A 57,671-nucleotide genomic window follows, 5' to 3' on the forward strand; every position below is an offset into this window, starting at 1 on the left:
GTGCGTCTCCTCCAGATAGGGGGACAGCTCCAGGCCGCAGCGGGAGCAGCAAGCCAGCGAATAGGATTGGTCATCCTCACCAAAGTACCGGTTCAACTCGCGGCGCAAACAGCCGCTCCCCTCCAGCCAGCGCAGCATGTCCGACAGCTTTTGCCGCTTTTGCCGCCTGCTCCATTCCGTGGCCTGCCAAACCCGCTGCACGTGGTTTTGGAGCGCTTCACCGTCCGACGGCACATCGGACAAGGTGTAGTGGTACTGTTCGCGCGTGACCGCCACTTCCCTCAACAGGCCGCTCTGTTCAGCGTAAAAGAACAGCAGCCGGGCCATGTCTGCGTCGATCTCCGCCGCGGTGAGCACCTCTGCAGGCAGTGAACCCTCCCTGTTCAGCAGGCGAAGAAAGCGGGCCACCTCTTCTGCAGTCGGGTACTCGTTTTCCAGCATGTGCGCGTGAATGTGCAAATCATCCGCCACGTAATACAGCGCAGCATAACCGGGTGCCCCGTCCCTGCCGATCCGTCCGATTTCCTGGGCGTAGGCTTCCAGGCTGGCGGGAAAGTGGTAGTGAATCACGTAGCGGATGTCGGCCTTGTCGATTCCCATGCCAAATGCGTTGGTCGCCACGATCACTTCCAGCTCTCCGCGCAAAAACTGCGTCTGTACCAGCATCCGTTCCATGCTGTTCATGCCGCCGTGATATGCGTGAACCCGTTTTTTTCCGTCCAACTGGTAAGCGGCGACGAGCGTCTCCACAGCCTGCCGTGTGCTGCAGTAGACAATCCCCGGCCCGCGCAGGCGGTCCATCGCGGCCATCACCTGTTCCCGGCGCTCGGCTTCGCTGGCTGCGGCGATCACGTCGATCGCGATATTGGCTCGATTGAGCGGAAGCGCCACCACGTCCTCCGGTTCAATCTTCAACAAGCGGCATATCTCTTCTCTCACCGCTGTCGTGGCGGTGGCGGTTACAGCCAGTACCGGCGGACCGCCGAGCTTCTCTATCACGTCCGGCAGCCGCAGATAGTCCGTGCGGAAATCATGCCCCCACTGGGAGATGCAGTGGGCTTCGTCGACGGCAACCATCGAAACACCTGCGCTGCGCAGCGTCTCCTGCACGATCGGCTGCTGCAGCTTTTCCGGAGATACATAGAGCAGTTTGCAGGCGCCGCTTCTGATGTCGCGCATGATTTGCCGGGAATCTGCCGGGTCCAGGGTGCTGTTCAGGTAGGCAGCGGGAATTTTCCGCCTGGCGCGAAGCTGCTGCACCTGGTCCACCATCAAGGAAATCAACGGAGAGACCACGACGACCACTCCTGGCAAGAGAAGCGCGGGCAGTTGGTACGTCAGCGACTTTCCGCCGCCGGTCGCCAACAGGCCGAGCACGTTTTTTCCCTGCAGCAGGCGAGAAATAATCTCCTGCTGGCCGGGACGAAACGTTTCATAGCCAAAGTGACGGCGCAGCGCTTGGGTCAGCAGATCACCGTTTATCACGTCGTCGTCCCTCCCTTCCGCCGCGCCAGCGCCAAACGGATTTGCAGATAGGATACGTCTGGCCCCAGGTGGTCCTTCACGACGCGCAGCCGGTTCGTGCCCAACTGTTCACTAGCCTGCACGATCCTCTCCGCCAACGCGGGCGAGAGAAAGCGCGAACAGTCCCACTCCGGGCAGCGCAGGGCGATTTCCGCCAGGTGATCCTCCACCGTGCTGGGTTTGATTCTTCGTCTCTGGGCGATCTCCGCGACCGAGAAGCCTTGTCGCAGGAGCGCGTACGTCTGCTCGGCGCTATCGCTCAGCCGCCGTTCCCCGCTGCCGGACGGACCGGCTAGCTCGGCCAGCAGCGGAAACCGTCCGCTCTCGCTTCGCAGCGCATCCAACGCCCGCGCCAGCCCGTATCGAAATTGCAGCTGTATGTACGAAGGGGCTTCCCGCCTGTCCAGCGCCAGTTGGGTCAAGGTTTGCCCCGATTGGGCCGCACCGGAAAAGCGGGCGACGACCACTTCCTGAACAGAGGCGGGAAGCGGTTCCAGCAGGCGGTACAGCTCGTCCGCCAGATGTTCCTGCCAGCGTTCCCGCTGCTCCGGTCTTCCCAGACGCTGCTTCACCCACTGCTGCACCTGCTTGTCCTGTACGACAGGCTGAAAGGACAAGTCGTTTGCCAGCAGGTGGGAGACGGTCTGGACGAGCAGGTGCAGGCGGCGCCAAAAGAGGTCCAGCGGCTCAGCCACCTCGGTCCCGGCAAACGGCTGGAACCAGAATCCCAGCTGATACCTCTCCCGTCCGGCTGCGGCGCAGGTCTCCCCCGCTTCCGTCAGTTCATAGGACGGCTTGCGTCCTTCCCCCGGCGGGCTCACCAGGCGGATCAATCCCTGCTGCATGAGTGCGTCGACAATTTTCTCCCAATCCTCTTTCAAAAGGCGGGGAATCATCCGATAATACGGATAAAGGGCGAACAAATGCACATCCTGCAGCGTCTGGTTGGTCTTGCGGCCGCGCAGAATGTAATACAGCGCCTGGATGGTCCGTTCTCCCGCCAGCGGACTCAATCCGTTGAGGGTGACAGCCTGCATGAAATCATGCTCCAGTTCGGCTAAGGTAGGACTGCTCATGGGTACTCGATTTTTCACTCCCCACATACTACACACTTACTATCGTACAAAAGGATACTGGAGGATCGTATGAACAAACGTTTAACCAAATCTGAATTTCTCGTTGCGTACATGATCATCATAACACTTGCCTGCTTTGTTGGCGGATTTTTTTTCGGCGCCCGGTACATGAAAGCTGCGATGGAGGAACAGCAAGCGGCAGCTTCCCAGACAGAGAAGCAAATGCTGGAGCAGGAAAAGCTGCTGCGGGAACAAAAACTGTACAGTGAACAGGACTTTATCCGTTTTCATTACGCCGTGTACGCTCCGCTGCTGGAACTGAAGCAAGCCCACTTTGACAAGATGGCAGACTGGAGCCGCATGGACACACAGCAGCGGACCGATTCGCTCAACCAACTGGTGAAGGCAGCCAAAGAGACGATCAAGCAATTGGAGAAACCGGCGGCACTCACCACCGCTCCCCTGCTGAACCAGTCCCAAAGCATCTTCCTGGACAGCGTCCGGGCTTATTTGGATAGTATCGAGCAGTTGCTCTCCGATCAGAATAGTAATATACTCGAACCCGAGGAGATTGCCTCTCGCCTCACGTTGTCCCAGAACAGTTGGCTGAAGGGACAGGAACTGCTCTACCAGGCGCTGGCCTTGTGGGAGTCATCGTATGTCACCAAACAGCCAATGCCGAAAGAAACGCCGAAGACACTCAGCATTGCCCAGTGGAAACAGTACCCGTTTCACTATCGCACATACCTGGCCGCAACCGCGCTGACCCATCACAAACAATGGACGGCGTACAATCCGGAAGATCTGACGGCGCGGCTGGACATGCTGATGTCGTCCAACGAATGGCAGAGCCTCGGACTTCAAGACGTGAATGCAGCCCTCCGGCTGTTAACGACCGCCGACATGGTGAAAGTTGGCGATTTCAAGCAGCTTCAGCTCAAACTGTACCCGGCCGTGAAGACGCCGGAACTTCCCATATTCCGATAGGGGTCTATTTTTAGATGTGATTCATTCTTGAAATCTTTTCATACAACGAATAAAATGAGTTATGACAGTGGACGTACCATCGGGTATGGGAGGTGAAACCACGATGACCACATGGGTAGACAAAGAAACCTGTATTGCTTGCGGTGCTTGTGGCGCTACTGCTCCTGACGTCTTCGATTACGATGACGAGGGTCTGGCTTACAACAAGCTGGATGACAACACAAACACCGCTGAAATCCCGGACATCCTGCAGGACGACGTTCGCGACGCTGCAGAAGGATGCCCGACCGATTCCATTAAGGTGGAAGAATAATTTACCCACAAACAAAAAAACCGCTCATGCCTCTCGAGACATGGGGGGTTTTTTCATTTCTTTCTTTTGCTGCCGGTTCCTGCTATAATGTGGACAGTCCGTACATAATCATCTTTTTGTGAGGAGGAGCAAAGATGTCTTTCGAAAACAAAGTCGTTGACGCGTTTATCGAAATCCCCGCGGGCAGCCAAAACAAATACGAGTATGACAAGGAAGCCGGCGTATTCCGCCTGGACCGCGTCCTCTACTCGCCGATGCACTATCCGACCGAATACGGATACCTGGACAAAACGCTGGCGCTGGACGGCGATCCGCTGGATATCCTCGTGCTGACCACGTTCCCGACCTTCCCGGGCTGCGTGATCAAATCCCGCGTAATCGGTGTGCTGATCATGTCTGACGACAAAGGGCAGGACGAAAAACTGCTCGGCGTTCCGGTGGACGATCCGCGCTTCGACCATGTGAAGTCCCTGGACGACGTGCCGCCGCATGTGCTGAAGGAGATCTCCCACTTCTTCGAGCGCTACAAAGACCTGGAGAACAAAACCACCAAGATCGAGGGTTGGGAAGGCCCCGAAAAGGCAGCAGCCCTGATCGACGAGTGCCTGGCTCGCTACGCCGCCAACAACTGATCGCCTGGAGCCGATCTTCGATGAGCCCTGTGTCTTGCACCGAGACACAGGGCTTTTGCATACATCAGCTCCCGCTGCACGGAAAATCCGAACATTCTAGCTGGAAATTTTCCATTTTTTATAAAACCAATTGGATAACGTTCGGTTTTTAACCCAAAAATACACCTTCCATCAGTGAAAACGCTACTATTTTACGAACAAAAAATCTAATTTATTAAGTAATGTTCTTTTTTTGCTTGACGTCTGCAAACCCTCGTGATATTGTAAATTACAAATCTGAAACAGCTTCAATACTTCAACAACGATGACGAAGAGATGCCTGGCACGGGAAACCCTCAGAGAGCCGATGGTCGCTGCGAATCGGTGGTTCCCACCAAGGATGAGCACTTCCGAGTTGTTGCGCTGAACCGATGTCCCGGGCATCCAGTAGGCGCGAACGGTTGATCCGTTATCTCACAGGTCTCGTACCTGGCAAGGTTCTTCTTTGCGAGAAGAAGAACGAATGAGGGTGGCACCGCGAAGCAAGCCTCTCGTCCCTCACTGTTCCGCGAACAGGAGCAGTGTGGGAACGGGAGGTTTTTTATATGCACTTGTCAAGGAGGAGAGAAATCCATGTTTGCAGACAAAATGATCCTGCGCATACCAGGACCTACCCCCATCCCCCCTCGCGTCCAGCAGGCGATGAACCAGCCGATGATCGGCCATCGCAGCGGACAGTTTTCCGAGCTGTTCGCCCGCACTGCCAAACGGTTGAAGCCGTACTTCGGCACGAGCCAGGACGTGTTCATCCTCGCTGGCAGCGGCACCAGCGCATTGGAGATGAGCGTGGTCAACACGCTGCAGCCGGGCGAAGAGGCGGTGATTCTGGTAAGCGGCGCGTTTGGCGAACGGTTTGCCAAAATCTGCGAACGCTACGGCGTCATTGCCCACCGCCTGGAAGTTCCCTGGGGAAAGGCGGTCACTCCGGATCTGCTTCAGGCGTTTCTGTCTGACAAGCCGCAGGTAAAAGCCGTATTCGCCACTTACTGCGAAACGTCGACCGGCGTGCTCAACCCGATTCGCGAACTGGCACAGGTGGTGCGCCAGCATTCGGACGCCCTGTTCATCGTGGATGCGGTAAGCTGTCTGGGCGCGGTCGCCTGCGAAATGGACGCCTGGGGCGTGGACATCGTCGTAACCGGTTCGCAAAAGGCGTTTATGCTTCCGACCGGATTGGCCTTCCTGGCCGCGAGCGAGCGAGCCTGGCAGGTGATTGATCAGAAGAAGCCGCTGGCCTTTTACCTCGACTTGAAGGCCTACCGCAAAAGCCTGGCCGAAAACACGACGCCTTACACGCCGGCCGTGTCGCTGGTATTCGGTCTGGACGAAGTCTGCTCCATGCTGGAGGAAGAGGGACTGCCGGCCATCATCAAGCGGCATGAACTGATGCGCGACATGACCCGCGCCGCAATGCGCGCGCTGAACGTGCCGCTGATGGCCGAGGACGCCTACGCTTCGCCGACGGTCACCTCGTGCGATCCCCAAGGGGCATTCGACGCAGAGGAGCTGCGAAAAGTACTCCGCACCCGCCACAACGTTGTTATCGCCGGCGGCCAGCAGCACCTCAAGGGCAAGATTTTCCGCATCGGCCACATGGGCTACTGCGAACCGCTCGACGTGCTGCAGGTGATTGCCGCCCTCGAACTGTCGCTCCGTCAAATTGGTGCTCCCGTTGAGCTGGGAGCAGGTGTCAAAGCTGCACAGGAGGTGCTTTTTGCTCATGTATAAAATCCTGATTACCGACCCGCTTAGCGAACACGGCATTCAGCAACTGCTTGACGCCCCCGACGTGGAAGTGGTGCGTCAAACCAACCTCTCCCCCACCGATCTGCTTTCCGTAATCGGGGACTATGACGCCCTGCTCGTCCGCAGTCAGACGCAGGTGACCGCTGAGGTGCTGGCTGCCGGCAAGAAACTGAAAGTGGTCGGCCGCGCCGGCGTGGGCGTGGACAACATCGACATCAACGCGGCCACCGAAGCCGGGGTTGTCGTCATCAACGCTCCCGACGGCAACACGATCTCCACGGCGGAGCACTCCTTCGCCATGCTGATGGCCGTCGCCCGAAACATCCCGCAGGCACACAAAAAACTGACGGATGGAACCTGGGACCGAAAAAGCTTTCAGGGCGTAGAGCTGAACAACAAGGTGCTCGGCATCATCGGCCTGGGCCGGATCGGCACAGAGGTGGCCAAGCGAGCCAAGGCGTTCGGCATGACCGTGCTGGCCTACGATCCGTTCCTGACGGAAGAACGGGCGAAAAAACTGGGCGTCACCCACGCCACGATCGACGACATCTGCCGGCAGGCTGATTTCATCACCGTCCATACTCCGCTGACGAAGGAGACGCGCCATATCATCAGCTCCCGCGAGTTTATGAAGATGAAAGACGGCGTTCGCATCATCAACTGTGCCCGCGGCGGCATTATCGACGAAAAGGCGCTGTATGAAGCCATCTTGACCGGGAAAGTGGCAGGGGCTGCCCTGGACGTGTTTGAAATAGAACCGCCGGTAGACAACCCGCTGATCGGCCTGCCGCAGGTCGTGGTCACTCCCCACCTGGGCGCCTCCACACAGGAAGCACAGGAGAACGTGGCGGTTGACGTATCGGCCGAAATTCTCAAGGTGCTGCGCGGCGAGCCGTTCAAAAACGCGGTCAACCTCCCGTCCATTCCGGCGCACGTGATGGAACGCCTGCAGCCGTACTTTACCCTCGGCGAAAAGCTGGGGAACTTCCTGGCACAGGTGACGGTCGGCTCGATTCAGGAAATTGCGATCACGTACAGCGGCGAACTGGCCGATGTGGACACGGCACCGCTGACAAGAACCGTGCTGAGAGGTGTACTCTCCTTCCGCCTGGGCGAAGAAGTGAACTACGTCAATGCGCCGCTTCTGGCCAAAGTGCGCGACATTACGGTCACGGAGAAAAAATCGGCGCACAATCGTGGTTTTACCAACCTGCTGACGGTCACGTTGAAGACCACACAGCAGACGCGCACCGTCGCCGGTACCCGCCTCAACGGTTACGGAGCGCGGATTGTCAAGATCGACGACTTTGCCATCGACGTGGCTCCGGAAGGGTACCTGCTGTACATCCACCACAACGACCGTCCCGGCGTCATCGGCCGCGTCGGATCGATTCTCGGCAACAACGACGTCAATATTGCCACCATGCAGGTGGGACGGCGTGACATCGGCGGCGACGCGATCATGATGCTCTCTGTCGACAAGCCGGTCTCCGCCGAACTGCTGGACAGCATGGGCGAGCTGCCGGAAGTCAAAAGCGTGACGCAGATCGAACTGTAGGCAGAAATGGTTGCCGCATGGTCTTCTGTACACGGCCTGGTCTCATGCACCAGGCCGTTTCTTTACCTATTGAAATGCTACAGGTATAATAGTACGAGACAAGCCACCACATGAGAGGAGATCGATATGGCAAACCAAGCACTAATCGCCATCGGCATTTTTTTGGTAACGTACGCGTTTATTATCAGTGAAAAGATTCACCGCACCATTGTCGCCATGGCCGGCGGCATCCTGATGGTCCTGTTTGGCATTGTCAATCAGGAGCAAGCAATCGAGCACATTGACTTCAACACACTCGGTCTTTTGATCGGGATGATGATTCTCGTCGCAATTACCGCCAAGACGGGCGTCTTCAAGTACATGGCCATCCGCGCCGCCAAGTTGGCCAAGGGCAATCCCGTGCGCATTCTCATCTACCTGAGTCTCGTCACGGCTGTGACCTCCGCTTTACTCGACAACGTCACCACCGTGTTGTTGATCGTGCCGGTGACTTTCAGCATCGCCCGGCAGCTCCAGGTCAACCCGATGCCCTATTTGATCAGCGAAATTATCTCGTCCAATGTGGGCGGCACGGCTACACTGATCGGGGATCCACCCAACATCATGATTGGAAGCGCTGTCCCGGAATTGGACTTCATGTCGTTCCTGGTCAACCTGGCGCCTGTGGTCGTGGTCATTCTGGCAGCCACGATCGGCTGTCTGGTCCTGATCTACCGCAAGCAGCTCGTCACCTCGCCGGAACTGCAAGCTCAGATCATGACCATGAACGAACGCGCCGAAATCACCGATGTCAAGCTGCTGAAAAAGTCGCTGACCGTGCTGACGCTGACGATTATTGGCTTCATACTGCACGGCGTGCTGCATCTGGAATCGGCAACCATCGCCCTGAGCGGGGCGTTCCTGCTGCTGCTGCTCACTGGTGAACACTACCTGGAAGAGGCGCTAGGCCAGGTGGAGTGGACCACCATCTTTTTCTTTGTCGGCCTGTTCGTCCTCGTTTCCGGGCTGGTTCATACCGGCGTAATCGCCAAACTGGCAGAAGAGGCGATCAATCTGACCGGCGGCAATACGCTGCACACCTCCCTGCTGATTCTCTGGCTGAGCGCGATCGCATCCGCGTTTGTCGACAACATCCCGTTCGTTGCCACGATGATCCCGATGATCAAGGAAATGGGCACACTGGGCATCACCAATCTGGAACCGCTGTGGTGGAGCCTGGCACTGGGCGCATGCCTGGGCGGCAACGGCACGCTGATCGGCGCCAGCGCCAACGTGATCGTGGCCGGGCTGGCTGCGAAGGAAGGCCATCACATCAGCTTTCTGGGTTTTCTGAAAGTAGCGTTTCCTCTGATGATCATGTCCATTATCCTTTCACATGTGTACGTCTATCTGCGTTATTTTGTGCTGTAGGAAACAAACTGCATGGACAGGCAGTACAAAAAACGGCTCCCGCGGGAGCCGTTTTTTATTGGAGAGATCCGGCCTGCCTGTCCCCCATGCCGGGGCGGCGAAACCGGTTGATGCGCTATTCGAGGATGGAGAGAACTTCGCGGACATCGTTCAGAATATAATCCGCCTGTTCGTCTTCAAACTTGCGGCGGGCTTCCTGTCCGGTCAAACCGGTCAGTGTAGCTGCAAAGCGGCAGCCGATGGCGCGGGCCGCCATAAGATCGGCCAGCGAATCGCCGACGATCAGCACCTCGTCGCCGTTGGCAATCGGCAGCGATTGGTCAAGCACTTCGCGATTGGGCGTGGACAGACCCAGCAGCCCTTTCAGATAGGAAAACGGATGCGGCTTGGACAGCGGCGCGCTGGCCGGAATCTCCTCTTCCGCTTCCAACACGTGGCTGGCGGTCACCACCCGTTCCGGATCAAAAAATTCCAGCACCTTCAGTTCGCTGAGCGGAACATGCGTCTCAATAGTAGGACGGCCCGTGCCGATGCCAAGCGTATATCCCTTGTCCTTTAACGTGCGAAACAGCTTTTGCAGTTCCTCCGGGCTGACGATCGGGATTTCGTCGGTCAAAAACCCCTTTTTCCCCGGCTGGTGTGTTTCTCGGCCGATGGACGCAGCCACACGTTCATCGCCCAGATACCATTCCTGGAACGTCTCCTGACACAGCCGCCACAAGTCGCTGTTGCGCGAGAACGCATTGGTCACGACGCCGCAGCGCTCAAATGCAATCTGGTTCAGATAGAGCAGCATTTCCGCTTTCTGCGCGGAGCCTCGCGCAAAATCCTTGGTAAACTTGGCGTATTCAATGGAAAAGTCAGGGACGTACGCCTTTGCCCACTCCGACAGGCGGGCAAGCTGGGCGCGGTTCAGCTGGCCAGCCAGCAGATCGGTGGCCTGCTGACCCAGTGCCGGTTTCAGAGCTTCGCACAGCCGGATCACCTGGTAGGCGAAGGTCAGGAACACCATATCCCAGTTGGAGTTGATGCCGCGCGACTTGATAAAGGAGAGCACTTCATCGTCGGCAAAGACCAGCTTGCGGACGCGCCGAATTTCCGCTTCATCCGGACTGGGCGTGAACGTATCCCCGGCTAGGCCGAGATAGCGCGGGCTGTGGAGCATTTCCCAGACAGTCAGGGCGGATGCATCAAAATAGCGCTCTTCACTCAACATGACACCATCGACGTCAAACAGTATCGTCTTGATCATTTCTCTCCACTCCTATTGTGCTATTTGTTCTTGGGTTTGTCCGGCAAAGCGATGGTAAAGGTCGTGCCTTCTCCTAGTTTGCTCTGCACGCTGATCGTTCCGCCGTGGGCTTCCACCAAATTTTTGGCGATGGCCAATCCCAGTCCGGTGCCGCCCGCCTTGCCCCGCGTCCGTGCCTTGTCTGCCTTGTAAAAGCGCTCAAATACGAACGGCAGATCTTCCTGCGGAATGCCGCTGCCCGTGTCACACACCTCGAGCAGAAGCGTTTTGTCTCCCCGAGCGCGAAGGGTCACCGTCCCCTCGTTGGGGGTGTGGCGCAGCGCATTGTCGATCAGGTTGGTCAACACCTGCTCCATCTTGTCGGGATCGACGAGTGCCGTCGTCTGCTTCGTGTCGATTTCGAGCAGCAGATGAATCTCGCGTTCCTTCGCCAAGTTGGAAAATTTCCGTTGAATGCGCTCCAGGTAGGGGCGCAGTTCGATTTGCTCGAGATTCAATTCGACGTGGCCGGCTTCCATCCTGGCGATGCTCAGGAGTTCGTTGACCAGCTTGGTCATGCGGACCGACTCGTCGTAAATGATCCGGGCCAATTCCTTGTGTTCCTCTGGCGAGGCGGCCATATCGTCGACGATCGCTTCACTGTACCCCTGCAGCATGGACAGCGGCGTGCGCAGTTCGTGTGACACGTTGGCCACAAAGTCGCTGCGCATCTTGTCCAGCTTTCGCTCCCGGGTCATGTCGCGCAGCACGGCCACGGCCCCGCGAATCTGCTCCCGGTCGTTCAGCGGCACCATCACCAGCGACCAGATCCGTCCCTGAACGGGAAGATCCTCGGTTACCTCCCGGCCGCTCTGCACCACCTGCTGGTAAAAGGCAAACAGCGGAACCGGTTCATCCGGGTGCTCGTACTCCCAGTCGCGCAAAAAATGTTTGGCCGGCGGGTTGGCGACGGCGATCTTCCCTTGCTCGTCGATCATCACCACGCCGTCCACCATGCTGCGCAGGACGCTGGCCAACTGCTCCTTTTCCTTGGAAAGGGCATCCACCAGTTGGTTCAACCGGCTGGCCATGGTGTTGAACGAAGCTGCCAGCTCGCCAATCTCGTCCGTCGTCCGGATCGGGATTTCGGCATGAAAATCCCCTTCCGCGATCCGGTGTGCCGTCTCTTTCATCTGCCGCAGCGGAGAAGTGATGCGCGAAGACAGGAAAAAGGCGAAAACCGTGGTTAAGATGAACCCGATGACGCCAACGACGAAAATCAGCTTGCGCACTTCCCGCACCGTATCGTCAAAATCTTCAATCGCCTGGTACATGACAATCGCGCCCCGCATGCCCGGAGAAAGCTCGATCGGAACGGCAACGGCCATAATCTGCATGCGCGCGTTCCGGTCTGTGGGATTATTGGTAAAGAGGATGCGTCCCGGCGCGGGGTGTTTGCCGGCCAGTGCCTCGGACAGCTTCAGCTCTGGTGCGGCAAGAAGTTGTTCCACCGGGACCATTGGCTTTCCAATGCCTTCGCTTTTGCCCACAAGCTTGCCCATTTGATCGACCATCACCAGACCGGTGCGGTGAATGGCGCCAAAACTGGAGGCGATGCCGAGCGCTGCCCGTTTGTCCGGATAGGCAGCCAGGCTTTCGGACAGGCCTTCTGCCAATTCCTGCAGGTTTTTCGTCTGCCGGTTAAAATAAAAGGAGTCAAACGACTGAACCAGCATCAGGCTAAACAGTGTCAGCACCAGGGCAAACAGTGCGATGATGGTCATCCACAGCTTGCCGACTACGCTTTTAAAGATGACGTCCACGTTACTTCGGCACCTCAAGCTTGTAGCCTACGCCCCAGACGGTGGCAATCATCTGCGCTGCAGCCGGTGAGACGCGGTTCAATTTTTCCCGCAGCCGTTTGATGTGCGTGTCGACGGTCCGCAGATCGCCGAAAAACTCGTAATGCCACACGTCTTTCAGGAGCTCCTCACGGGTAAAGACCTTGTCAGGCGACAGCGCCAGGTAATGGAGCAGCTCGTATTCCTTGGGCGTCAGGTTTACTTCCTGCCCGCTGGCGATCACCTTGTGAGCGTCGTGATCAATCGTCAGATCAGGGAAAACGAGGACCGAGTGGCTGTTGAAGTTATCCGTCTTGAGGTATGCGGTAGCCGAAGAACGACGCAGAATCGCCTTGACGCGGTATACGACCTCACGCGGGCTGAACGGCTTAACGACGTAATCGTCCACCCCGGCCTCGAAGCCGTGCACGCGGTTGGTCTCTTCCCCTTTGGCGGTCAGCATGATGATCGGCGTCGCTTTGTGCTCGCGGATTTTTTGGCACACCTCAATCCCGTCCATGCCGGGCAGCATCAGGTCGAGCAAAATGATGTCGTAGTCGGTCGCCAGCGCCATCTCCAATGCCTGTTCCCCGTTGTCCGCTTCGTCGATGACAAACGCTTCTCGTTCCAGGTACATTTTCAGCAGACGGCGAATGCGTTCCTCATCATCCACCACTAGAATGCGTGCCGCTTTTTCCATACCATACACCCCTTGGGTCCATGTTTTCAATCAAAATGAATCAGATCGTCCCAAACGCTGGCGGACAGGCCAGCAATTTGCGGCGTCTGCCGGCACTACACCCCTGCGTAGGAATGCAGTCCGGCGATCACCAGGTTGACCACCACCAGCGTAATCAGGATGATGACAAACCCGATGACAGACATCCAGGCCGATTTGGCGCCGATCCAGCCGCGAGACAGGCGCAGGTGGAGATACGCGCTGTAAAACAGCCAGACGATCAGCGCCCACACCTCTTTCGGGTCCCAGCCCCAGAAGCGGCCCCACGCCTCTTCCGCCCAGATCATGGCGAAAATCAGCGCCCCCAGCGTAAACACGGGGTAGCCGATACTAACGGCGCGATAGCTGATCTCATCCAGCAGTTCCGGTTCAATGCTGTTCAACGACGGCTGTATGACGGCTCCCAGCCGTTTGCGGAAAATCAGCCGCAAGCCGACGTACAGGACCAGCCCGGAGATGACGGACCAGATCATCGTGTTCAGCTTCCGGGCCGCATCTTTGCCTTCCATCCAGGCGGGCGCCTCGAACAGCGGCGTTATCGGACCTGCTTGGACTACCGTGGAACCATTCGGCGCAACGATGGCCGGCAGGGTATACTCTATCTTCGTGTTGCCCGCCTGGTTCTGAGTGTTCTCCTGATTTTGGTTCAGCTCAAAGACGGTCTTGGCATCCATGCGGGCGAACGCGGAGTCCATCCCGATGAAGCCGACCAGCATCAGCACCACGGCCAGAACCGTTTCCAGCCAGCGGGTGCTCTTCGTCGCCCTGTCTTGCGGGACGGTCCGCACCAGGTACATCAGCCCGGCGGCAAAACCGACTGCCAAAATCCCCTCGCCCAGAGCAGCCGTGGTGACGTGAATGTGCAGCCAGTAGCTCTGCAGTGCCGGGATCAGCGGCGTAATCTCTTTGGGGAAGACGTACGAGTACGCCAGCATGATGACCCCGAGCGGCAACACGAACATGCCAATTACGGTCAGCTTGTAGATGCGGTAGATGATCAGGTAGGCCAGGATGATACAGTAATCGAGAAACGCGATAAATTCGAACATGTTGCTGGTCGGGCTGTGGCCGCCGGCAATCCATCGCGTCACCACGTAGCCGGTTTGGGCGAGAAAACCGACCACCGCCAGCCAGTAGGCGGTCCGGCCATACTTCAATTCGTGCTGTTTCGGATCGCGTCCCGCCCAGTTTTTCCCCGTCATCGCGACGACGAATACAATCGACGAGAGCACGTACAGCACAAAGGCAATATCCAGTAGCCAATCACTCAGTTGAATGAGCTGCACGTCAATTTACCCTCCTTGGAGCCGCTTACGCTTTCGATCTGTCCTGCAGCGCGATTTGCAGCCCCGTCTGTTCAATTAGCATCTGCATCTCTCTGCGCAACCCGTACCAGTTTTTGTTGGTGTGGCCAGCCAGGAGCAGCCGCCCCTCATGAAACTGCACCCATATCCGGCGGTGCTGCCAGAAAAAGCCCATCACCACGCCGATCATGAAGATGATCGAACCGAAGTAGATCACGGGTACCGCCTTGTCGATGCGCACCATCAGACCCGAAATGTCGATCAGGTCCGGCATCTTGATCTCCAGTGTGTAACGGGAGTCCGCTTTCTGCGTGATGATCGTGCCGCTCACGTACACCAATTTTTCCCGCACGTTGTCTTTTTCCGAGATCACTTCCAATGCGAACATCGGATTTTTCGGCAGGTTGGTCTTTGTCGCCGGTTTGTTGTCTTCTCCCATGACAAAGTCGGGAAAGTAATCCAGTACGCGAACCTTGATCCCGTCGCCCACCTGCAGTTCCGGATTGGGCTCGTAGAGATCCAGCCTGATCGGACCGATCGCTTTGCCGCCAGCCTGCTTGTCGATCAGCTCAAAGTTGAGTGCGCCCAACTGCATCTCCTGCACACCCGACTGGACCAAAGACAGGTCTTCATGGATCAAGGGGTGGTTTACCAGGATCGATCCCCGCTTCACTTCGACCAGTTCCGGCTTGGCGCCGGGCAGATCGGCGTTCTTGTTCAGATAGAGAATCGCGTCCGTCTGGTACTTTTTCGGGATTACGCCCCCGTTCAGATCAAGCGCTTGCGGCATCTCCTCTTCTGACCAGTACTCGGTATGGTACGCCACGTTTTTTATGTAATACGGCGTATCCGGCACCGCCACGGTCTGCCCCTCACGCACCCAGACGAACTGGTCCAGGTAAAAGCCGGGGATATTCCGCATCAGGACGCCAATCAGGAAGATAATCAGCCCAATGTGGTTGACATAGGGACCCCAGCGGCTGAACCGGCCTTTTTCCGCCATCAGCGCATCGCCGTCGCGGAAAATGCGGTAGCCTTTTTTCCGCAGGGCTTCGGCTGCCTTATCGGCAAGCGCACCCGGCTCGGTCTCGGCGGGATGCTCCGCTTCGCCGTACAGTTTTTGCCCTTGCAGGAACGAAACGTGTTGGTTGACGCGCGGTTTGTTCAGCGCCTTGTAGAGCGGGATCACCCTGTCCAGGCTGCAGATGATCAGAGATGTGCCCAAGGCTACCAGCAGCGTGACAAACCACCACGACGAGTACATGTTGTGGAACCCCAACGCGTAGTAGATCTGCCCCAGCGTACCGTACGTCTCGCTGTAAAACCTGGCGACGTCATCCTCCGTCGGAACCGGTACGGGAATGTACTGCTGCTGCGGAAAGATCGTACCGATGGCGGAGGCGATCAAAATCACAAGGATAATGGCAATGGCGACCTTGACGGATGAGAAGAAATTCCACACCCGGTCAATCAGGCTTTTCGTATTGGTCTGCGATCGACGGGCCATCCCTTCGTAACGCATGTCGGGAAAGGCGACCCGTCCATTCTGTGCAGCCTCTCCGGTTTGTGCGGTCAACTCCTGTTCCAGCGGCCTGCCGCACGATTCACACAGCAGCGTGCCAACCGGATTGGCGTGTCCGCATTCACATTTTCGCTGATCCATGTTGCTCCTCTCTTACGGCAAGATTTTGGCCACTTTTTCGGCGATCATGTCCTCGTTTAACGGCCCCAAGAAAATTTCCTTGACTTCTCCGTCCGGATCGATGAAAAACGTCGACGGAATTTTATCAATGCGATACAGTTTGGTGATTTGCGACTCGCGGTCCATCAAGATCGGGAAAGTCACGCCAAACTGCTTCAGAAACGGTTCCACAGCGACCGGTGTTTCGCCGATGTTCACTCCCACAATCACCAGTCCCTTGTCCTTGTACGCTTCGTACTGCTTCTGCAGGGCGGGCATTTCCTGTTTACAAGGGCCGCACCACGTCCCCCAGAAATTGAGCACGACGCCTTTTCCCCTCAAATCAGACAAGGCGATGGACGGGCCGTTCAGCTGTTCCAGGCTGAAATTTGGAGCGTCTCTGCCTACTTTCACCGCGTTGGGGTCCTTTACAAAGCTGGAATAAACGGCGAAGACCAGTGCCGCCAGCAAAACGCCCAGAATCGCCACTCTGATGTATGTACGATTGCTCTTGTTCATGATTGTCCTAACTCCCATCTGTGCCTGTTGCCGGCCTGTTTGCTTCCTTTATTTATTATAACGTTCCTTGATTTTCCGCCAGCGAACAAGATATGAACAGATTTTGAACGCTGATTCAGCGGCGGTGCGGCAAGTGCTTGCGGTCCCGGGTCAGGCCCCGTTTCAACCGCTCCACTTCCGACGTCGTCAGCGGCCGGTACTGTCCCGGCTCCAGTCCTTCCAGCGTGAGAAACCCCAACTTGACGCGCTCCAGACTCAACACCGGATGGCCGATCGCTTCACACATGCGGCGCACCTGGCGATTGCGCCCTTCGTGAATCGTCAGCTCCAGCAGCGCCCGATCACCGGCGGCCGACGTCTTCAGCAGCCTTGCCTGTGCGGGAGCCGTCATGCCGTCCTCCAGCTTGATTCCCCGCTCCAGTCTGTCAACCTTTGCCGGGCTGGGCACTCCTCTTACCCAGGCGCGGTACACCTTATCAATCTCGTAGGAGGGGTGTGTCAGCATGTTGGCCAGTTCCCCGTCGTTCGTCAGCAGCAGCAGACCCGACGTGTCGTAGTCCAGCCGTCCCACTGGATAGACCCGTTCCTTTACACCTTTCAGCAGATCGGTGACGACGCGGCGGCCCTGCGGATCAGAGACACTGGTGATGACACCCGTCGGCTTGTACAGCAGCAGGTAGACGTGCTGTTCCAGTCGAATCGGACGTCCGTCGACGACGATCCGGTCCGTGTCGGGATCGACCCGCGTTCCCAATTCCCGCACCACTTTGCCGTTTACCTGCACCCGCCCCTGCACAATCAATTCTTCGCAGTGGCGGCGTGAGGCGACGCCGGCGTGCGCCAACACTTTTTGCAACCGTTCCATGGATGGTTCACCTCTACAACATCATACCCATTCTTACCAGTGTGGACAAGAACAACAAAAAACTTCCCTCGACCGGGAAGTTTTCCAACCAGCGCATCACGGTTCAGCCAAAGACGTAGGAGACGATCAACAGCGAAAAGATGACGCCCGCCAGATCTGACCACAGCCCAACCCGCAGGGCGTAGGCGGAATTGCGGATGCCGACCGCGCCAAAGTAGACGGTCAGCACGTACAGCGTGGTATCCGTGCTTCCCTGCATCGTGGCGGCCAGCCTGCCGATAAACGAATCGGGTCCGTACTGAGCAATCAGGTCAGTGGCCACCGCCAGCGACCCCGTGCCGGTAAGCGGGCGAAGCAGCGCGAGCGGGACGATCTCTTCCGGCACGTGCAGTACCTCGAGCAGCGGTTTCAGGACGGAGAGCAGCAGTTCCAGCGCTCCGGATTCACGGAACATCGTAACAGCCACCATCATCGCGATCAGATGGGGCAGGATGCGGATGGACGTGGTCAGCCCGCCTTTGGCTCCGTCGACAAACGTCTCGTACACGGGAATCCGCCTGTGCCAGCCGTACACCAGCACGAACGCGATCGTGACCGGAATGGCCCACAACGAAATCAGGGAAACCCATTGGTACATGCCGGCTTCCCTCCTTTATCTCAGCCTGCGGGTGTGACGGTATCGGTGCCAACGATCCAGCAGCAGGGCGACAGCCGTAGCGCCGAACGACGCCAGGAGCGTCGTGCCCACGATTTCGACCGGATTGGCCGAGCCATACTGCATGCGAATCGCAATCATCGTCGTGGGGATCAGGGTAATGCTGGCCGTGTTGATCGCCAACAGTGTGCACATGGCCGGGGTGGCGTGCTGTTTGTCGGGATTCAGTTTTTGCAATTCCTCCATCGCCTTCAGTCCCATCGGCGTGGCCGCATTGCCCAGCCCGAGCAGATTTGCGCTCATATTGGACAAGATGTAGGCCATGGCCGGATGTCCGTTGGGCACGTCGGGAAACAGCCGCTTGATCAGCGGCGCCATCAGCCGGGCGAGCACATCCAGCAGCCCCGCTTTCTCGGCGATGCGCATCAAGCCCATCCAGAAGGCCAGCACGCTTACCAGCCCGAACGCGACGGTCACCCCTGTTTTGGCTCCTTCAAATGCTGCCTGATTAACCGCATCCAGCCGTCCGTTGACGGCGGCCACGACGATGCTGACGACGATCAGGGCGAGCCAGATGACGTTAAGCACTCCACATCCCTCCCGCCATGATCTCCCAGACATGGTCCCAGAACGTCCGCGTCCGCCCGGGCGTCCAGGCCGGTGAGGTATCCTGCACGGTGAGCGGCACCCGGCCGATCAATCGGTCGCCGAGGTACACCTGCAAAAATCCGACGTGACTGCCGATCATGCGCTTCGTCACGGACGGCTGGAGCAGTTCCACTTTCGTGCGGATCTGTTCGGCTTCGCCGTTTTGCAGCGGGTAGGCAAACTCGTTGATCGTCACCAGACGCAGCGATGGATCTTCTGCTGCAACATTTGCCTGAATCGTTTGCCCCTTGGCCACGACTTTGCTCACGGCAAAGTGCTCAAACCCCCAGTCCAACAGCTTCATTGAGTCATTCCAGTCATCCGGCGCATTGAGCGTAATGGCCGCCAGCTGCCGACCGTCCCGCGTAGCGGAGGAAGCCAGACAGCGTTTGGCCAGCTTGGTGTAGCCGGTCTTCACTCCGTCCGCGCCGTTGTACAGATGCAGCAGCTTGTTTTTGTTCTGCAAGCGCCGGTCCCATTTCTCCCCTTCCCACGAAATGGTCTTTACCTTGGTCGAGACGATTTGGCGAAAGATCGGATTGCGCAGCGCGTAGGCGGAAAGCTTGGCCATATCCTCTGCGGTGGAATAGTGCATGTTGCTGTCGTCGAGACCGTGTGGATTGGTGAAGTTGGTGTGGGTCATGCCGATCAGCGCCGCCTTTTCATTCATCAGGTAGACAAAACCGGGCACTGATCCGCCGACGTGATGGGCCACGGCCACGGCAGCGTCGTTGCCGGAGCGGAGCATCAGCCCGTACAGCAATTCTTCCAGCGTCAGCTTTTCGCCCTGCTTGAGGTAGATGGAGGAGCCTTCCACTCCGACCGCTTCCTTCGGCACGGTCACGACGTCCGAAAGCCGGCCCGACTCGATTGCCACAATCGCCGTCATGGTTTTGGTCAGGCTGGCAATCCGCATTTTTTTCGTTCCGTTTTTGGAGTACAGGATGCGCCCGCTGGCCACATCAATCAGGGCGGCCGCTTCCGCGGAGACGTCGGGGAACCCGTTTGCGGCCTCCACCTGCTGCTGCATGAAAAATATCTGCCAAAAAAGAAAAACGACGAGCACGCCGCACAGTTTTTTCCGTACCTTCATAACGTCCTCCCCAACGAATGTAGTACCGGCAGTTTGTACCAGTATATGGGGACGAGTCGTTTGGTAGTACCGAAACTGTCCGATGGCGACTAGCTAGTCGTTTGTCGTCTCTTCCGCTTTTCCGAACAGGGCGGACGCCTCCATCCGGGCTTCCTCGATGTTCAGGTTGACAGGCGGCTCAGGCAGATCACTCAATTCCCGCAGCCCGAAATGTTCCAAAAACTCCTTGGTCGTGGCGTAGAGGATCGGCCGCCCCACGCCTTCCGCCCGGCCCGCTTCACGGATCAGCTGTTTGGAGAGCAGCGTGTTCAGCGCCTTTTCGCACTTCACGCCGCGTATCTCCTCGATTTCCGAGCGGGTGATAGGCTGCTTGTACGCGATGATTGCCAGCGTCTCCAGCGCCGCCTGGGACAATGTGGACTGGCTCGGCGACGAGGCCAGCCGTTCAAAATAGGGGGCGTGTTCCGGCAGGGTGGTCAGTTGGTAGGCGCGGGCCACCTCCACGATCTGAATGCCGCGTCCCGCCCGGCGAAAATCTGCTTTCATGTCCTCGATCAAATCGACGATGGTATCTTCCGGCACTTCGACAATCTCGCTGATTTGCTTGGCGTCAATGCCCTCGTCGCCCGAGATGAACAGCAAGCCCTCGATGACGCCCTTCAGCTTGTCATAGTCCATCAGCTTGGGCTCCTTTCTCCGTATTCTCGCAGATCATGATGTCGTGAAACAGCTTGTGCTGCACGCAGGTAACGTGTTTGGCCTTCATCAGCTCCAACAGGGCGAGAAACGTGGTGACGATCTCCGTACGCGACGCCCCTGGTGAAAAAAGCTGAAAAAAGCGGATCATGCCGCCGCCCACCCGCAAAAGCTGCCGGATGTCCTGCATTCTGTCCTTGATGGAAATTTCATCACGCGACACCTTGGCAATCGGGTCTTTCTCCTTGACCCGTTTCACCAGCTTTTCCAGTGCGCTCAGCAGGTCGTACAGGGTGACGTCCTTGATCGTCTGCTCCTCTTCGCGGACGTAGGGAGACAAGTCTTCCGCCGGACGCGTAAACACCTGGTTGCGCCCTGTCTCCATCTCGCGGAGCTGATCGGCCAACAGCTTGTACCGTTTGTACTCCAGCAGCCGCTGCACCAGCTCTTCCCGCGGGTCTGCCTCTTCCACGTCCATGTCCAACAGCGGTTGAAACACGTGCTCTTCCTTGCGCGGCAGCAGCATTTTGCTTTTGATCGACAACAGTGTGGCCGCCATCACGACGAATTCGCTGGCCACATCCAGCTGAAGCTGCTGCATCGTGTCGATCGTCGCCAGATACTGTTCGGTAATCTCCGCAATCGGGATATCGTAGATGTCTACCTCCGCCTTTTCGATCAGGTGCAGGAGCAGGTCGAGCGGGCCTTCAAAGGAATCTAGTTTGATGCTGTATGACACAAGTAACTCCCTCGTTTCCCACTGGCTAGAACAGCGATAAGATGGCGGTAGCCGCATCTGCCACCAACGAGATGGTCATGCTCAGCGGCGTATTGAGAATCAGGCCCCGCAGCGCCGGCAGGAAGATGAGCAGCAGCAGAAGCCACGGTCCGTATACCTCCAGTTTGTAAAAGAATCCGTCCCAGCGGCGCGGCGATAGAAACCGGACGATTTTGGAGCCGTCCAGGGGATGAATCGGCAGCAGGTTGAACACGAACAGCGCACAGTTGATGAGCACGCAGTTAAACAGCGTTTCATGAATGGCGATAGCAGCCTTTTCGTGCATGCCCATCAACATGTACGACTTCATCACCCAGCCGTAGATCGTCATGAAGAAAACAGCCAGCACGAGGTTGATCAGCGGGCCGGCCGCCGACACGTAGACGATCCCCAGCCGTTTGTTGCCGCGGAATTGCAGTGGATTGATCGGCACGGGCTTGGCCCAGCCAAACGGTCCGAACAAAATCAAAATCAGCCCGAATGGGTCAATGTGGGGAATCGGATTGAGCGTCAGACGCCCTTCCCGCTTGGCCGTGTCATCCCCCAGCTTCCAGGCCACGTAGGCGTGCGCCCACTCGTGCAGCGTAAAGGCGATGACGAACGCAATCAAGCGAAACGGCACCGTTTCCCACTCAAAATGAAACAGATCCGAAAAGTCCATTCCGTTCTCCTCCGAAAAAATCGCTATCTTCTAGCATACCAGCAGACTGGGAGGGATACAACCCCGAGTGCATGGGAGAACGGGGCTCTATCGACAAGCAGCACAAAATCCCCTCCGGCAGACCGGCTTCGCCCTGTACGCACCTGGGCGTTTCCCGCAGTCCACCGCGAGGGGATTTGATGAATGCAACGGATATGCTCCCTTGCCGCTATTCAGCGAACACTTCCACTTTTTCCATTCTGTCGCCTTGCTTGATCGCATCCACGTGCTCCATGCCTTTCGTCACGCGGCCGAAAACGGTATGAACGCCGTCCAGGTGGGGGAAGGAGTCGTAGCAGATGAAGAACTGGCTTCCGCCCGTATCCTTGCCCGCGTGCGCCATCGACAGGGAGCCGCGCAGATGCTTGTGCGGATTGCCTTCGGTCTCGCACTTGATGGTGTAGCCCGGACCGCCGGTTCCTGTGCCGTACGGGCATCCGCCCTGCGCCACGAATCCGGGGATGACGCGGTGGAACGTCAGGCCGTTGTAGAATCCCGAATTTGCCAGTTTTTCAAAATTGGCCACTGTTCCCGGCGCTTCCTGATCGAACAGTTCCAGCTCGATCTGGTTGCCGTTTTCCATGGTGATCAACGCTTTTTTCATTCTATTGCCTCCAGACGTGGGAAGAGTCATAACGCCCCCATTTTACCACGCTGCACTTCCCTCGTCCAATCTCTTCCGCTGCTGTCTTAGCGCAGCACTTCAGCACATGTGGGAAGCAGGTCGTGACGGATCAGATCGGCGAAGCTCTCCCGCTTCACCACCAGCTGCGCTTCGCCGTCCTTGACAAAGACGACCGCAGGGCGCGGAATCCGGTTGTAGTTGTTGGCCATGGCGTAGCCGTAAGCGCCAGTGCTGGTGACAGCCAGGATGTCGCCCGCTTGTGCCGGCGGCAGTGTAACATCCCAGATCAGCATGTCCCCCGTCTCGCAGCATTTGCCCGCAATCGAGACCTGTTCCGTCGCCGGTTCGTTCATGCGGTTGGCGACAGCCGCCTCGTATTGGGCCTGGTACAGCGCCGGCCGCAGGTTGTCGGTCATCCCGCCGTCCACGGCCAGGTATTTGCGCACGTCAGGAATCTCCTTGCGAGAGCCGATGCGATACAACGTGGTGCCTGCCTCTCCGACAATGCTGCGGCCCGGTTCGATCCACAGCTCCGGCAGCGGGATGTCACGGGCAGTCAGTTCCTGCCGCACGGCTGTCGTGATTGCTTTGACGTACTCCTCTGGCGGAAGCGGCGTGTCCCCCTCCACATAGCGGATGCCGAAGCCGCCGCCAACGTTCAGCACTTGCGGAAGATAGCCAAACCGCTCTTTTGCTTCCAGAAGCAGTTCTGCCAGTCGCTCAACGGCGATGATAAAGCCGTCCGTCTCGAAGATTTGTGAGCCGATATGGCTGTGTACGCCGAGCAGGTTCAGCCAGTCGCTTTCGTGGGCCTGCTTGATCGCGTCCAATGCCTGCCCGCTCTTGACATCAAACCCGAATTTGGAATCCTGCTGGCCGGTGGAAATGTATTCGTGCGTATGCGCCTCTACACCGGGCGTCACGCGCAGGAGCACCGCCACCTTCTCATTTCGCTCCTCGCCCAACTGCCGGAGGATGTCCAGCTCGTAAAAATTGTCGACGACGAAACAGCCGATGCCGGCATCCAACGCCATCGTAATCTCTTCCAATGATTTATTGTTGCCGTGGAAGTGAATCCGCTCGGCGGGAAACCCGGCCTGCAGGGCGGTGTACAATTCGCCGCCGGAGACGACGTCGAGCGACAGTCCTTCCTCCTCCACCAGCTTGCACATGGCCATGGTGCAAAACGCCTTGCTTGCGTAGGCGACCTGAAAACGGAACCCGGACTGGCGGAACGCCTCCATGTACGCCCGGCATTTGCTGCGAATCAGCGCTTCATCGTACACGTACAATGGCGTCCCGTACCGGACAGCCAGCTCCGTGACGTCACAGCCACCTATTACCAAATGTCCCCGTTCGTTTACTCGACTGGTTCCGTGCAAAAACATCCCCAAATCCTCTCCAATCTCCTGCTGCATACCGTGCGGTTGCGTTGTGTCTTTATACATAAAGGCAACTGAGCGCAATTGGCCAGTTGCCGTAACCACCTAGCATCCGAGGCTTACCATTCAATTTACTACAATAAAGTGCGTTTGACAATGGGTTAGGGCTTAATTGTCAGAAAATTCCCCGGCAGTCTACTGCCGTGACGAGTCGGAGGAACGGACAATGCTCGGCCGCTTGTTTTTCATCGGCACGGCCATGCGGATCACCACGTCCTTCATCGCCTTGTAGTTGAACGGAATAAACGGCCAGAGGTACGGGGTATCCAGCGAGCGGGTGGCGGCCAATCCCACCAGTACGACGGTCAGCCCAATCATCAGTCCGGCCGTGGAAAAGAAGCCGACCATCAGAATGAGGAAGAGGCGGACAAGCCGATTGGCCTGCGCCAGTTCATAACTGGGGGTGGCAAACATGCCGACGGCGGCCACCGCCAGGTAGAGGATCACTTCAGGCGCGAACAGCCCCACCTTGATCGCTACTTCCCCCACCAGAATCGCCGCCAGCAAGCCCATCGCGATTGACAGCGGCTGCGGCGTGTGAATCGCCGCCATCCGCATCAGATCGAGTCCCAATTCCGCCAGGACAAACTGCCCCAAGAGCGGAATTTCCGCCTTTTTCTTAATGCCGATATAGGCAAGCTGATCCGGTATCATCGAAGGGTGCATCGCCAGCAGCAGCCAGACTGGCAGCAGAAAGACAGAGGCGAAGATTCCAAAAAAGCGTACCCAGCGCAGATAGGCACCGACGACAGGGGTCTGGCGATACTCCTCGGCGTGCTGGACGTGATGAAAATAGGTGGCGGGCGTGATCATGACGCTCGGCGACGTGTCCACGTAGATCAGTACGTGTCCCTCCAGCAGATGAACCGCCGCCACGTCCGGCCGCTCCGTATAGCGGACGAGGGGAAACGGGTTCAGCGTTTTGCCGATGATGAATTCCTCCACGGTTTTTTCCGCCATCGGAATACCGTCAATCTGGATATTTTGCAGACGCTGTCTCAGCTTCTGGATCAATCCCTCGTTGGCCACATCCTTCAGGTAGGCGAGAGCCACGTCGGTTTTGGTCCGCTCCCCAATCTGCATGATTTCAAAACGCAGCCGTTCGTCCCGAATCCGCCGCCGCGTCAGAGCGGTGTTGGTCACCAGCGTTTCCGTAAACCCGTCGTGGGCGCCGCGGACGATTCGCTCCGTATCCGGCTCTTCCGGCTGACGCGTGGGCAGTTCCTTGGCGTCCATAATGATCGCTTCCGTCGACCGGTCGATGATAATTCCCACCTGGCCCACGAGGAGCTTGTCCAAAAACTCGTCGGTGGTGGACACTTTGGTCAGCTGAAAAAACGGGATGTACTTGTGGTACAAATGTTCGAGTACGTTGGACTGCATGTCCCGCTCCCGCAAATCGTTCAGGTCGCGCATTACCTGAACGACGATGTCGGAACTGGCAAAGCCGTTTATGTAGTACAGCAGGAGACGCGTGCCGCCCACGGTAAACTCGTGCACACCCACATCAAAACTGACCCCCACCCCCAGCTTTTCATTCAGATACTCCTTGTTCTCGTCCACGAATTCCGAGATGGGGCGCCGTTTCGTCGCGACTTTCTGTGCCATGGGAACCGCTCCTTTCCAGTATCCATTTCACCGCTCTCAATGTGACCGGGCACCCCTTGTGCAGGTGATCCCTGCCCTGCATCTTGCCGATGTCCCCGATGCCGATGATGTTGGGCACCTGCAGCTCGTTGAGGACGTCAACCGTATCTCCGTAGATGCGGTTTTCCAGCGAGTCATCGGGAAAACCATTCTTGTCCACTGCCTCGTCTACAATCCGCTCCCGGTTGTCCACCGAGACCTTCACTGACGCCCCCCTCACCCCTTTGGTGTTGGAGGCGACGGCGATGGCGCCCAGGACTTCTATATCGGGATGCCCGACCACGTATTCGAGTGCCCGTTCGCCCTGGCCACGTCCGACGTCGCCGTTGTCGTCAAACATGACCAGCACCGGATCGGAGGCAGCCGTTTTGATCAGTTCCACGATCTGCTTGCCGGACAGAGGCGTGGGATTTCCCGCTGACAGGGAAATGGCGCGGCCGCCGATCTGACGTGCTACGGCCTCTACCGCTTTTTGCGCGACGTGATCACCGTCGGTCACCAGAATGACTTTTCGCCGTTGTCCGCGCATGAGGATCACCGTCCCGCTGCATCGGTATTTCAGCCTTTGGGTTTGAAGACAAGTGATGCCAAAAAGCCAAACGCGATCGCCGCAGAAATCCCGGCGCTGGTAACCTCGAATATACCGGTGATGACGCCGATCAGTCCGTGTTGTTCCGCTTCGCTGATCGCTCCGTGATACAGCGCATGGCCAAAGCTGGTGATCGGCACAGTGGCTCCGGCGCCGGCAAAGTCGATCAGCTTGTCGTACACGCCGATGAAGTCCAGAACGACACCGGAGACGACCAGCGTGCTCATGACATGGGCGGGAGTCAGTTTGGCGACGTCCATGAGCAGTTGGCCCACGACGCAGATCAATCCGCCCACCACGAATGCGATGAGGTATTCCATTACGCTTCTCCTCCTTCCAACGCCACGGCGTGGGCGATGCACGGGATGGAATTGCCCTGCTGGTAGCTGACCGGGCTTAACAACGCGCCGGTGGCACACACCAGCACTTTTTTCAGCAGCCCTTTGTTCAGCTGGTCGACGATGTAGCCGTAGGTGACCACGGCACTGCTGGCACAGCCGCTGCCGCCCGCGAACACCTCCTGTTCGGGTGAGTACACCATTAAGCCGCAGTCGTTGTATACGCCTTCCATGTCATACCCTTCCCGCTGCATCCATTCCTTGACGATTGGATACCCGACCGATGCCAGGTCACCCGTGACGATCAAATCGTAATCGCGCGGAGTTCGGCCGGTGTCGGTGAAATGAGTCTGCAAGGTAGAGACGGCAGCGGGCGCCATCGCCGACCCCATGTCAAACGGGTCCTTCACTCCCATGTCCACCACTTTGCCGATGGTCGCATAGGTAATACGCGGCCCGTTTCCGCCGATACCGACCAGTCCCGCCCCCGCTCCCGTCACGGTCCACTGGGCAGACGGAGGCTTTTGTCCGCCGTACTCGGTCGGATAGCGGTATTGACGCTCGGCTGTCGCGTTGTGGCTGCTGCAGGCGGCAATCGCCCGGTTGACGTAGCCGGCGTTCACCAGCGCTGCCGCGTTCGCCAGAGTGAGCATGGAGGTGGAACAAGCGCCGTACATGCCCATGAGCGGGATGACCAGCTGCTCTGCCGTGAAGTTGGTCGTAATGTTTTGGTTTAAAAGGTCACCGGCGATGATCACGTCGACATCCTGTTCGGTCAGCCCCGCCTTGTCCAGAGCAAGCTGCACCGCATCCTCCATCAATTGACGCTCTGCATCCTCCCAGCAATCCTGGCCGGCATACATGTCGTCGTATACCTTGTCAAAATAGGTCCCTAGCGGCCCTTCCCCTTCCTTGGGGCCGACCGCAGTCGCCGAAGACACAAGCCGCACGTCCCTGGTGAACTGCCAGGTTTGCCGGCTAACCCGGAATTCCCCTGCTTGGCTGCCCACGATACGTCCCCCCTTACGTGAACATCTTCCAGAGTGTCTTCAAGATGCCCGCGACAAAGGCGGCCACCACGCCAAACACGATGACGGAACCGGCCAGCTTGAACATGTTGCCGCCGACCCCCAGCACATATCCCTCGCTGCGATGCTCAATCGCGGCAGAGGCGATCGAATTGGCAAACCCGGTTACCGGCACTGCAGAGCCGGCTCCCGCATACTGGCCGATGTTGTCGTAGATGCCCAGGCCGGTCAGCAGCACGGACAAAAAAATCAGGGTGGCCACGGTCGGATTGCTTGCTGTTTTTTCGGTAAATCCGAAAAAGCTGATATACATGTTCTGCAAGATTTGTCCCAAGAGGCAGATCGTCCCGCCTACCCAAAAGGCGCGCAGCGAATTGAGCAGGACGTTTCGCTTTGGCTGGTATTTGGCCGCCTGTTGCTGATACAGTTGCTTCGTCATGGGCATCGAATTGGACGTTTTCGTCTTGGTCCCCACCTTGATCACTCCTTATTGATTCATAAGTGCAGTGCTGCCACTCCTGACCGCATGCATATGGCATATCCATATGATTCCAATTACGATTCACTTCTATGAATGGATGTGTTTTCCATCATAGTGCGCGATTACAAGTGAAACAGCCACTGCAGCAGTGAACCGCCAATCTTTCCGAACACCATCGCCATCAGCAGGACAATCAGCTTATCGTCCACGTTCAGCCTTTTCGCCAAGATCGGAAACACGTTCAGCACCTCGGTCAATCCCGCCGCCAGCATGCCCACGAACACGCCGGCGATGATGCCGTACAGGGAAGTGATCACCAGCGGCAGACGCGCCACCCATTGAAAAAAGTCAGCCAAGGTAAAAAATAGGGCACCGGCCACGAGCGCCCATTCCAGCGCCTGAATGTAGCGCTTGGCATTGGTCAGCTGCGCCAGCCGCGGAATGATGTCCAGCACGGTGATAAAGGCGACGAATCCGCTGCCGACGGCCACTCCCCCTCCCAGTCCGATCAGCACCAGCAGCAGATAGTGCCAGACGTTCATGTCTTGGTCCGCTCGTTTTCCTTGTTTTCGTGCTGGATGTAATACTGATCCAGGCTTTGCTGATACATGAACAACTCCACTTCCAGCGGACTGGGCTCTTCTGTAATCCGTTTTTTAAACAAATGATTAAAAAACAGGATCATCCCCAGTCCGATTCCGATCGAATAGGGGATTTGCAGCCACAGCGGCTGCTCGCTCGCCTGCCCGGTGATCAGGTAGTGGATCCGCTGATGAACCTGCAGCATGCTCACGTCCGTATGAAAGTTCATGATCGCCAGACCCGACCCGACAAACAGCAGCAGCCATACTGCGGCTACCAGCACCAGCTTGGGCCGTTTCCGCGGGTTGAGCACTTCCACGATGATTTGCGCCGCTCCCTGAATCTCCAGCGGGGTTTCCGGGTAGGCGGTCCGGATCTTGCGAATCACCTGCATGATGTCGATGATGATTAGATCGCCGTCTTCCGGCTGCACGCGATAGACAGGCATTCTCGCTAATGCCTTCTCCCGTTCCCCGTCCCAGTAGAGCTGGCAGATGTCTCCCAGGGTGATCACCGCCTGCGGTTTGACAGACAGCCGTTTTCGCAGTCGCAGATACAAAGGTTCTTGCACGTCCACCCCTCCTTTGTGCCCTGCCGATCTTTCGCTAGTATGCGCCGTTTGCCGGTCCTATCATGCAGTTGCAGCCTCACACTTTATCGCGCATAAAAAAAGACCAGACGAGCTTACTGCTCAATCTAGTCCCAGACTGAAGACAAACGGTTCATTGAGTTAACGTCCACAAAAAATGATTTCCAGGCCAAAAGGCCTGCCTATTCATCAACCGAAGCGGAAGACAATGGGCATCGCATGGCGGGATGGGCCAAGCGAGCTCCTTTGACGACCGACTCAGCGAAAAAAACGAAGACGCGGGAATCAACAGGGGACACAAGTCTCACTTCATCGAAATACCCAGATGTTTGTCCCCTGCCCGCGTCTCGTTTTGGAGCGGACTTCATCCGCTTCTGTGCTGGGCGTCAAGCGAGCGAGCGGGCCCGATCTCCCATGCGCCGCGAACTTTGTCTACACGCTGAGACCAGACGAGCTTACTGCTCAATCTGGTCCCTGATTGTTTGCAAGATGCGCTTCTCCAGCCGCGACACCTGCACTTGCGAGATGCCCAGCCGCTCTGCCACTTCCGATTGGGTCTGATCCTTGTAGTAGCGCAGATAGACGATCAGCTGCTCCCGCTCGTTCAGCCGGCTGATAGCGTCCTTCAGCGCAATTTTTTCAAACCATCGGTTGACGCCTTCATCGGCAATCTGGTCAATCAGCGTAATCGGATCACCGTCGTTTTCAAACACCGTCTCGTGAATCGACGACGGCGCCCTGCTCGCTTCCTGAGCCAGCACCACCTCTTCCGGCGTAATGCCCACAGCCTCCGCCACTTCCGAAATGGTCGGCGCCCGGCCGTACGTTTTATACAGCTCGTCTTTTGCCCGCCGCACCTTGTTGGCCGTCTCCTTGAGAGAGCGGCTCACCTTGACCGTCCCGTCGTCGCGCAAAAACCGCTGAATTTCCCCGATGATCATCGGCACGGCGTAGGTGGAAAATTTGACGTCGTACGCCAGGTCAAACTTGTCCACGGCCTTCAGCAAGCCGATGCATCCAATCTGGAACAGGTCGTCCGCCTCGTAGCCGCGGTTGATAAAGCGCTGGACGACCGACCACACCAGCCGGATGTTGCTGTTGACGAGCAGCTCGCGGGCTTCAGCATCTCCCTTCTGGCTCTTGGCAATCAATTCCTTCACTTGATCATTGGTCAGAAAAGGCTGACTGGCATTTTTGATATCGGCACCCATTGGCACTACCCCTAATTTTGCAAGGCTTTGGCACACGAAAGGCGTTTGGTCAGGCGAACGGTGGTTCCTTTTCCGACGGCGGTCACCACCTCCAGTGTGTCCATGAAATTTTCCATGATCGTAAAGCCCATTCCGGAGCGTTCCAGTTCCGGCTTGCTGGTGTAGAGCGGCTGCATGGCCAGATCGACGTCCTCGATGCCTTTGCCCTGGTCTTCTACCAGCAGATCGACCAGGCCGTCTTCGATGCTGACAGAGATGCGGACCACGCCTTCAGCGTTTTCCTCGTACCCGTGAATGATCGCGTTGGTAACAGCCTCGGACACAACCGTTTTGATCTCTTCCAACTCTTCGACCGTCACATCCCATTGCGAGATGAACGATGCGACGGCCACACGGGCAAACGCTTCGTTTTGGCTCAGGGCAGCAAACGAGACCGTCATGAAATTGCGCGTGGTCATCTTACGCCACCCCCAGTACATGCAGCGCTTCCGCTTCGCTTTCGCGGAACTTGATCACCTTGAACAGGCCTGACATCTCAAAAATCCGGTAGATGGTCGGATTGATCGAACATACGACCATTTCGCCGGAGCGGGCAGATATTTGCTTGTAACGGCCGAGAATGACTCCGATGCCAGAGCTGTCCATGAACGCCAAATCGGCCAGACTGAGTACGATGTGGCGTATATGCGTATTGCGCAGAATCCCATCCACCGTGCTGCGCAACTCTTCCGCCGTGTGGTGATCCAGTTCTCCCTGCAAACGGACGACCAGCACGTCCTGCTTGGTCTCCGTGGCGATGCGTAGACTCATGGCTGACACACTCTCCTTCATCCCGTAGTTCTCTCTCTTTTCTGTCCGGCGTGTTCCATTTCCTGCCATGCGACAAAAGAACAAAAAAATCGAGCAGCCGAAGGTCACATTCGTGGCAACTCGATTCTTTTCGCGATCGTGCTGACAGTTCAATAGCCAATCAAGACGTGTTTTGTGGTTCGCTTGAGAATCTCCCACATGCCTGCCTTCTCTATCGATTGCTCCGGATAGAGATCAATACGGCTTACTTCTTTGCCTTCCTTGTTTCGGATGAAGATGTGACCGACAACCTGGTCTTTGCTGATGGGCGCATTTACCGTCTGATTCAGGACGACCTCCCTGGTGTAGTGATCAGGCGATTCGCCCCGCTTCATCAGCAGACTGACCGCTTGCGGTGTAATGACATTGACCTGCGGCAGCTTTCCCTTGTCCACGGTGATCGGCTGCACCACTTCTCCCTTTTTATAGACCGGCTGCACCTGGAAGTGGGTAAACGCGTAGGTGAACAGCGTGGCCACTTCCGCATTGCGCGTCTTGGTATCGGGTTCTCCCATCACGACGGCGATCACCCGCATGTTGTTGCGCTTGGCAGTTGCCGTCAGGCAGTATTTCGCTTCGCTGGTGTAACCTGTCTTCAGCCCGTCCACCCCTTCGTAAAACCGGACGAGGCGGTTGGTGTTGACCAGCCAGAACGGATTGTCCGTGTCTTTTCGCAAATAGTCCTGATAGGTCCCGGTATATTTGGTAATCAGTTCGTGTTTTAACAGCTCGCGGGACATAATCGCAATGTCCATCGCCGAGGAGTAATGATTGGGGGCCGGCAGACCGTTGGAATTCACAAAATGGGTATTCTTCATGCCGAGCTGCTTGGCCCGCTCGTTCATCCGGGCCACGAATGCCTCTTCTGTGCCGGCCAGATGCTCGGCCATGGCGACAGAGGCGTCATTGCCGGACGCGATTGCGATACCCTTGATCATGTCTTCGACGGTCATTTCTTCTCCGGGCTGCAAAAAGATTTGTGAGCCCCCCATCGACGCCGCCCGTTCGCTGGTGCGAACCTTGTCGGTCAGCTTGATCTCGCCTCGATCCAGCGCTTCCATGATCAGCAGCAGCGTCATCACTTTGGTGATGCTGGCCGGAGGCAGTTTTTCATGCGCGTTTTTCTCGAACAGAACGGTGCCCGTATCCGCTTCCATCAAGATGGCGGACGTCGCGTGCGGCGCGAAATTCATCTCCTTTTGATCGGGGGCGGGTTTTTCATTGGCTGCCGCCGCCATTGGAGAAAAGAAAGCAACACATGTGATGAGCACAGACAGACCCAGATTCAGCGTCCTTTTCATAGCATTCCCTTCCCTCCATTCATGGTTTTATTCTGACCAATCAAACAGGAAAATATTCACATGGAAGGCAACAGCGGATTTCCGAGAGCGAAACGCTTCACACGGGACAGGCAGCTCCCACCACTACCTTTCCCATTTTTGCTAAAGAAAAGCCCCCTTCGCCCGGGCGAAAGGGGACCGCATTCAGATCACAAACTTGCGAACGTTGTTGGACAATTCATCCGCCAGTGATTTCAGTTGTTCCACATTTTCACTGATCCGCGCAATGGCGTTCAGCTGTTCGTCGACCGTTTCCACGACGCCGCCAAGCGACTGATTGATCTCATCTGACATGGCGGAGAGCCGGTGCATCGAGCTGGTAACCACCTGGTTGCCGGCGGCCATCTCTTCTGACGCGGCCGACATCGCTTCGCTCTGTTCCGCCGCCGATTGAATGTCGGCGACGATGTGCTGGAAGGCAACACCCACTGACTCTACGGACTGAAGTCCATTGTTGACCATCGCGACGATCTCGTCCATATGGCTGCTCATCCCCATCGCGTCGTTGTTGATTGAATGGGCAATGGAGGCGATGTGTTCAGAGAAGGCACTGCTCTCTTCCGCCAGCTTGCGGACTTCGCTGGCGACGACGGCAAAACCGCGTCCCGCTTCGCCGGCGCGGGCAGCCTCGATTGTCGCATTGAGCGCCAGCAGGTTGGTCTGCGCGGCGATGTTTCTGATCATCTCCACGATGCTGGTAATCTGGCGGGCCCGGTCTCGTAGGCCATGCATCTGACGGGCCGTCTGCTCCACTTCACCGGTCGCGTGCCGGACGGTGGAGATGACATTTTCCACCAGTTCCAATCCGTCCGAAGCCCGCTCGAAGGTGCGTGTCGTGGCCAGCGTCGTCGATTCCGCCGCTACTGCCACTTGTTCCACCCCTTGCGAAATCTCCGACACGGTACGGACGGCAGCCGCCACTTCACCCGTTTGCAGGGCGACCCGCTCGGAAATGGTGGAGACGTTGTCCGTGATCAGCTGAATCGCCCCTTTGTTTTGCTGGGCGAAGGCCGACAACTCGTCGGCGGCGTCGTTCAAACGGGCGGCTTGTCCCTGCACGAGCGAGATCAGCGTGCGCAGTTCCGCCACCATTTCGTTCATTTTTCGGCCCACCATGGCCAGTTCGTCGCTGCCTTTGACCTCGATCTCCACGTCAAACCGGCCGGAACCGATGCGCTCCATGTCCTTGGCGATCGCGTACAGCGACCTGCGGATGCGCTTGGCGAACCACCAGATCAGCATGGACGACAGGGCAATGGCAGGCAGGCTGATGAGGGCGAAGTAAAGCCCCATACCGTTTACGTCTCCGTACACCTCGTCGATGCCCGTAGTCAGGACGACACTCCAGCCGATCGACGGGATAGGCGCCAGTGCCGCAAAGGAGTCCAGCCCGTCTGCTTCATACAACAAGCTGCTGCTTTGCTTTTGTCCTGCCAACTCGAGCATCTCCTCGTAGTCGCCGTTTTCGGCAAGGGAAAGCTTTCCGTTTTGCCCGGGGTCGCGGTGAGCAATGACCAGCCCGTCCGGCCGGACCACAAACGCATACCCGTTCTGCATGAACGGAATCGCCTCTACCTTGTTGATGATCGGCTCAATCGTAAAGCCGACTACCAGCACGCGAGAGGTATCCTTGTTTTTCTCGCCGACCGGTGTGGCGATGTAGAGATAGCTTCTGTCACCGCCCAGCACGATCTCTTCATCCGAGACGACTGGGGCCTCTGTCGACACGACCTGTTGAACGAACTTCTTCTGCCTGAAATCCGTCTCAACCCGCCCCGTTAGCGAGTACAGCGCTTTTCCGCTGGCCGTATCCACCAGGTAGATTTTCGCAATCTCCTTGTGGCTTTGCCGCAGCAGTTGGAACTGCTCCTTAATCAGCGGCTCCATCTCCGTCATCATCACGCGCTTAGACGCCGTCTCCCGTGCAGAGTCCATCATTTCCACGATCCAGTCCTCCATGCTGGCGGCATGCTGTTCCGCCAGCATTTTCGCCTGGGTGGACGTGATCCCGATCAGCGTCGACTTGGACAGGGACAGCGCTATAAATTGAAGAGAACCGATAATGACCAAAACAAGAACAATGCCAAACGCAATCATTTTGGTGGCAAGCGAACCCTGGAGCTGTCCCTTGAACGACTCCAGCACCCGGGGCGTATTCCGCAGCCAACTCGGCAATGTTTCCTTGCGCACTCCTCGCAGACGCATGTCCCGAAAATGCGGCAGTCGCAGTTTTTTCATGAGCCAACAGCCCCCTTTTTTCCAATCAGAAGCTCCATAATATGCCAGGCCGGCAGCAATGAAAAAAGCCTCTGCGAACAGATATCAGGTGAAGATACCCAGTCGTTTCGCAGAGGCCACATGTACCGTGTTGTCAAGAAAGGAAGGATTCCCAATCGGATTGATCGGGAATGCCTGTCCTTGCGTTTCTAGTTGTATAAATGGCAGGCCGCGAAATGGCCCGGTTCCACCTCTTTCCACACCGGCTCGGCAGCGGCGCATTCCGGCATCGCCTTCGGGCAGCGGGTGCGGAAATGGCAGCCGCTCGGCGGATTCATCGGGCTGGGCACGTCGCCCTGCAGGACGATGCGCTCCCGTTTCCGCTCCACTTCCGGGTCCGGAATCGGGATGGCCGAAAGCAGTGCCTGGGTGTAGGGATGGAGCGGTTTTTCATAGAGCTTCTCACTCTCGGCCAGCTCCACCATTTTGCCAAGGTACATGACGGCGACGCGATCGGAAATGTACTTCACCATCGACAGGTCGTGGGCGATGAACATGTAGGTCAGGCCCATCTTTTCCTGCAGCTGCTGCAGCAGGTTGACCACCTGCGCCTGTACCGACACGTCCAGCGCGGAGATCGGCTCGTCGCAAACAATAAACTTCGGCTCGACCGCCAATGCGCGGGCGATCCCGATCCGCTGGCGCTGACCGCCGGAGAATTCGTGTGGGAAGCGGTTCATGTGTTCCGGGTTCAGGCTGACCAGCGACAACAGCTCTTGAATTCGTTCCTTGCGCTTCTGGCCGGTCGCCAGGCCGTGAATGTCAAGCGCCTCGCCGATGATGTCGCCCACCGTCATCCGCGGGTTGAGCGACGCGTACGGGTCCTGGAAAATCATCTGCATCTTGCGGCGCATTGCTTTCATTTCCTGATGGTTCAGTTTCATCACATCTTGACCTTCAAACAGGACTTCGCCTGCAGTAGGCTCGTACAATCGAAGAATGGTACGGCCCGCCGTGGATTTGCCGCAGCCAGACTCCCCTACCACGCCAAGCGTTTCGCCGCGCTTGATCTCAAAGGTCAGATCGTTTACGGCTTTCAGGGTATTGTCACCGATCTTGAAAAATTTCTTCAGATTGCGTACTTCAATGAGTGTATCGCGTTTCTCCACTGGTTACCCCTCCTCTTACGATCCTGCGCGGTTCTGCGCCAGCGGGTGCTGCAGCCAGCAGGCGGCGCGTTGTGTCGAGCTGATATCTTTCAATTCAGGATCGTACTCCTGGCAGACGCGCATGGCTGATTCGCAGCGGGCAGTAAATCCGCAGCCGACAGGAGGACGAAGCAGGTCCGGCGGAGTGCCGAAAATCGGCGTAAGCGGCTCGTCGCGATTCAGGTCCAGGCGCGGAACGGAGCGCAGCAGCCCTTTGGTGTACGGATGCTGCGGATTGTAGAAGATGTCGTCGACCGTTCCCGTTTCGATCACCTTTCCAGCGTACATGACGATGACGCGGTCGCACATTTCCGCCACGACACCCAGGTCGTGCGTGATCAGGATGATCGACGTGCCTGTCTTTTTCTGCAGTTCTTTCATCAGGTCCAAAATCTGCGCCTGAATCGTCACGTCCAGCGCGGTGGTCGGCTCATCCGCAATCAACAGCTTGGGCGAGCAGGCGAGCGCAATGGCAATCATGGCACGCTGCCGCATCCCGCCGGAAAATTCGTGCGGATACTGGTCGACGCGTTTTTCCGGCTGCGGGATGCCGACCATGTTCAAGAGTTCGATGGCACGCGCACGGGCATCGGCACGCGTCATCTTTTGATGCTTGATCAACCCTTCCATGATCTGGTTGCCCACAGTCAGTGTCGGGTTCAGCGAGGTCATCGGGTCCTGGAAGATCATCCCGATATCCTTGCCGCGAATCGCTTCCATCTCTTTGTTTGACTTATTGACGATGTTCTCGCCGTTGAAGATGATTTCCCCTTTTTTGATTTCACCCGGCGGCATCGGAATCAGCTTCATCAGGGTTTGTGCCGTCACGGACTTGCCGCAGCCGGACTCCCCTACAATCGCGACTGCTTCTCCCTTGTTGACGTAAAAGTTCACGCCGCGTACCGCTTTTACTTCCCCCGCGTACGTGTGGAAGGAGACATGCAGGTCTTTTACTTCAAGAATGCGTTCCATTGTGATGATCCCTCCTATTTGCGCAAGCGTGGGTCTACGGCGTCGCGCAGACCGTCACCGAACAGGTTGAATGCCAGCATTGTTATGGAGATGAAGAGAGCCGGGAACATCAGCCGCCAGGGGTAGTATCTCATGGCCGACAAGCCTTCGGACGACATTGTGCCCCACGATGCGACCGGAGCAGAAACGCCCAATCCAATGAAGGAAAGGAACGACTCCGCAAAGATCGCGTTCGGTACGGTCAGACTCAACGTTACAATGATCGGCCCCAGCGCGTTGGGGATCAGGTGTTTGAAAATCAGACGGCTGTTATCCGCACCAAGGGAGCGAGCTGCCAGGACAAACTCTTGCGCCTTCAATTGGATAATTTGGCCGCGGACAATCCGCGCCATCCCGATCCAACCGGTAATGGTCAGAGCGATGATGATGGTGCCAACCCCCTGCTCCATCACCACCATGAGCAAAATCACCACGAGCAGGTATGGAATTGCGTACAAAATATCGGCAATACGCATCATGATTTCATCCACTTTGCCCCCGTAGAAACCGGCGATACCGCCCCAGATCATCCCGATAATCAAGTCGATGATGGCTGCAGCAAACCCTACTTCCAGCGAGATGCGTGCGCCGTACCAGACGCGGACGAAAACGTCACGGCCCAAGTCATCCGTCCCAAACCAGTGCTCAGCCGACGGCGGCTGGTTCTTGCCTGTAAGTTCAGTCGTCCTGTAGTCATGGGAACTGAAAATCGGGATAAAAATGGCACAGGCGACCAGGATCAGGATAAAGATCAGGGAGGCCATGGCCACCTTGTTCATTTTCAGCCGGCGCCAGACGTCAGCCCAGAAAGAGAGGCTGGGACGCTTGATTTCCTCCGCCTGGCGAAAATCGACGGATATGGGCTCGAAATGCTCTTTCGTCAGTTGCATGAAACATTACTCCCTTCCTGTGTCACTCAGTTTGATCCTCGGGTCAATCAGAGTGTACGCGATGTCTACCAGCAAAACCGCCGTGACGAGGATAATCGAGTAGAACACTGTCGTTCCCATGATGACCGTGTAGTCGCGGTTCGTGATGGACATGACAAACTCGCGTCCCAGTCCGGGCACCCCGAAAATGCGCTCGATGACAAACGCACCCGTCAAAATGTTGGCAACAAGCGGACCCAGGTAAGTAATGACAGGCAGGAGAGCGTTGCGAATCGCGTGCTTGACGGTAATCGTAACCGTGTTGAGGCCTTTGGCTTTTGCCGTCTTGATGTAGTCCTGACTCATCACTTCCAGCATATTGGAGCGGGTGAGGCGTGCGATAAACGCCATCGGCATGGCAGCCAACGCAAGAGAAGGCAGAATCGTATACTCAAATCCTTCCCACTTCGCAATGGGAAACCAGCCCATTTTCATTGCAAAGAAGTATTGTAAAAATGAAGCAAGAATAAAGCTGGGAACAGACAATCCGAGCACAGCGAGAACCATGGCAGTATAGTCCTGCCATTTGTTGTGCTTCAACGCCGCAATGACACCCAGCGTGATGCCTCCAAAGATGGCAATCAGCAGGGCTTGCGCACCCAGATGGGCAGATACGGGGAACCCGCGGTTAATGATTTCATTTACCGTGGAGGACTTTTCGGCAAATGACGGCCCCAAATCCCATTTGAGGATGCCTATCAGATAATCGAGATACTGCTCATGCAGCGGCAGATTCAGCTTGTATTTGGCCTCCAGCGCGGCGCGAATTTCGTCCGGAACGTTTTTTTCGGACGTAAACGGACCACCCGGAACCGCTTTCATGATGAAGAAGGTGGCCGTTATGATCAGGAATAGCGAGAGCAGCATAAAAAAGATACGCTTGCCAAGATAACGGATCAAAAAACTTACCCCCTTATGCATTGAATGATGGTGTTGTTGCTTTCACGACCCATCTTTGCACTGCGTTCCCACGGAAAGCAGTGCAAAAATCGGCTGTGCAAATAACCCTTGTGGCAGATCTCTTGCTCTTATTCTCTCTCTATCGGCGTACTGCCGTCTGTCTCTTGCAACCAGTCCGCAAAAGATAAGGTATATGGGGTTCCATATACCTTATCCCTGCAGAACCGGGGGCCGTTGGCGTGCGCTCAAACGGCGGGGAACTCACGATTACTCAATGTACGCCCATTTCCAGTCGACGCCGCCCAGACCGTCGATGACGACGCCATGGACATCGTCGTCCTTCACCCAGGAGAGGGTGTAGAAATAGATCGGCATGATGGGCATTTCGTCCATCAGGATCGCTTCCGCTTCGGCGAGGGTCTTCATGCGCTGTTCTCCCGATTCCTTCGCGGAGCGGTTCAGCAGCTCCTTGAACTTCGGATGTTCCCAACGGGTGTCGTTGTTGCCGCCATCCTTATCCTTGTACAGTTCCAGGAAGTTGATCGGGTCGTTGAAGTCACCCAGCCAACCCATGCGGCCGACCTGATAATTCCCCTCGTGGAGGTCTTCCAGGTACACCTTCCACTCTTTGTTTTCCAGTTTCACGTCTACGCCGAGATTCTTCTTCCACTGGTCCTGAATCGCCTGAGCGATCTTTTGATGGCCCTCATGCGTGTTGTAGGAGAGTGTGATCGTCGGCAGCTTGGAAATGCCCAGCTCCTTCATGCCCTCTTCCAGCAGTTTCTTGGCCGTTTCCACGTCGTTGTCCTTGAAGTAGCCGTCCTTGTTCAGTGCCATGGATGGCGGCACGGCGCCCATGGCCGGGAGCTGGCCGGTCTGCAGGATGTTGTCAATCAGGGACTGACGGTCGATCGCATAGGCAAATGCTTTCCGGATCTTCACGTTGTTGAACGGCGGTTTCTCAGTATTGAACTTGTACCAGTAGACACCAGCGATCGGCTGAGTCGTCATCTTTCCGGAGTCTTTCAGCGCCGGAATGGCATCCGTCGGCAGGGAGCTCATCGGTGCGCCGGCCCAGTCGAGATCGCCGTTTTCATACATGTTCAGCTCGGTCATCTCGTCCTCTACCATGGAGAACTCGATGCGTTCCAGCTTGACGTTTTCTGCGTCCCAGTATTTGTCGTTTTTCACGAGCACCATTTTGCTCTTGTGCTCCCACGATTCCATCTTGAATGGACCGTTGCCCACGTGGGTGCTCGCTTCGTTCGCCCACTTCGGATTCGATTCGACCAGTTTTTTATTGACCGGATAGTACGTTCTGAACGTGGTCAGTTCGAGGAAAAACGGCGTCGGGTTTTCCAGTGTCACCTGCAGCGTCTTTTCATCCAGCGCTTTTACGCCGACGTCTTCCGCTTTCGCTTGATTCCTGTTGAAGGCTTCGCCATTTTTAATGTAGTAGAGCTGATACGCGTAGTTGGATGCCGTTTTCGGATCGAGGGCACGCTTCCAGGCGTATTCAAAGTCATGGGCTGTTACCGGATCACCGTTGCTCCAGTAGCTTTCTCGCAGGTGGAACGTGTACGTCAGACCGTCGTCAGATACGTCAATTTTTTCCGCTACAGACGGTTCCGGTGTTTTGCCGTCCTTGCCAATCCGGGTCAGGCCGTCAAAGGTCGCCTGAATGATCGCACCGGACGTCGTGTCCTCGGCAATGCCCGGGTCAGCAGTCGGCGGCTCGGAATGCAGGTTCAGCCGCAGAACTTGCGGTTTTTTCTCTTTGTTTTCGGCTGGTTGTTGATCAGCAGGCTTGTTTTGATCGCCCGTAGATGCTTGCTGACCACCGCAACCGGCCAAGGCCGCACCGAGAACAGCTACAGAACTGACAAGTGCAAAAATGCTCTTTTTCAACGCAATAACCCCCAATTCTCTGATCTTTTTTCTCTTTCTTCCTTCTTTTGTCTTTTTTCCGAATATTCAAATACCAAAAAATGGACAAGTGCTCGCGATGACTTTGACTGGCATCAACTCCTTTCACTGGATCGGCACTTCGTCGTCACGAACGAACGAGAAGGAATCCTTGTACTGCTTCAGTTCCAGCGACACGTCGGCCGCGGCGATTCCCTCAATTTGCGAAAGCCGCTCGTTGACGAAGGTGATGAGTTCTTCGTTATTATGGAAACACGCTTGAATGATCAAGTCGTGCTTGCCGCTGAACGCACCCACGAACCGAACCTCGGGAAACTTGCTCAGCTCCTCGGCCACGCTGTTTTGCCATCCCAGCTTGGTGGTCAGACCGATAATGGCCTGAACGTGCAATCCCAGCTTTTCCGGATCGGGGTGAATCACGAACTGAAACACGCCATCTTGCAACAGGCGGGTGATGCGCGAACGGATGGTGCCCTCGCTCAAGCCTAGTTGTTGAGCAATTTCGGTATAGGGCCGTCGTCCGTCTTCCTGGAGGATCTGCAGGATCTGTTTATCAACATGGTCCAGCTTTCTCATAAATACGATTTTTGTAGAACCTCCATCAGATTTTTACGAAATTCGAAAAAATCGTTAACATTTTGCCTGTCACCTTAAAAATATACGCAATTGTTATTGGTGTCAACGAATTTTGACAAGTAGAATTATAAAAAATTATAAACGGATTCTTAACAATAAATAATTTTTTATATTATATGGCAAGCCTCTTTTCTACCATTGAACCGCAATTCAGTTGATTAATCAATAATAATTTATCGGAGATTGCACATTTTTATCCGAATTGCCAGATAACAACGACCGCAGAGCGCTCTCCAGCGGTTCTCCCCTGCGCAACAGGGCGTGCGGCAGCACCGCACTCCCTGTGTTTGCTTCGGGGTGGCTCACACACGTCGCTATTATTCAACAATCTTGTAAATGAGCGGCTGCTCCGGCGGCTGCTCGCTGCTGTACGCAAACGCTTCAGCCACGTCCTTGAGGGCATCTTGCAGCAAGCGCTCGTCGTTGGCGTGCAGGGTGGCCAGCGGTTCGCCGGCGCGCACCCGATCCCCCCGCTTTTTGTGCAGCACGATGCCAACCGCCAGGTCAATCGGCATCTCCTTGGTCAATCGGCCCGCCCCCAGCACGACAGAGGCATGCCCAACCGTCTCTGCGTCGATCCCGGCCAGGTAGCCGTCCTGCTGCGCCGTGACCTGTGCGGTCAATCCCGCTTGGGGAAGGCGGTCCGGTTCGTACACGTCACGTTTGTTGCCGCCCTGTGCCTCCACCATTTGCGCCAGTTTATCCACGGCTTTGCCGCTGGCGATGATCTCCTCCAGACGGCCTCGCCCTTCGTCCACAGACGACGCCAGCCCGCCCAGCACGAGCATGCGAGCGCCGATTGCCAGCGCCAATTCCGTCAAATCCTTGGGACCGTTTCCAGCGAGCGTTGCGATCGCCTCTTTTACTTCCAGCGCGTTGCCTACGGCAAAGCCAAGCGGCTGATTCATGTCGCTGATGACAGCCACCGTCTTGCGCCCCACCTGGCTGCCGATATCCACCATTGCGCGGGCGAGTGTCTCTGCTTCTTCCAGCGTCTTCATAAATGCGCCTTTGCCTACTTTTACATCAAGCAGGATGGCATCGGCCCCCGCCGCGATCTTTTTGGACATGATCGAGCTGGCGATCAGCGGCACTGCTTCCACCGTGGCAGTTACGTCACGCAGGGCGTACAGTTTTTTGTCTGCGGGCGTCAGGTTGCCGGACTGACCGATTACCGCCACACCGATGTCCCGCACCTGTTGGAAGAACTGCTCGCGGGTGCGTTCCACCTGAAACCCGGCGAACGACTCCAGTTTGTCGATCGTGCCGCCCGAGTGTCCCAGACCGCGTCCGGACATTTTGGCCACGGGAATGCCGGCCGCCGCCACCAGCGGCGCCACGACCAGCGTCGTCTTGTCGCCCACGCCGCCAGTGCTGTGTTTGTCCACTTTTACTCCCGGAATGGACGTTAAGTCCAACTGCTCCCCGGATCTTGCCATCGCCATGGTCAAATCGCCGGTTTCGCGCGGCGTCATGCCGCGGAACAGTACGGCCATGGCCCAGGCGGACATTTGGTAGTCGGGAATGCTTCCATTTGTATAGCCGTCGACGAGAAACTGAATCTCCTCCGTGCTCAGTTCCTTGCCGTCCCGTTTCTTCGCGATAATATCCACCATGCGCATGCTGTTTCACCCCACCCTCGTGTGCTGCCGCCAGCCTATAATTTCGCCACGATCCCGTTCACCAGTGACAGGAACTGGGCCTTCACGCGTTCGGTCGTCTCCATCACTTCATCGTGGGAAAGCGGCTGTTCCAAGATGCCGGCCGCCATGTTGCTGATGCAGGAGATGCCGAGCACGTTCATCCCCATGTGACGGGCCGCGATTACCTCCGGCACGGTCGACATGCCGACGGCGTCTCCTCCCAGAATCCGCAGCATGCGGATCTCGGCCGGCGTCTCGTAGCTCGGGCCGAGCAGACCGACGTAGACCCCTTCCTGCAAGGTGATGCCCAGCTCTGCCGCCACTTCTTTTGCCACAGCGCGAAGTGATTTGGAATAGGCTTCCGACATGTCGGGGAAACGGGGACCCAGCGTGTCGTCGTTGGGGCCGATCAGCGGGTTGCGGAACGTCATGTTGATGTGGTCGGCAATCAGCATCAGGTTGCCCGGCTTGTAGCTCTCATTGATCCCGCCGGCAGCGTTGGTGACGATGATCGTCTCCACGCCGAGCTGTTTCATGACGCGGATGGGGAACACCACGGCGTCCAGTTCGTGACCTTCATAATAATGGAAACGCCCCTGCATGGCCACGACCTGCTTGCCCTGCAGCTTGCCGATGACAAGCTGTCCCTTGTGTCCGACCACGGTGGAGACGGTAAAGCCGGGAATCTCGTGGTACGGGATGACGACCGGATTTTCGATCTCGTCTGCCAGTACCCCCAGACCGGAGCCGAGCACCAGGCCGATGGTCGGTTTTTCCGTCAGTTTCGGTTGAATGTAGGCAACTGCTTCTTGTATGCTGCTCATCGTGTTTTCCCCTCTCGATTTCATTTTTTCATCTTACAATCTGGCCAAAAAGCTTTCCCCGATCTCGGGCGCCTTGACGCCAAAGTTTTCGGCAATCGTCGCGCCGACGTCGGCAAACGTGCCGCGCACGCCCAAATCGCTTCCCTGCGCGATGCCCTTGTGGTAGACCAGAAGCGGCACGTATTCGCGGGTGTGGTCCGTGCCGTGGTGTACCGGGTCATTGCCGTGATCGGCGGTGATGATCAACAAGTCACCGCTGTCCAGCGCATTGAGAAGCTCCGGAATGCGGGCGTCAAACTCCATCAGCGCCCGGCCGTAGCCCTCGGGATCGCGGCGGTGGCCATACTTGGCGTCAAAATCGACCAGATTGACAAAGCTCAAGCCGGTAAAATCCTCGTTCATCGTCTTCAGCAACTGGTCAACGCCGTCCATGTTGTCCTGGGTCCGAATGGAGCGGGTAATGCCCTCGTCGGCGTAGATGTCGCTGATTTTGCCGATCGCAATCGACGTCAGCCCCGCATCCACAAGCCGGTTCATGACCGTCGGCGCAAACGGCTTGACGGAGTAATCATGCCGGTTGGGCGTACGCACAAACGCCCCCGGCTTGCCGACGAACGGACGGGCGATGACGCGGGTGACGGCAAATTCGTCCCGCAGTGTCAGCTCGCGGGCGATCTGGCAGATGCGGTACAGCTCTTCCAGCGGCACCACTTCTTCGTGCGCTGCCACCTGGAACACGCTGTCGGCCGAGGTGTAGACGATTACATCGCCGGTCCGCATGTGTTCCTCGCCCAGTTCCTCAATAATCGCGGTGCCGGACGCCACCTTGTTGCCCAGCACCTTGCGTCCGATCCGCTGCTCGAACTCGCGGATCAGCTCGGCCGGGAAGCCGTCGGGATAGGTGCGAAACGGCGTGGACACGTGCAGGCCCATGATCTCCCAGTGTCCGGTCGTCGTGTCCTTGCCGATAGAGATCTCTTTCATTTTCCCCCAGTGCGCCTTGGGAGCTTCAACAGCCGGTACGTTTCGCAGCGGGGCAATATTGCCCAGGCCGAGCGCCTGCAGATGAGGCAGGGAAAAGCCGTCGACTCGCTCGGCGATATGGCCCAGCGTATGAGCGCCTTCATCGTTGAAGCGGGCCGCATCCGGCAGCTCCCCGATTCCGACGCTGTCCATCACAATTAAGAAGACTCGAGAAAAACGTGGCATAAAAACCGCCTCCTGCAACAATCATCAAAGTGTTCAGTCGTCAGACGTCTGACGAGGAAAAAAGAGAGACTACGCTCTCGGGTGGGTTTTCGCGTAAATGTCCTTGATGCGCGAACGGGTCACATGCGTGTAAATCTGCGTTGTGGAAATGTCCGCGTGACCCAGCATTTCCTGTACAGACCGGAGATCTGCTCCGTTTTCCAGCAGGTGCGTGGCGAACGAATGGCGCAGCGTGTGCGGCGTGATTTCGGTCCGAATGTTGGCCTTCTGCGCGTAGCGCTTGATGATTTTCCAAAATCCCTGCCGGGTGATCTGCTTGCCCAGATGGTTGAGAAACAGGGCTGTCTCGCCCGGCTGCTTCACCAGCTTCGGCCGTCCCGCCTGCAAATAGTGGCGCACCATTTGGATGGCGACGGAGCCGAGCGGGATGATCCGCTCCTTGGACCCCTTGCCCATGCACTTGACGAATCCCATCTCCAGGTTGACATCGCTTACATCCAGGTTGACCAGTTCGGAGACGCGGATACCGGTCGCGTACAGCAGTTCCAGCATCGCCTTGTCGCGCAGCCCTGCCGGAGAGTCGACCGGCGGGCTGTCGAGCAGCCGTTCCACTTCCTCGACCGAGAGCACCTTGGGCAGGCGCTTTTCAATTTTGGGGGTCTCCAGATGGATGGACGGGTCCTTGTCTATGTACTTGTCGCGGACGAGATATTGATAAAAGGCCCGGATTGACGCCAGATTGCGGGACAGGGTGGCAGTAGCCCGTCCCTTTTCCTGGAGGGTCATCAGATAGCCGATAATCTGGCTCCGCGTGGAGTCCTCGATCCGGGTCACCCCCTGCTCCTGCAGGTATGCCGTATAGGCAACCATATCCCGCTGGTACGATTCGAGCGTGTTGGGCGACAGCCCTTTTTCCACAGCCAGGAAATGGATGAATTGATCAATCAGCGTGTCCATGAAGCTGTTCCCCTTCAGGTAAGTGTCTTGATATGCTTTCCACGCGGGAACGGAAAAGTCCTCTTTTTTCCCGTGAAAAAGGTAACGGTTACTCTCCCGTCAGGTAGAACAACTGCAGCCGGGACAGGTATCCGTCCCAACTTCCGCCTCCCTGGGCATTGATCAGCTTCACCACTTTGACGGCATTGCCGTGCGGTTCGCGGTAGGGATCGCCTGGCAGGAACCTGTCTGACAAGAGGCTGATGATCCCGTAGGACAACAGCGCACAGGTAACGAACAGGAGGAAAAACCGGAGAATCTCCATCAGCCGCCGAAACGATACTCGCATCGATGCAATCCTCCCCGTTTCCGTGTTACCTCCAGTATATGCGCTGGTCTCCTGCTCCATTCGGTACGCTATACCTGCAGGTCATGCAGCGCGTCTTCCAGCGGGACATACGGCAGATTCAGCGAGGTGGCCACTGCTTCGTACACCACATGGCCGTTCAGCACGTTGACGCCGCGGGCAAGCGCGCGGTTTTGGGTGATGGCGGCGCGGACCCCTTTGTTCGCCAACTGCAGGCCGTAAGGTATTGTAACATTGCTCAGGGCGATTGTCGACGTGCGCGGCACCGCTCCCGGCATGTTGGCCACCGCGTAGTGGACGACGCCGTGCTTGACGTATGTCGGTTCGCTGTGTGTGGTAATCCGGTCCACAGTCTCGATCGAGCCCCCCTGATCGATCGCCACGTCGACGATGACCGATCCGGGAGACATCGACTTGACCATATCCTCCGTCACCAGCTTGGGCGCCCGCGCCCCGGGGATCAGGACCGCCCCGATCAGGAGGTCGGCGTCCTTTACCGCCTGTGCGATGTTGTAGTGGTTGGACATCAGCGTTCGCAATCGTCCCTGGAACAGATCGTCCAGTTCGCGCAGCCGGTTGGCGTTGATGTCGAGAATCGTCACCTGCGCCCCCAGGCCGACCGCCATTTTGGCCGCATTGGTCCCGACGATGCCGCCGCCGACGATGACCACATGTGCCGGAGGGACACCGGGAACGCCTCCCAGGAGCACTCCCTTTCCCCCGTGCGGCTTTTCCAGAAACTGTGCGCCAATCTGCACCGACATGCGGCCGGCCACCTCGCTCATCGGCATCAATAACGGCAGCGAACCGTCGTCAGTCTGGATCGTCTCGTAGGCAATCGCGACCACTTTCTTGGCACGGAGCTGCTCGGTCAGTTCGCGTTCCGGCGCCAGATGCAGATAGGTAAACAGGATCAGGTTTTCGCGAAAGAATTTGTATTCGGCAGGCAGCGGTTCTTTTACCTTGCAGATCATCTCCGCCTGCTGCCATACCTCCTCTGCACTGTCGAGAATTTCCGCGCCGGCTGCCGAAAAATCCTCGTCGGAAAAACCGGAGCCGATCCCCGCCTGCGTCTCGACCAACACGCGATGGCCCGCCTGTATGTATGCGCTCACGCCGGCGGGGGTCAGCCCCACGCGGTTTTCGTTGTCTTTGATTTCCTTTGGCACCCCGATAATCATCACACATTCGCCTCCTGTGGCTCGCATTTGCGCTTTCCTTATCATGCCACCGGAGGTCCTGCTCCATAACCCGGGGCAGAAAAAAAAGAAAAACTTCTCCCGCACAGAGAAGTTTTTCTATTTGAAGTCCTCCACGTTCACCTTGTCGATGCAGCGATGGCAGATGCCGTAGAAGGTGAGCCGATGGTCGGTAATGTAAAAGTTGTAAACATTCTTGACCTTTTCCTCTGCGGAGACAAGCAGGTCTTCAAAGATTTCATCCACCGTGCCGCAGTTCAGGCAGATCAGATGGTGGTGGTGGTACTCGGCGTTGTCGTCGCGCAGATCGTAGCGAGCCACCCCGTCGCCGAAGTTCATCTTGTGAATGATCTTCAGCTCGCTCAACAGTTCCAGGGTTCGATACACCGTGGCGAGACCAATTTCCGGGGCTTTTTCCTTGACCAAAAGGTAGACGTCTTCCGCACTCAGGTGATCTTCCTCGTTTTCCAGTAAAACGCGAACAGTGGCTTCACGTTGTGGCGTCAGTTTATAGTTCTGGGAATGTAGTTGCTGCTTGATCTTCTCTAACTTTTCTTCCAACATAAATGCCCCTCCCCGCTCGCATGAAACCTGCTCCTATTATAGTAGAGGGGTGTTCCAGAAGTCAAATACATACGTTATTAAATGAGAATTATTCTTAATTAAGCACCATTTGCATCAGCCTGGGGGAGACGAACGTCTCGAACAGCGCCGCCACCATCAGGACGGCCAGCATGACAACGACCAACACGGTGTAGCCGACGAAGTGGGGCAGGATCACGTCCCGTCTGCTCAGGAGCCGCGTTTTGATCAGCCGCATGGAAAACGAGATGCCGCTCACCCCGACGATAAACAGGGCCGGCACCACCAGCAAATTTTGCGGCAATACGCCCGCCAACGCCAGCGTCACACCTTGCCACTGAAGCTGATTCACCAGAAAGCCGACTGTAAACCCGACGACCACTCCTTTGAGAAACAGCAGCAGCAGGATCATCGGCAGACCGATGATGGACAGCCCCAGCATCCACAAGATGCCCACCGTTTTTGCATAGTGGCCGAACGCCTGTTGGAAATGGGCCGTCGGCTCGGGAATGCCCTGGCTTCCGAGCGTGTTGAAAAAGTACTGCAGAAAGCCAAACAGCTCCTGTCGCTGGGAAAGCGGCAAGGAATTGACGATCACCGCTCCAAAAATAATGCCCATCGCAAACAGTACGATCGTAAACCAGTAAAGCGACTGATGCTCTCGCGCATATGCCTGGATTGTTTGTCCAACTCTTGCCCGCACGCCGTTTCCCCTCCCGCAACGCTGATTACTGTACAGCTTATGCGGAAGTCCGGGCGCCTATGCCTTGCCTGTCACGATCCTGCCGTACGTGCCGGCTCCTCCGGCCTTGACGTTCAGCCGCCCTTCCCTGGCCTGGACGATCAGATCCGCGATTCGCTCACCGACCACGCCGGCAAGTTCTTCCCTGTCCACCCGGTGAAGAATGTTCATCTCCGTCCCAAACGCACAGTACAGCTTGTCACGCAGCCTCGGGCCTACTCCGGGAATGAACTCCAGCGGCACCTGTTCCACGTACGGGGGACGAAACGGCGGATGGATGCCGGCCGGGCAATCAGCCAACTGTTCAATCCGGTCAAAGACGCCCCGGACCACCCGTTTGAAGCCGCACTGCGGACAGCGGCCATCGGCGTCTGCCGGAAGTGTCGATTGGCACGATTGGCAGGCAGTCTGATGGTACTTCCCCAACTGCGGATGAAGACCGTAGTTGACAGCGACGCCTCTCCCCGCTTCCCTGCGCAAAGCCCGCATCCACTCCCGAAACGAGCGTTCGGCCATGGCCATCGCCTGATACTCGCGGCCGATTTTCGCCAGCGAATGGGCGTCCGAATTGGTCAGGAATGTCTTGTCATGCAGCTCCGTCAACCGGTCGGCCATGTCCGTATTGGCGCTCAGCCCCAGCTCGACGGCCGGGATGGTAGAGGGCTCCGCCACCTCCGAAAGCGAGTCGGTGCAGCTGCCGTACAGGCCTTTGTGCGGCGTGAAAATATGGGCCGGAACCAGCACGCCGCCTCCTTCGGCCACCCTCTCCTGCAGTTCCCGCAGCGTGGCTCCGATCCGCTGGGAGCTGAGATTGACGTTTTTGCAGCGTCGGGACAGCCAGTCGGTAAAAAGGCGCATCTCCCCCACGTTCGGCAGGTAACAGAGGAAGTGGGCCTCTCCTCGTCCCGGTTCTTTGATCTCCACTTCGCATCCGAGAATCAGCAGGGTCTGCTTGTACTGAACGCCGCCATCCCTGTGCTCTTCGGCCGCTCCCGTTTCCAGCAGGCCAATCAGCTCTTCCTGCACCTCGGGAGCGTGAGCGTCGATGATCCCGATGACGTCCATGCCTTTTCGCTCGGACGCTTCTTCCAGAATCCGCGTCAGGGTCATCTGCCGGGATGCGGTGATTTTGACCGGTTTGCCGCTCTTCGTCCCGCCGATGTGGATGTGCATGTCACAGAAGTAGCGCGGCAGCCGTCTGTCAACCACGTTCATGCAGCACCCGATTCTCCCAGGCAAACAGGGCGGCGACGGTCTTGGCGTCGCAAATCTCTCCCGTGCGGTGCAGTTCCTTCGCCTCTTCCAGCGTCAGCTCCAGCACCTCGACAAACTCGTCTTCATCCGGACGACTTTCCCCTTTTGTCAGTCCCGTCGCCACGTAGACGTGCATAAGTTCGTCGGCAAACCCCGGTGACGTATAAAACGAGCTCAGGAGCTCATAACTGGCGGCCTGATACCCTGTCTCTTCTTCCAGTTCGCGCTTGGCACAGGTGAGCGGCTCTTCCCCCGGCTCCAGTTTGCCTGCCGGAATCTCCACGATGGTCCGCTCCAGCGGTTTGCGAAACTGGCGCACGGCGACCATCTTGCCGTCCGGCGTCAGCGGCAGAACGGCCACCGCTCCCTGGTGATTGACAATTTCCCGCTTTGCCGTTTTGCCGTTGGGCAGCAGCACCTCATCCACCTTTACCTTGATAATCCGTCCGTCGTAAATCGTCTGACTGCTGATGGTCTTTTCGTATAAACGGTCTTGATCGCTCACGCTCATCATCCTTTTTCGAGATCTGGTTCTAAACGCGTCCGGCTGCCTCATATTGTGGAGCAAGACACTTGTCCACCCTTATTGTATCGGAGGCGTATTGGGATGAAAACCTATGTCAGCGAAAAGCATCTGCGCATGGTCGGCAAAGCGTGGGAAATCCGCGCTACACTCCGCTCCTGGTCAAAAAAAGAGCTAACGCTGCAAGAGTATCTGGCCCGGCGCAGCGGTGCGTCCCGCCGCTAGCACATTCGGCCAAAAAGGGAGCGCTCTGCACCGCGAGATCTGCGGCCAGAACAGCCGCCTGAAACGGGGCCGGATCGTTCCGCCAGTGCCGGCCCATCGTGACAAACGACAGGCCAAACGTCTGCTCCAACCGCTCCAGCTGTTCATGATCCGGCGCCGGCCTGCTTACGGCCAGATGACTGCCGCTGCGGATCAGCTCAGCCGTTTGACTGCGGACAATGTCGTCGCGTCCGTCGCCAAATTCGGGCACTGCCAACAGCACCGGCCGCAGCGCAAAACGGCCGAGAACGGTCCGCGTGTGATGGCTGATGCCAAAGTGGCGTTTGCGGGGATCGGCAAAGCTGAGACGGGGGATGAAAAACGGGATGCCGCCCAGAAGGGAGACGGCGTGAATCACCTCCGCCAACTGCATGCCCGAGAAGCCCAGCGGCGTCCCTGTTCCGGTCACACCCGGGCCGAGAAAGCACAGGATCACGTCCGCCTGTTCCACATGCCGGGCCGCCAGGAGGCCGTTGTGGATCGTCACGGTTTCCCTGTCGCCGCCCCAGGCGTGTCCCGCGGTGACGGTCGCCGCCAGCACGCCTGCTGACTTTAGGCGCGCCACCTGCCGGCTCAGGGCGATCGGCAGGGAAGCGGCGTCCGGCATTACATACACCTGACGTTTTTCCGGTGCCGCCCATGCGACCGCCGCTGCGGCAGCCGGAAGCAGGCTGTGCAGTTCGCCGATCAGCACGGGCGTTCCCTCCAGTGATAGCGATTCATCACAAAACCGTTCATGGTACGGGCTGTCCTGCTCTTCCACTGTATCGACGGCCAGCTGCGAGGGCGCGTAGCGCATTTTCATCACGTGGCCCCACGCTCCCGGGGACAGATCGTCTTCGACGGTTCTCCTCGTTTTTCCGATGACGATGTGAAACCCGCCCGTTCCCAGCTGCAGCCGTACAGCGGTCGTATTCACCAGAACCTCGTCGCCCGCGGCGAGGTCTTCGTCGAAAAACGAGACGGCCGGTTCGACGAGGCCGCTGTCGTGCAGGCGCACGTCCAGGATTTGCACACCCGTCCGTTTTTCCCGTACCTCTGTCACCATCCCCGCAGCCACACGAAGCATGTCACTTCCTCCCCTCTTCCGCCGTTTCAGGGTCTTCTCATGATCAGTCTATGTTTGGCATGGCTTGCCCAATCATTTGTGTGCTCCCGCGATCGGCTTCCTTTTGCCAAGCGGCTAAGGCCAGGCTTTTTCACTGCCCGCACGCGTACAAAAAGGCCGGGACCCCACTCAGGGTACCCGGCCCGCACACTGCATTGCTTACTCCAGCACTTCAGCGATAATCGCCAGCACCAGCTCTGCTGCCTTGTTCAGTTCCGCAATCGGCATGCGTTCGTTTTTCGTATGGATTTCTTCGTACCCGATGCCAAAGTTCACGCTCGGAATGCCGAAGCCGTTGAAAATGTTGCCGTCGCTGCCGCCGCCGCTGGCAATCAACTCCGGTTCGCGGCCCACGCGCTTCACGGCAGCGATTGCCTTTTGCACCACCGGCGTCTCTTCGTTGAATTTGTAGCCGTGATACATGAAGATCACGTCGTTTTCGCAGCGCGCCCCCATTTCTGCCGCCGCTTCTTCAAAGGCGGTGGTCATCTTTTTCACCTGCGCCTCCAGCTTGTCCATCACCAGGCTGCGCGCTTCGGACCAGACTTCCACGTAGTCCGTCACGATGTTGTATGCCTTGCCGCCTTCAAACCGGCCGACATTGGCGGTCGTGTCCGCGTCGATGCGGCCAAGCGGCATGCGGGAAATGGCCTTGCTGGCGACGGTGATGGCGCTGATGCCGTCCTCCGGATTGACGCCGGCATGAGCAGCCTTGCCGTAGATTTTTGTCACAATCCGATACTGCCCCGCTCCGGCAACCGTGATCTTGCCCACCGGTCCCTCAGAATCCAGGATAAAGCCCATCTCCGCCTTCAGCAAGCTGGAATCCATCGCACGGGAACCAACGAGTCCCGATTCTTCGCCCACCGTGAATACGATCTGGATCGTCGGATGCGGCAATTGTTTCTCTTTCAACGTGCGCAGCGCTTCAAAAATCGCCGCGATGCCGGCCTTGTCGTCAGCGCCGAGAATGGTCGTCCCGTCTGAGTAGACGTACCCGTCGCGCACCTGCGGCTTGACGCCGTTGCCCGGCACGACCGTGTCCATGTGGCTGCTGAACAGAATGACCGGCCCTGGGGCGGTGCCTTCCAGCGTTGCGATCAGGTTGTTGGCGCCATGGCCAGTTTTGGCAGCCGCGTCGTCTTCCTCCACCGTAAAGCCCAGGTCCGTCAATTTTTCCTTCAGCACCTTGGCAATGGCCGCCTCATGTTTGGTTTCGCTGTCGATTTGGACGAGCTCCAGAAACTCGTTTAGCAAACGTTCCTGGTTGATCACACCCGATTCCTCCCTGAAAGATGTCCTGCCGCGCAGAGATCAATAGCACCATAGCCGGCAGGGTCCAGATTTTTGCGGGAATCCCGGTCCGGCGCACCAGCGATGCGGACGTGTCCTGGCTTTTTACGCACATGCCGCACGCTTTTGCCGCCATGGCCCGGAACATTCACCTTCCTACCTTGCCTACATGTACCAGTATACCGCAAAAAATTTTTTTACACCATGTATTCCCGCAACCCCTGCCAACCTGCTGCCTGACAATCAAACGTCGGAAGGCTTCCATAAACAGCCGGATCACAACGGGATGTTGCCGTGCTTCTTGGCAGGCCGCTGCTCCCGTTTGTTTCTCAGCATTTCCAATGACAGCCTCAGGTACTTGCGCGTTTCACGCGGATCGATCACGTCGTCCACCATGCCGTGCTCTGCCGCGACGTACGGATTGGCGAATTTTTCGCGGTATTCGGCGATCTTCGCCTGCCGCGTGCCAGCCGGGTCGTCGCTTTGCTCGATATCCCGGGCGAAGATGACGTTCGCTGCCCCCTCCGGCCCCATCACGGCAATCTCCGCGTTCGGCCAGGCGTAGACCACGTCTGCCCCGATTGCCTTGGAGTTGAGCGCAACGTACGCCCCGCCGTACGCCTTGCGCGTGATTACGCTGATTTTCGGCACGGTTGCCTCTGAATAGGCGTACAAGATTTTTGCCCCGTGACGGATGATTCCGCCGTGCTCCTGATTGATGCCCGGGAAAAAGCCGGTGACGTCCACAAACGTGATCAGCGGCACGTTAAAGGCGTCACACGTGCGGATAAACCGGGCCAGTTTGTCCGAAGAATCGATATCCAGCCCGCCGGCCATCACTTTGGGTTGATTGGCGATCAGCCCCACGCTTTGACCGTTGATGCGGCCGAAACCGACCACGATGTTGCGGGCAAAATTGGGCTGCACTTCCATAAAGTCGCCGTGGTCCACCACTTTCTCCAGCACTTTTTTCACGTCGTACACTTTCGTTCCGGCCACGGGCACCAGCTCGATCAGCTCTTCCAGCCAATCGCCCGGGTCTCCGTCGTACGGTACGCACGGCGGTTCCTCCCGGTAGTTTTGCGGAAGGAAGGTGAGCAGACGGCGCACCTGCTGGAGCACGTCCTCTTCCGTCTCCGCCGTGAAATGAGCGTTGCCGCTGATGGCGGAATGAACCGATGCACCGCCCAGGTCTTCGCTGGAGATTTTTTCGCCGGTGACTGTCTCAATTACCTTGGGACCGGTGATAAACATCTGCGACGTCTTCTCCACCATAAAGACGTAATCGGTGATGGCCGGCGAATACACCGCCCCGCCCGCGCACGGACCGAGAATGACGGAGATTTGCGGGACAACCCCGGAGTAAATGGAATTGCGGTAAAAAATATGGCCGTACCCGTCCAGAGAGACGACCCCTTCCTGAATCCGCGCGCCGCCGGAGTCGTTCAGACCAATGATCGGAGCGCCGTTTTTCGCCGCCAAATCCATGATGTTCGCGATCTTTCTGGCGTGCATTTCCCCTAGAGCTCCGCCGAAAACGGTGAAGTCCTGGGCAAACACGTACACCAGGCGGCCGTTAATCTTGCCATAACCGGTGACCACGCCTTCGCCTGGGGCCTCCAGCTTGTCCATGCCGAAGTGGGTGGCCCGGTGTTTGACGAACGGCTGCAGTTCCACGAAACTGTCCGGATCGAGCAGGAGGTCCAGCCGTTCCCTGGCCGTCAGTTTGCCCCGGTTGTGCTGGGCGGCGATTTTTTCGTCGCCGCCGCCCATCTCTACCTTCCGCTTCCGTTCATACATGTCGTTGATTTTTTCGTACATCGCTTCACTCATACGCCGTTTCCTCCTTGCTCGCAGATGCTTTCGGAGCCTGACACAATTCGTACAGGACGCCATGCGCCCCCTTGGGGTGCAGGAAAGCAATCTGCGCACCGTGGGCACCCGGTTTTGCCGTTTCATGGATGAGCGGAACGCCGTTTTCGCGCAAACGGAGCAAGCGCTCGTTCACATCGTCCACGTCGAGGGCAATGTGATGAATGCCTTCACCCCGCTTTTCGATGAAACGGGCGATCGGGCTGTCCGGACCGAGCGGCTCCAGGAGCTCGATGCGGCTCTCGCCGATTCCCAAAAACGCCACCCGTACCTGTTCCGAAGCCACTTCTTCCGTCCCCAAAAGCGGCAGCCCCAACTGTTCGGTGTAGAACGGAAGGGCATCGTCCAGGCTTTTGACGGCGATGCCGATGTGGGCAATCTTGTTGGGAGCAGGCAGCAGGCTCATCCGCTTGCGCTTCACATGAGAGCGGATGAAATCAGCGGTCACCCGCGTCGGCGTCCCAGGGGTAAAGACCTCGGCAATCCCCTGCGATTTCAGATAGGGAATGTCCTCCTGCGGAATCACTCCGCCGCCGATGACGAGAATGTCGTCCGCCCCCTGCTCCCTAAGCAGGCGGACTACTTCCGGAAACAGTTCATTGTGGGCACCCGACAGACACGACAGGCCGATGACGTCCACGTCCTCCTGTATGGCGGCATTGACAATCTGTGCGGGCGTTTGCCTTAGCCCGGTATAGACTACTTCCATGCCCTCGTCCCGCAGCGCTTGCGCGACCACCAGAGCGCCGCGGTCATGGCCGTCCAGTCCCGGTTTGGCTACCAGTACGCGAATGGTTCGTTCCATGTTGATCCCCCTTGTTCACTTCTGAATCCTCGACAGCGGCTGTCCCTATACGGCGCGGTACTCGCCGAACACCTCGCGCAGCACGCCGCAGATTTCGCCGATGGTGGCGTAGTTGCGGACACACTCCAGGATCAGCGGCATGAGGTTTTCCGTCCCCTCCGCGCCCGCTTTCAACCGATTGAGCGTTTGCTCAACAGCGAGGTTGTCGCGACGCGCCCGCAGCGCATCCAGGCGCTCCTTTTGCTTGCGGCCCAAAGCCGGATCGACGCGAAGCAGTTCTGGCTGCGGCTCGTTTTCCAGTTGGAAGCAGTTCATGCCGACCACTTTTTCTTCGCCCGATTCGATCTTCCGCTGCGTTTCGTAGGCCTGTTTTTGAATTTCCCGCTGCATGTAGCCCGCTTCCACGGCAGCCACCGCTCCGCCCATCTGCTCGATTTTCTCCAAGTATTCCAGCGCTCTGGACTCAATCTGGTCCGTCAGATACTCGACGTAATACGAACCGGCCAGAGGATCGACAGTGTCGGTCACACCGCTTTCAAAAGCGATGATCTGCTGCGTTCTGAGCGCAATTCGCGCTGACTCCTCCGTCGGCAGGGCGAGCGCCTCGTCGCGCGAGTTGGTGTGCAGGCTTTGCGTGCCGCCCAACACTGCGGCCAAGGCCTGGATGGTTACGCGAACGATGTTGTTGTCCGGCTGCTGCGCAGTCAGCGTCGAACCGCCCGTCTGGGTGTGGACGCGGAACTGCCACGACTTCGGATTCTTGGCCCCGTAACGCTCCCGCATCAGACGCGCCCACATCCGGCGTGCTGCCCGGAATTTTGCGATCTCCTCAAAGAAGTGGTTGTGCCCGTTGAAGAAAAACGACAACTGCGGCGCAAATTGATCGATGTCCAGTCCGGCCTGCAGCGCCGCTTCCACATAGGCGATGCCGTCCGCAAGCGTAAAAGCGACTTCCTGCACGGCGGTGGACCCGGCCTCCCGAATGTGGTAGCCGCTGATGGAAATGGTATTCCACTTGGGCACGTGTTTGGCGCAGTAGCCAAAGATGTCCGTAATCAGCCGCATCGACGGTTTTGGCGGAAAGATGTACGTGCCGCGCGCGATGTACTCCTTGAGAATGTCGTTTTGAATCGTGCCCGACAATTTTTCCGACGGTACCCCCTGCTTTTCGGCCACGGCAATGTACATTGCCAGCAGCACGGATGCGGGTGCGTTGATCGTCATTGACGTGCTCACCTTGTCGAGCGGAATTCCCGCCAGCAGGGTCTCCATGTCCTCGAGCGAATCGATCGCCACCCCCACCTTGCCCACCTCGCCGGCGGCCATGGGATGGTCGGAGTCGTACCCGATCTGCGTTGGCAGGTCAAACGCTACACTGAGCCCGGTTTGTCCCTGTTCCAGCAGGTAGCGAAAGCGTTTGTTGGTCTCCTCCGCCGAACCGAATCCGGCGTATTGGCGCATCGTCCA

Annotated in this window: 56 protein-coding genes and 1 other annotated feature (2 of these 57 running past the window's edge); of the genes, 6 read left to right on the forward strand and 50 right to left on the reverse strand. The window is 57.4% G+C overall.

Features of this window, described 5'->3' with window-relative positions:
- Positions 1-1,485: the 5' portion of a RecQ family ATP-dependent DNA helicase gene (locus Q7F15_RS11160; protein WP_304414370.1), read on the reverse strand. The gene continues 93 nt to the left of window position 1, outside the view; only the first 1,485 of its 1,578 coding nucleotides appear in the window; its start codon is at positions 1,483-1,485; the stop codon falls past the left edge of the window.
- The gene (locus Q7F15_RS11165; RefSeq protein ID WP_304414371.1) at positions 1,482-2,561 is read right to left on the reverse strand and encodes a YpbB family protein; all 1,080 of its coding nucleotides are present in this window, start codon (positions 2,559-2,561) and stop codon (positions 1,482-1,484) included. Before Q7F15_RS11165 ends, Q7F15_RS11160 begins: the two co-directional genes overlap by 4 nt.
- A 108-nt stretch (positions 2,562-2,669) precedes the next feature.
- Between Q7F15_RS11165 and Q7F15_RS11170 the strand changes: the two genes are divergently transcribed.
- From Q7F15_RS11170 to Q7F15_RS11195, 6 genes are all read left to right on the forward strand, one after another.
- Positions 2,670-3,587: a hypothetical protein gene (locus Q7F15_RS11170; RefSeq protein WP_304414372.1), complete on the forward strand. Its 918-nt coding sequence runs from the start codon at positions 2,670-2,672 to the stop codon at positions 3,585-3,587.
- A 103-nt stretch (positions 3,588-3,690) separates the two neighbouring features.
- Positions 3,691-3,900 (forward strand): ferredoxin, encoded by a 210-nt coding sequence (locus Q7F15_RS11175; RefSeq protein WP_171565530.1) that lies wholly within the window; start codon positions 3,691-3,693, stop codon positions 3,898-3,900.
- A 134-nt stretch (positions 3,901-4,034) separates the two neighbouring features.
- Positions 4,035-4,532, forward strand: coding sequence for an inorganic diphosphatase (locus Q7F15_RS11180; RefSeq protein ID WP_171565531.1), 498 nt, complete (start codon positions 4,035-4,037; stop codon positions 4,530-4,532).
- Between the two features lie 295 nt (positions 4,533-4,827).
- Positions 4,828-5,073: a binding site (T-box leader), on the forward strand.
- Between the two features lie 71 nt (positions 5,074-5,144).
- Complete coding sequence (locus tag Q7F15_RS11185; protein WP_304414373.1) at positions 5,145-6,299, forward strand: pyridoxal-phosphate-dependent aminotransferase family protein; 1,155 nt, start codon at positions 5,145-5,147, stop codon at positions 6,297-6,299.
- Positions 6,292-7,875, forward strand: a complete 1,584-nt coding sequence (gene serA / locus Q7F15_RS11190) for a phosphoglycerate dehydrogenase (RefSeq protein ID WP_171565533.1) — start codon at positions 6,292-6,294, stop codon at positions 7,873-7,875. Before Q7F15_RS11185 ends, serA begins: the two co-directional genes overlap by 8 nt.
- Before the next feature lie 126 nt (positions 7,876-8,001).
- Positions 8,002-9,285, forward strand: a complete 1,284-nt coding sequence (locus Q7F15_RS11195) for an ArsB/NhaD family transporter (protein ID WP_304414374.1) — start codon at positions 8,002-8,004, stop codon at positions 9,283-9,285.
- A 115-nt stretch (positions 9,286-9,400) separates the two neighbouring features.
- On the opposite strand, the gene Q7F15_RS11200 is transcribed toward Q7F15_RS11195, so the two are convergent.
- The 48 genes from Q7F15_RS11200 to Q7F15_RS11435 all read right to left on the reverse strand — a co-directional run.
- Positions 9,401-10,537 (reverse strand): HAD family hydrolase, encoded by a 1,137-nt coding sequence (locus tag Q7F15_RS11200; RefSeq protein WP_304414375.1) that lies wholly within the window; start codon positions 10,535-10,537, stop codon positions 9,401-9,403.
- Between the two features lie 20 nt (positions 10,538-10,557).
- A complete protein-coding gene (locus Q7F15_RS11205; RefSeq protein ID WP_171565536.1) occupies positions 10,558-12,339 on the reverse strand; it encodes an ATP-binding protein in 1,782 nt (593 codons plus the stop codon).
- A gap of 1 nt (position 12,340) precedes the next feature.
- Positions 12,341-13,057, reverse strand: a complete 717-nt coding sequence (locus tag Q7F15_RS11210; protein WP_171565537.1) for a response regulator transcription factor — start codon at positions 13,055-13,057, stop codon at positions 12,341-12,343.
- Between the two features lie 95 nt (positions 13,058-13,152).
- Complete coding sequence (ccsB, locus tag Q7F15_RS11215) at positions 13,153-14,382, reverse strand: c-type cytochrome biogenesis protein CcsB (protein WP_304414376.1); 1,230 nt, start codon at positions 14,380-14,382, stop codon at positions 13,153-13,155.
- Positions 14,383-14,407: 25 nt separating this feature from the next.
- Complete coding sequence (resB, locus tag Q7F15_RS11220; RefSeq protein ID WP_171565539.1) at positions 14,408-16,063, reverse strand: cytochrome c biogenesis protein ResB; 1,656 nt, start codon at positions 16,061-16,063, stop codon at positions 14,408-14,410.
- A gap of 12 nt (positions 16,064-16,075) precedes the next feature.
- Complete coding sequence (gene resA / locus Q7F15_RS11225) at positions 16,076-16,600, reverse strand: thiol-disulfide oxidoreductase ResA (RefSeq protein WP_171565540.1); 525 nt, start codon at positions 16,598-16,600, stop codon at positions 16,076-16,078.
- A 115-nt stretch (positions 16,601-16,715) separates the two neighbouring features.
- Entirely contained in the window at positions 16,716-17,465 is a 750-nt protein-coding gene (locus tag Q7F15_RS11230; protein ID WP_212132036.1) for a pseudouridine synthase, read from the reverse strand.
- Between the two features lie 103 nt (positions 17,466-17,568).
- Positions 17,569-18,102, reverse strand: coding sequence for a spore maturation protein (locus Q7F15_RS11235; RefSeq protein WP_171565542.1), 534 nt, complete (start codon positions 18,100-18,102; stop codon positions 17,569-17,571).
- 15 nt (positions 18,103-18,117) lie between these two features.
- On the reverse strand, positions 18,118-18,708 hold the full coding sequence (locus Q7F15_RS11240) for a nucleoside recognition domain-containing protein (protein ID WP_171565543.1): 591 nt from the start codon (positions 18,706-18,708) through the stop codon (positions 18,118-18,120).
- Positions 18,701-19,861: a D-alanyl-D-alanine carboxypeptidase family protein gene (locus Q7F15_RS11245; RefSeq protein ID WP_171565544.1), complete on the reverse strand. Its 1,161-nt coding sequence runs from the start codon at positions 19,859-19,861 to the stop codon at positions 18,701-18,703. The genes Q7F15_RS11240 and Q7F15_RS11245 overlap by 8 nt, the downstream gene beginning before the upstream one ends.
- 93 nt (positions 19,862-19,954) lie before the next feature.
- Entirely contained in the window at positions 19,955-20,539 is a 585-nt protein-coding gene (scpB, locus tag Q7F15_RS11250) for an SMC-Scp complex subunit ScpB (RefSeq protein WP_171565545.1), read from the reverse strand.
- Entirely contained in the window at positions 20,529-21,296 is a 768-nt protein-coding gene (locus Q7F15_RS11255) for a segregation/condensation protein A (protein ID WP_212132038.1), read from the reverse strand. The genes scpB and Q7F15_RS11255 overlap by 11 nt, the downstream gene beginning before the upstream one ends.
- A 25-nt stretch (positions 21,297-21,321) precedes the next feature.
- Entirely contained in the window at positions 21,322-21,996 is a 675-nt protein-coding gene (locus tag Q7F15_RS11260; protein ID WP_171565547.1) for a site-2 protease family protein, read from the reverse strand.
- A gap of 208 nt (positions 21,997-22,204) precedes the next feature.
- Positions 22,205-22,639 (reverse strand): peptidylprolyl isomerase, encoded by a 435-nt coding sequence (locus Q7F15_RS11265; RefSeq protein ID WP_029099542.1) that lies wholly within the window; start codon positions 22,637-22,639, stop codon positions 22,205-22,207.
- An 86-nt stretch (positions 22,640-22,725) separates the two neighbouring features.
- Positions 22,726-24,048, reverse strand: a complete 1,323-nt coding sequence (gene lysA / locus Q7F15_RS11270) for a diaminopimelate decarboxylase (protein WP_304414377.1) — start codon at positions 24,046-24,048, stop codon at positions 22,726-22,728.
- A 189-nt stretch (positions 24,049-24,237) separates the two neighbouring features.
- Positions 24,238-25,710 carry a spore germination protein gene (locus tag Q7F15_RS11275; RefSeq protein ID WP_171565549.1) on the reverse strand — a complete coding sequence of 491 codons (1,473 nt, stop codon included), beginning with the start codon at positions 25,708-25,710 and terminating at the stop codon, positions 24,238-24,240.
- Positions 25,637-26,278 (reverse strand): stage V sporulation protein SpoVABEA, encoded by a 642-nt coding sequence (spoVAEA, locus tag Q7F15_RS11280; protein WP_171565550.1) that lies wholly within the window; start codon positions 26,276-26,278, stop codon positions 25,637-25,639. Before spoVAEA ends, Q7F15_RS11275 begins: the two co-directional genes overlap by 74 nt.
- Positions 26,279-26,307: 29 nt before the next feature.
- On the reverse strand, positions 26,308-26,658 hold the full coding sequence (spoVAE, locus tag Q7F15_RS11285) for a stage V sporulation protein AE (protein WP_171565551.1): 351 nt from the start codon (positions 26,656-26,658) through the stop codon (positions 26,308-26,310).
- On the reverse strand, positions 26,658-27,686 hold the full coding sequence (spoVAD, locus tag Q7F15_RS11290) for a stage V sporulation protein AD (RefSeq protein WP_171565552.1): 1,029 nt from the start codon (positions 27,684-27,686) through the stop codon (positions 26,658-26,660). Before spoVAD ends, spoVAE begins: the two co-directional genes overlap by 1 nt.
- A 13-nt stretch (positions 27,687-27,699) precedes the next feature.
- Entirely contained in the window at positions 27,700-28,179 is a 480-nt protein-coding gene (spoVAC, locus tag Q7F15_RS11295; RefSeq protein WP_171565553.1) for a stage V sporulation protein AC, read from the reverse strand.
- Positions 28,180-28,307: 128 nt separating this feature from the next.
- A complete protein-coding gene (locus tag Q7F15_RS11300; protein ID WP_171565554.1) occupies positions 28,308-28,727 on the reverse strand; it encodes a stage V sporulation protein AB in 420 nt (139 codons plus the stop codon).
- The gene (locus Q7F15_RS11305) at positions 28,724-29,338 is read right to left on the reverse strand and encodes a stage V sporulation protein AA (RefSeq protein WP_171565555.1); all 615 of its coding nucleotides are present in this window, start codon (positions 29,336-29,338) and stop codon (positions 28,724-28,726) included. The genes Q7F15_RS11300 and Q7F15_RS11305 overlap by 4 nt, the downstream gene beginning before the upstream one ends.
- Before the next feature lie 473 nt (positions 29,339-29,811).
- Positions 29,812-30,567 (reverse strand): RNA polymerase sporulation sigma factor SigF, encoded by a 756-nt coding sequence (gene sigF / locus Q7F15_RS11310; protein ID WP_171565556.1) that lies wholly within the window; start codon positions 30,565-30,567, stop codon positions 29,812-29,814.
- A gap of 11 nt (positions 30,568-30,578) precedes the next feature.
- On the reverse strand, positions 30,579-31,025 hold the full coding sequence (gene spoIIAB / locus Q7F15_RS11315; protein WP_171565557.1) for an anti-sigma F factor: 447 nt from the start codon (positions 31,023-31,025) through the stop codon (positions 30,579-30,581).
- A gap of 1 nt (position 31,026) precedes the next feature.
- On the reverse strand, positions 31,027-31,377 hold the full coding sequence (gene spoIIAA / locus Q7F15_RS11320) for an anti-sigma F factor antagonist (RefSeq protein WP_171565558.1): 351 nt from the start codon (positions 31,375-31,377) through the stop codon (positions 31,027-31,029).
- Between the two features lie 149 nt (positions 31,378-31,526).
- Complete coding sequence (locus Q7F15_RS11325; RefSeq protein WP_171565559.1) at positions 31,527-32,717, reverse strand: D-alanyl-D-alanine carboxypeptidase family protein; 1,191 nt, start codon at positions 32,715-32,717, stop codon at positions 31,527-31,529.
- A 183-nt stretch (positions 32,718-32,900) separates the two neighbouring features.
- Positions 32,901-34,994: a methyl-accepting chemotaxis protein gene (locus tag Q7F15_RS11330; protein ID WP_230076867.1), complete on the reverse strand. Its 2,094-nt coding sequence runs from the start codon at positions 34,992-34,994 to the stop codon at positions 32,901-32,903.
- Between the two features lie 188 nt (positions 34,995-35,182).
- Complete coding sequence (locus tag Q7F15_RS11335; RefSeq protein WP_171565560.1) at positions 35,183-36,142, reverse strand: ABC transporter ATP-binding protein; 960 nt, start codon at positions 36,140-36,142, stop codon at positions 35,183-35,185.
- 15 nt (positions 36,143-36,157) lie between these two features.
- Positions 36,158-37,153, reverse strand: coding sequence for an ABC transporter ATP-binding protein (locus Q7F15_RS11340; protein ID WP_171565561.1), 996 nt, complete (start codon positions 37,151-37,153; stop codon positions 36,158-36,160).
- Between the two features lie 14 nt (positions 37,154-37,167).
- Positions 37,168-38,082, reverse strand: coding sequence for an ABC transporter permease (locus Q7F15_RS11345; RefSeq protein WP_171565562.1), 915 nt, complete (start codon positions 38,080-38,082; stop codon positions 37,168-37,170).
- Positions 38,083-38,088: 6 nt separating this feature from the next.
- Positions 38,089-39,021, reverse strand: a complete 933-nt coding sequence (locus Q7F15_RS11350; protein ID WP_171565563.1) for an ABC transporter permease — start codon at positions 39,019-39,021, stop codon at positions 38,089-38,091.
- Positions 39,022-39,288: 267 nt separating this feature from the next.
- Positions 39,289-40,929: a peptide ABC transporter substrate-binding protein gene (locus Q7F15_RS11355; protein ID WP_171565564.1), complete on the reverse strand. Its 1,641-nt coding sequence runs from the start codon at positions 40,927-40,929 to the stop codon at positions 39,289-39,291.
- Between the two features lie 123 nt (positions 40,930-41,052).
- Entirely contained in the window at positions 41,053-41,523 is a 471-nt protein-coding gene (locus Q7F15_RS11360; protein WP_171565565.1) for an Lrp/AsnC family transcriptional regulator, read from the reverse strand.
- A 377-nt stretch (positions 41,524-41,900) separates the two neighbouring features.
- The gene (locus tag Q7F15_RS11365; RefSeq protein ID WP_171565566.1) at positions 41,901-43,205 is read right to left on the reverse strand and encodes a pyrimidine-nucleoside phosphorylase; all 1,305 of its coding nucleotides are present in this window, start codon (positions 43,203-43,205) and stop codon (positions 41,901-41,903) included.
- Between the two features lie 35 nt (positions 43,206-43,240).
- Entirely contained in the window at positions 43,241-44,050 is an 810-nt protein-coding gene (locus Q7F15_RS11370; protein ID WP_171565567.1) for a purine-nucleoside phosphorylase, read from the reverse strand.
- Positions 44,051-44,083: 33 nt separating this feature from the next.
- Positions 44,084-45,259: a phosphopentomutase gene (gene deoB, locus Q7F15_RS11375; RefSeq protein WP_212132391.1), complete on the reverse strand. Its 1,176-nt coding sequence runs from the start codon at positions 45,257-45,259 to the stop codon at positions 44,084-44,086.
- Between the two features lie 69 nt (positions 45,260-45,328).
- The gene (gene xerD, locus Q7F15_RS11380) at positions 45,329-46,216 is read right to left on the reverse strand and encodes a site-specific tyrosine recombinase XerD (protein ID WP_171565569.1); all 888 of its coding nucleotides are present in this window, start codon (positions 46,214-46,216) and stop codon (positions 45,329-45,331) included.
- A gap of 88 nt (positions 46,217-46,304) precedes the next feature.
- Positions 46,305-46,544 (reverse strand): YqzK family protein, encoded by a 240-nt coding sequence (locus Q7F15_RS11385; protein ID WP_171565570.1) that lies wholly within the window; start codon positions 46,542-46,544, stop codon positions 46,305-46,307.
- A 68-nt stretch (positions 46,545-46,612) separates the two neighbouring features.
- Positions 46,613-47,743 carry an alanine dehydrogenase gene (gene ald, locus Q7F15_RS11390; RefSeq protein WP_304415534.1) on the reverse strand — a complete coding sequence of 377 codons (1,131 nt, stop codon included), beginning with the start codon at positions 47,741-47,743 and terminating at the stop codon, positions 46,613-46,615.
- 117 nt (positions 47,744-47,860) lie between these two features.
- Entirely contained in the window at positions 47,861-48,325 is a 465-nt protein-coding gene (gene fur / locus Q7F15_RS11395; protein WP_035289716.1) for a ferric iron uptake transcriptional regulator, read from the reverse strand.
- A gap of 94 nt (positions 48,326-48,419) precedes the next feature.
- On the reverse strand, positions 48,420-49,046 hold the full coding sequence (gene spoIIM / locus Q7F15_RS11400; protein WP_171565571.1) for a stage II sporulation protein M: 627 nt from the start codon (positions 49,044-49,046) through the stop codon (positions 48,420-48,422).
- A gap of 57 nt (positions 49,047-49,103) precedes the next feature.
- The gene (locus Q7F15_RS11405; protein WP_304414378.1) at positions 49,104-50,300 is read right to left on the reverse strand and encodes an endonuclease Q family protein; all 1,197 of its coding nucleotides are present in this window, start codon (positions 50,298-50,300) and stop codon (positions 49,104-49,106) included.
- A complete protein-coding gene (locus tag Q7F15_RS11410) occupies positions 50,287-50,844 on the reverse strand; it encodes an NUDIX domain-containing protein (protein ID WP_171565573.1) in 558 nt (185 codons plus the stop codon). Before Q7F15_RS11410 ends, Q7F15_RS11405 begins: the two co-directional genes overlap by 14 nt.
- A gap of 163 nt (positions 50,845-51,007) precedes the next feature.
- Positions 51,008-52,195: a DUF3866 family protein gene (locus Q7F15_RS11415; protein ID WP_230076863.1), complete on the reverse strand. Its 1,188-nt coding sequence runs from the start codon at positions 52,193-52,195 to the stop codon at positions 51,008-51,010.
- A 198-nt stretch (positions 52,196-52,393) separates the two neighbouring features.
- Positions 52,394-53,509, reverse strand: a complete 1,116-nt coding sequence (locus Q7F15_RS11420; protein ID WP_171565575.1) for a M20/M25/M40 family metallo-hydrolase — start codon at positions 53,507-53,509, stop codon at positions 52,394-52,396.
- Between the two features lie 294 nt (positions 53,510-53,803).
- Complete coding sequence (locus tag Q7F15_RS11425; RefSeq protein WP_304414379.1) at positions 53,804-55,360, reverse strand: acyl-CoA carboxylase subunit beta; 1,557 nt, start codon at positions 55,358-55,360, stop codon at positions 53,804-53,806.
- Positions 55,353-56,204 (reverse strand): methylmalonyl-CoA epimerase, encoded by an 852-nt coding sequence (gene mce, locus Q7F15_RS11430; RefSeq protein ID WP_304414380.1) that lies wholly within the window; start codon positions 56,202-56,204, stop codon positions 55,353-55,355. The genes Q7F15_RS11425 and mce overlap by 8 nt, the downstream gene beginning before the upstream one ends.
- A gap of 45 nt (positions 56,205-56,249) precedes the next feature.
- A protein-coding gene (locus Q7F15_RS11435) for an acyl-CoA mutase large subunit family protein (protein ID WP_304414381.1) crosses the window boundary here: on the reverse strand, positions 56,250-57,671 show its 3' portion. It continues 231 nt past the right edge of the window; 1,422 of the gene's 1,653 nt are visible here — the last part of the coding sequence; its start codon lies beyond the right edge, outside the window; its stop codon occupies positions 56,250-56,252.

The organism is Brevibacillus aydinogluensis, from assembly GCF_961514395.1.
GTDB classification, from domain to species: Bacteria; Bacillota; Bacilli; order Brevibacillales; family Brevibacillaceae; genus Brevibacillus; species Brevibacillus aydinogluensis.

Coding starts and splice junctions, on each gene's coding strand:
- resA (WP_171565540.1), bottom strand. CDS start 16,600: ATGAACAAGAGCAATCGTACATACATCAGAGTGGCGATTCTGGGCGTT.
- scpB (WP_171565545.1), bottom strand. CDS start 20,539: ATGGACTATGACAAGCTGAAGGGCGTCATCGAGGGCTTGCTGTTCATC.
- Q7F15_RS11370 (WP_171565567.1), bottom strand. CDS start 44,050: ATGAGCAGCATACAAGAAGCAGTTGCCTACATTCAACCGAAACTGACG.
- spoVAE (WP_171565551.1), bottom strand. CDS start 26,658: ATGGAATACCTCATCGCATTCGTGGTGGGCGGATTGATCTGCGTCGTG.
- Q7F15_RS11260 (WP_171565547.1), bottom strand. CDS start 21,996: ATGGACTTTTCGGATCTGTTTCATTTTGAGTGGGAAACGGTGCCGTTT.
- Q7F15_RS11425 (WP_304414379.1), bottom strand. CDS start 55,360: ATGAGTGAAGCGATGTACGAAAAAATCAACGACATGTATGAACGGAAG.
- Q7F15_RS11325 (WP_171565559.1), bottom strand. CDS start 32,717: ATGAAAAGGACGCTGAATCTGGGTCTGTCTGTGCTCATCACATGTGTT.
- fur (WP_035289716.1), bottom strand. CDS start 48,325: ATGTTGGAAGAAAAGTTAGAGAAGATCAAGCAGCAACTACATTCCCAG.
- sigF (WP_171565556.1), bottom strand. CDS start 30,567: ATGGGTGCCGATATCAAAAATGCCAGTCAGCCTTTTCTGACCAATGAT.
- Q7F15_RS11200 (WP_304414375.1), bottom strand. CDS start 10,537: ATGATCAAGACGATACTGTTTGACGTCGATGGTGTCATGTTGAGTGAA.
- Q7F15_RS11345 (WP_171565562.1), bottom strand. CDS start 38,082: ATGCAACTGACGAAAGAGCATTTCGAGCCCATATCCGTCGATTTTCGC.
- Q7F15_RS11210 (WP_171565537.1), bottom strand. CDS start 13,057: ATGGAAAAAGCGGCACGCATTCTAGTGGTGGATGATGAGGAACGCATT.
- mce (WP_304414380.1), bottom strand. CDS start 56,204: ATGGAACGAACCATTCGCGTACTGGTAGCCAAACCGGGACTGGACGGC.
- Q7F15_RS11330 (WP_230076867.1), bottom strand. CDS start 34,994: ATGAAAAAACTGCGACTGCCGCATTTTCGGGACATGCGTCTGCGAGGA.
- Q7F15_RS11340 (WP_171565561.1), bottom strand. CDS start 37,153: ATGGAACGCATTCTTGAAGTAAAAGACCTGCATGTCTCCTTCCACACG.
- Q7F15_RS11230 (WP_212132036.1), bottom strand. CDS start 17,465: ATGGAACGGTTGCAAAAAGTGTTGGCGCACGCCGGCGTCGCCTCACGC.
- Q7F15_RS11415 (WP_230076863.1), bottom strand. CDS start 52,195: ATGCTTCGTGTGGCTGCGGGGATGGTGACAGAGGTACGGGAAAAACGG.
- Q7F15_RS11175 (WP_171565530.1), top strand. CDS start 3,691: ATGACCACATGGGTAGACAAAGAAACCTGTATTGCTTGCGGTGCTTGT.
- Q7F15_RS11385 (WP_171565570.1), bottom strand. CDS start 46,544: ATGCGAGTATCGTTTCGGCGGCTGATGGAGATTCTCCGGTTTTTCCTC.
- Q7F15_RS11245 (WP_171565544.1), bottom strand. CDS start 19,861: ATGAAGGTACGGAAAAAACTGTGCGGCGTGCTCGTCGTTTTTCTTTTT.
- spoIIAB (WP_171565557.1), bottom strand. CDS start 31,025: ATGACCACGCGCAATTTCATGACGGTCTCGTTTGCTGCCCTGAGCCAA.
- ald (WP_304415534.1), bottom strand. CDS start 47,743: ATGATTATCGGGGTGCCAAAGGAAATCAAAGACAACGAAAACCGCGTG.
- xerD (WP_171565569.1), bottom strand. CDS start 46,216: ATGGACACGCTGATTGATCAATTCATCCATTTCCTGGCTGTGGAAAAA.
- Q7F15_RS11265 (WP_029099542.1), bottom strand. CDS start 22,639: ATGAAAAAAGCGTTGATCACCATGGAAAACGGCAACCAGATCGAGCTG.
- Q7F15_RS11165 (WP_304414371.1), bottom strand. CDS start 2,561: ATGCAGGCTGTCACCCTCAACGGATTGAGTCCGCTGGCGGGAGAACGG.
- serA (WP_171565533.1), top strand. CDS start 6,292: ATGTATAAAATCCTGATTACCGACCCGCTTAGCGAACACGGCATTCAG.
- Q7F15_RS11365 (WP_171565566.1), bottom strand. CDS start 43,205: ATGCGCATGGTGGATATTATCGCGAAGAAACGGGACGGCAAGGAACTG.
- lysA (WP_304414377.1), bottom strand. CDS start 24,048: ATGTTTTTGCACGGAACCAGTCGAGTAAACGAACGGGGACATTTGGTA.
- resB (WP_171565539.1), bottom strand. CDS start 16,063: ATGGATCAGCGAAAATGTGAATGCGGACACGCCAATCCGGTTGGCACG.
- Q7F15_RS11275 (WP_171565549.1), bottom strand. CDS start 25,710: ATGGCACAGAAAGTCGCGACGAAACGGCGCCCCATCTCGGAATTCGTG.
- deoB (WP_212132391.1), bottom strand. CDS start 45,259: ATGCCACGTTTTTCTCGAGTCTTCTTAATTGTGATGGACAGCGTCGGA.
- Q7F15_RS11300 (WP_171565554.1), bottom strand. CDS start 28,727: ATGAACGTCTGGCACTATCTGCTGCTGGTGCTGATCGGACTGGGAGGG.
- Q7F15_RS11195 (WP_304414374.1), top strand. CDS start 8,002: ATGGCAAACCAAGCACTAATCGCCATCGGCATTTTTTTGGTAACGTAC.
- Q7F15_RS11170 (WP_304414372.1), top strand. CDS start 2,670: ATGAACAAACGTTTAACCAAATCTGAATTTCTCGTTGCGTACATGATC.
- Q7F15_RS11180 (WP_171565531.1), top strand. CDS start 4,035: ATGTCTTTCGAAAACAAAGTCGTTGACGCGTTTATCGAAATCCCCGCG.
- Q7F15_RS11405 (WP_304414378.1), bottom strand. CDS start 50,300: ATGAACGTGGTTGACAGACGGCTGCCGCGCTACTTCTGTGACATGCAC.
- Q7F15_RS11235 (WP_171565542.1), bottom strand. CDS start 18,102: ATGTACCAATGGGTTTCCCTGATTTCGTTGTGGGCCATTCCGGTCACG.
- spoIIAA (WP_171565558.1), bottom strand. CDS start 31,377: ATGAGTCTACGCATCGCCACGGAGACCAAGCAGGACGTGCTGGTCGTC.
- Q7F15_RS11360 (WP_171565565.1), bottom strand. CDS start 41,523: ATGAGAAAGCTGGACCATGTTGATAAACAGATCCTGCAGATCCTCCAG.
- spoVAEA (WP_171565550.1), bottom strand. CDS start 26,278: ATGCGCGGACAACGGCGAAAAGTCATTCTGGTGACCGACGGTGATCAC.
- Q7F15_RS11185 (WP_304414373.1), top strand. CDS start 5,145: ATGTTTGCAGACAAAATGATCCTGCGCATACCAGGACCTACCCCCATC.